This window comes from Spirosoma arcticum (genome assembly GCF_054779955.1).
This window is the reverse complement of sequence record NZ_BAAGXG010000014.1, coordinates 1-57,671: the sequence shown is the minus strand read 5'-3', so window position 1 is coordinate 57,671 and position 57,671 is coordinate 1. Positions and strand designations below refer to the sequence as shown.

Sequence of the window (57,671 nt, the reverse complement as noted above, 5' to 3'; positions counted from 1 at the left end):
TAATACGGGTCCCTTTTATTATTGGCTTTCCAACTATGATGGCGGGATCAGCCGTAATGTAATCCTGCCACTTTACGTCAATCATAGCGGTGTTCGTTTTGGTCAAATATACCGTTAAAATCCAATCTTGCCCTTTCGGCTACTCGGCTTCTGCTCGGCCGCCCATTCCTTCATTTCGGTCAGCTCCTTCTCGAAACCGCCTGACAGAATTGGGAAGCGCATCCACGAGCGCGGGTCGAGGTTGTGGTCGTCGAGGTGGAAGCTGGGGGCGTAGCGTTCCCGCTTCCACTGGTTGCGGCTCCAGAGTTTGAAGAACCGCTCCACCCAGATCAGTAGTTTCTCGCGGTCGTGCACAGTAGCGAACTGTACTTCCACCAGTTTTAGAACCTCTACGGGTGGCTGCTTGTCGCGGATGGCTGCGAGTTCGATGGCGTTCAGCACGTCGTAGGGCATCAGGTCCTCTTCGTCGGTTTGCTTTTTGTCTAATGGGCGCAGTTCGGCAGTGGGTTGCAGGTTATTTACGGCGTGTAAACCCTTCACTTTAATCAATTCGTCGGGCTTGACAGGTTCGGTCGCTAAACTGGTGCGGTCGGTGGGTTCGGGGGCGTTTTTCACGTTCAGACCAACGGTTTCGAGCCACCGTAGCCAGCCGCGCAAAAAGTGTTTGTCGATGCCGGTGATGGGTGAAATGCTGCCCGCCGTGTCGCCATCCATCGTGGCGTAGCCCACGGCCGCTTCGGAGCGGTTCGACGTGCTCAGCAGCAGCGCGTTGTTGATGTTGGCCAGCATCCAGATTGATGGGGCACGAACCCGCGCCTGAATGTTTTGCAGGGCCAGATCGTCGGTATTCCACGACAACTCACGGCCCAACTGCCCTTCGATCAGCCCCCGGTACGTCTCGACGAGGCCATTGATGTTGATGTTGAGAAACGTCGCACCGATGTCGTCGGCGAGTTCTTTAGCCGAGTTGAACGTATCGTCGGACGAGTTTTCAGTACCCTGGTACATCACTGTCAGCAGTTTACCAACCATCGCTTCGGGCGTGTCGCAGTCCTGAAGGGCCTTGATGTAGTCGAGTTTCTTTTTGACCCCCTTGATCCCGAGGTTCTCCACCGCCATCCGAATCATCAGGAACACCGTCGCAGCAATGGCCGACGAGTCGGCCCCGCCACTCAGCGACAGCACATAGCCCTGCGACCGACTTTTGCGCAGGTAATCGAACAGACCCAGCGCCACAGCCCGTGCAAACTCTTCTTCTTTGAGGTAGCCGCCCCGCTCCCACGCTTCGAGTTCGGCTTTTTGCATGACGGGCGCAATATCGGGCCAGTCGAACCGCTCCGACACGCGCAGGTTGGGCAGCATCAAGGCGAGGTTACCCCGGCTCTGCACCTGGTTCAACCGGGTGACTTCGACGTCAACTACCGCCGAAACGATCAGGAAATCTTCGTAGCTCAAACGCGGACCCGACACCAGCAACTCGCCGTTGGACGCGACCATGGCATCACCATCGAAGATGACCCGCCCGGCTTCGTTGCCCAGCATGTTAGCATACACGTAACTGACACCAAACGCCCGTGACGCGTCGACTACAAACCGTTCGCGCACCTGCGACTTCATGAATGCAAAATGGCTGGCGGTCGGGTTGAGAATAACATCAACGCCCCGTTCGTACAGGTTACGCCCCGGCCGGTTGGCGACCCAGGCATCTTCACAAACCTCGAACCCAATACGTACGCCTGATAGATCGAACACCAGATCACCAAACGGGTACGAAAACTCCCCGATTTTGATTTCGTCGCGCAACCCTACTTGCCACGGCTGGAACCAGCGCGTTTCGTAGTGCAGGCCGTTATTGGCAAGGTACTGCTTCACGGCAAACCCCATAATCCGCTTGTTGACGATCAGGCAAGCCACGTCATACGTCCGGTTGTTATGGCGCAGCGGCAGTCCGACGGCCACGGCAATATCACCCGTATGTTGAACAATCTCCAGCAGCGACGCCACAGACTGGTCGATGGTGTTCTGAGCGTAAAACGCATCTTCGCAGCCGTATCCCGAAATGCAGAGTTCGGGCAGGCACAGCAGGCTGACGCCCTGCCGCTGAGCTTCCGCGATGGCGTTGATGATATTTTGTTTGTTGTGTTCCCACGCAAGTGGGGTTTGATTGAGGACACCGGCGGCTACTTTGAGAAGTTTCATTCAGGGGGTGATTGTATTGCTTTCTGTTGAAAGATAACAAAGATGAAGGTGAAATGGATTTGAATTTGGCTGGAGGCAAAACAGGCCCGACGTACAGCCATTGTTCGTTCGGTTGTCGGCGCAAAAATCAATGCCTCCAATTACCTCCGCCAGTGAAAATCCCAAATCTGGAACGCTTCCAGCGTTTCGTCCGATGCCCGGATGTCGCTCAGTACGCCGTAGGCGATAGGGCGCATGTACTGGCCCTGCTCCATCTCCAGGTTGAAGTCGCTGTGCATGAAGTCTTCTTCCTTCGACGAGAGACCGGTTAGTTTCACGCGCTTCGACTCGGTGGTTCCGTCGCGCTTTTTAAGCTGGGCCGTTGCCGTAAACGGAAATTCGAGCGTTTCCTCGAAGAAGTAGAACCAGCCCATGCTCTGCTCGTACTCGTCGTAGGCATCCACAATGATTTCGTAGTCAATCTTGTACTGCATTTCCTCGTCGGTCAGCATGGCGTTGAGTTATTTAATGCCCCGCAGTTCTTCCTGCATGGCGGGGCGTTTAATAAAGGTTGCTTTCAGTTCATGAATCAGTGCGTTGGTGGGTAATTCGCTGCCAGCGATGTTTTTGCGAACCAGCGTTAGCAGCGCGACCACGTTCTTGTAATCCGGGCGGGTACTGGCCTGTTCAGTTACCTTCCGGATGGCGGGCAGAAAAAGGGCCAGCATCTCGGCCGGGTAGGGTCCGGCTAAGTAGGGCAACACCTGTTTCAGTACGTCGAGCCGGGGAGACTGCTGCACGAGCGCCAGCAGGTCGGGCCACTGTTTTTCCTCGACCAGCACCGGACCTAAGCGGGCCAGCAACGAATCGCCCAAGCTATAACCCCAGCCTGGCCGACGGGCTTTAGCCTCCTCGGCTTCGTCACGCCGGATACGCTCGACCAGGAGCCGGTACTCATTGGCCCATTCGTCGGGTGAAAAAGTAGCTCTCCATCTCCTAAAATAGCGCAGATCGAAACGCGGGTCGAACGCGAAGCGTTTGTTCAGCCGCCGGATTTCGTCAACCGCCTTTTCGGCTTCGGCAATAGTCAGCAGTTTTTCTTCCCACTGGTGTACGGTGCCGGGGTGTTTCTTGCCTTCAGCGATGCGGACGCCTTCCAGCAGCAGGGTTTTGGCCCGGTCGTATTGTTTCGTACGGATGGCCTCATCGACGGCCTGCGCCCGAATTTCCACAATGTCCATGCTGGCCTGCATCTGCCGGTCAGCTTCCTCGGTTCGGCCAATATCGCGCAAGAATTTCACCCGTGTTGTCCGCAGATGATCCTGATTGAACGTACTGACGCCCGATTTTTGCAAGGGCAGCAACCGGTCGATCAGGGCCAGAAACAGGTCTGGTTCGCTCAGGCGCAAGGCCGTCTGGTACGTCACATCGAGCAGCCACAGGCCCATGTCACCGTAGTCAAAGTAACGCCTGTCGGTCAGTTCGTTGGCCAGTTCATCGAACAGTTGCCGACGCAAGGGCGGGGCCGTATCGTCGGCGAGGGCAATGTCGCGCAGCAGACCGACGGCTCCGCTGAACGAACCGCCAATGTTCCCCGCCGAGTCGTCGCTCTCGGTCAGCACCGTCATCATCTCCCGGAGTACGACCAGGCCCAGCGTCAGGGCATCTTTAAAATTTTTCTGTCCGATGAGTTTCACGCCCGTGGTCAGCAGCGTATCAATTTCTTTGGCCAGTTTAAACGTGGCCCGATACTCCACAAAACCGTGCCTGCCGCTGTGGGTATGGATGATCTTTTTGACTAATTCGGCGTAGTGTTTGCCCACGTCGATACGCTCGTCTTTGTCGGCAAAGTGGAGTTGCAACTTCGTCGCAAACGTCTTGTCGGCGGTGGCATACTGGACCAGAAACGCCCGTAGTTCATCGGCACTGACCTGCTTCACCAGATCGACAATGGTCAGCTTTTTCGAAGTACGAGCGGTTTTGGGTTGCCGTGCCCGCTTTTTAAGCTCGTCGCGCAAAGCGAACAGGGTGGCTACTACGTGTTTGCAGATGGCGCCCTCGACCGGGCAGTCGCAGAACGAATCCGTAACAGTGCGCCCATCGAGGGTTATCTCGATCGAGTACGTATCTGAGCCTTCTACCTCAGCCTGCCAGGTGCCGTCATCGTTTTGCTCCACGTATAAGACGGCTCCATTCTGAAAATACGGCTGGGCTTTTTTGATTAGATCTTTGGGTAGTTGCTGATCAAAATTGTCGAGGGTAATCATGCGGCAATGAAAACGTAGGGTATGGCACAAAAATAAGGTATCCGCGTAAGTTGCCGTCAGTTTCGACCAGTAGCTTTTGGTTGTTGGTGTGGCAAACGGTCTTCAGCAGCGATGGTGTTCATGCTGTTTTCGGGATTGTGTTCCCACGCAGTTGGGCCTTAATTCAGCACACCAGTGGCTACGTTCAGATGTTTCGTTCAGAGGCTGTTGGTCGTGCTTCTTTTAAGAGGCACAGATGAGGTAGTACAATGGGGTTGATCGGATACAAACCGGAGTTAAAATAGGGTGCGATTGTTTTTTTTGCAGCGGGTCAAGCCGTTTCGTAATACCATTTGCTTAAATATTGTGTGCACATTATTACGAAACGATGGTATGCCAGCCTTACGGTGGGTTAGTAAAGCATTTAGCAAACTGGCAGTTGGGGGTTGGTACTGGGGTGGAAATTTAGTGGTAGGGTGATGGCCAGTCAGCTATAAAGAGAGCGCATCTTCGCAACCGTACTTTGCGTTCAAGGGCACGGGCAAACTTAGAAGGGTAACACCCTGATGTTAGACCTCAGTAATGCTGTTGCTGGCGATGGCTGAGCAGTGGAGACACACCATTCTATCATTATATTTGAGCATTATACTGTGTAATTATTGTGCGTGATATGATGCAAGACGGCCTACAAAATTTCATTGACAGCAAAAAACAGGAAGGAACTTTAGCTAAACAGGGTGAGGAAGCTACCAAGCAGGGACTAATATTACCCATGTTACAGCACTTAGGCTGGAACCCATTCGATGTGCAGGAAGTGTTTCCCGAATATAGCATCCAGAGCGGACGAGTTGATTATTCATTACGTTTTAACAACCTCAACAAAGTATTTATTGAGGTAAAGAAAGTTAGCGAGGACTTAGAGAAACATCAGGAGCAACTACTGCGGTATGCTTTTCATCATGGCGTCAAATTAGCTATTCTTACGAATGGAATTATTTGGTGGTTTTATCTGCCCTTGCATGAGGGAAGTTGGGAACAAAGGCGGTTCTATACAATTGACATTCAAACCCAGGCTACAACTGATATTATCGAGAAGCTTTCGGCTTTCTTATCGAAGCAAGAAGTAATTGACGGCAAGGCGGTTAAAAACGCCGAGAACATTTATAATAGCCGACAGAAGGGTGAACTAATTGTACAAACCCTACCGAAGGCATGGCGTAAATTACTGTCAGAGAGCGACGACTCTCTATGTGAAGTAGTAGCTGAAGCGGTTGAGAAAATTTGTGGCTACAAACCAGATTATGAAATAGTTATCAGGTTTCTAAAAGATATATCCGGTGAGACTTCATTGAAATCTCACCCCAGACCACCTAGCCAAAAATCTACCGAATCTACTATTCCTGCTCAACAACCTGTCGCTTACGAGAGCGACTTAAATGGTAGAGAGCATACAGTAAAGGACTCAATCGAAACTGATAAGCCTACGTCGTTTGAGTTTAATAGCCAGTTGTATGAGGTCAATTCATGGATCAGTTTACTCAAAACGTTTGTTGGCGTTATTGCTGAAAAACATCCTCACGAATTAAACAAGCTAACATTAATAGCGGGTAAACAGCGTCCCTATTTCACAACGAATAGCAGTTTGCTACGTAAAGCGAGCAATATCCCAAACTCACCCATTTTCTACGAAACCCACTTCAGTGCGAATGGTATCATTAGACTTATTGGGAAAGTACTTACAGCGATGAACTATACGGACAATTCCATAAAAATCAATACTACAGCCGGACACAATTAGCCCTAAATGGCTGGGTTATAGCATTTCACTAAAAATCCCCATAATTGACCTGAACACAGGTAAGGCCCAGCGTTCGTCGCCACATATCCACCACTTGCTGGCGGTCGTCCACGACGAATTCGACGTAGTAGCGGCCCGCAATGTGCTGGGCAAACAACTCAGCTTTGACGATGGCGTCTTTGCGATTGTCATTTTCGGGCCGCATGAACAGGTCAAAATCAGTAGCAGACCAGCCGAAGTGTTCGCAAAGCCAGTCGGTGGTTTCGGATCGGCAGACGGCGTCGCGGCCGGAGAAAAACACGATGGCGTAACCCGACACCCGCATGGCTTTTACTAAGTTGATAATGGGCCATTTCGGCGTATCCAGTCCTACCTTATGCCAGTCGAACGGCGAGCGGTCCCCTTTGTCGGCTACGGTTCCGTCGATGTCGACCAGAATACAGCGGGGCAGAGTCTCGTCCTGTTTACGCTGAAAAGTGTCGTTTCGGGTGAGGGTTTCGGAGCGGAATTTGAAATTCTTTTTGAGCACAGCGAGTTGTTCGGCCTGCTTGCGAATCACAGCCTCCCCCACCGAATCGTCGCGGTATTTGTCGCGCTGAATGCACTCGGCCACCGGCACGTCAATTAACTGATAACTTACCTCAACGGCGTCGAAATGAGTGGTGAGCAATTGGCGAAACTCGTTCAGGTAACTCAGTTTCAGATTCGTATTGTCGATCAGCAGGTGCCAGTCCCGCGCCAGCCCGTCCAGAATAGCCGTTCGCTGCAACTCGTTGACCACATTCTCCACCCGGTTTTTCTCACGCTCGGGCCAGGTTTGCCAGTATTCGGGTAGCGAAACGGGGAGCAGGCTTCGGCGCAGGTCGTCGCGATTGACGCGCAGCCAATTGGGATTCTGGGCGCAGAACTGCCGGGCAAAGGTGGACTTACCGCTACCACTCAAACCCGTAAGAATCATCACTTTCTTCATCTATAAATAGGGTATCTCCGCCCTTCACGAAGTCATACGACACCAGGCTTTTGCCGTTGGGCATCCGGTAGGTCTGACGACCCTCAAACCGCAAATCCGGAGCGGTGTGCCGAAACAACGTTTCATCAGACACTTCCGTTGCGATGGTTGCTATGGGTTGGAGTGAAGTCAGGCCCGTATTGCTGACCCAGCTGCGGTCGTTGCTGCGCTGGAGTACCACGTTTAGCAGACCACCCCGCCGGAGGGTTTGCCGGATGCTGGCGAAAGCCCGGTCCAGATCGACGTATTCCAGAAAAAGGTGGCAGATAACCAGATCAACCGAGTCGGGCGGGATGGCGACGGGATCATGGTTCATGTCGGCGGGCACCAGCACCAACTCGTTCAGAATGGGTTCGTAGCGGTCGTAGCAAACGGACAGGAAAGTCGGATTCAGGTCCACGGCGTAGACCGTACGGGCGTCCACAAAATGAACAAACCCGTTGCCCGTGCAGGCTCCGTAAACCGCCACCGTTTGCGGGTTTCGCTGTTCAACTTTCTCCCTGGTGATGTCGCTCAGAGACGCCAGTTGCCCCACCGTTTCGTGGCTCATGTGGCGTTCGTAGTCGGCGTAGGGCACCTGATTCCAAGGATTCATAGGCTGTTTTTGCGCAAGGCTATCGAGCCGACGAATCGACTGCACCATCGACCGGACGGTATGGTAATTAATTTTCCAGGAATGGCTCATGTGCGTCCAGATCGGTTCGCCCTGTCGGGTCATCAGCGGCCACCATTCACCTACCGCGTGGTTCACCATTTTGTCCAGCACAAACCGATGTACATTCTCATACGCGTTCCAGTATTTCTCGTCGCCAAAAATCCGGTACGCATCCAGGAACCCGATGAGCACCTCGGCCTGCTGCCAGAATTCTTTCTCCCGATCATACACGGCCCCACTGTGCGCTCCTTCCACAAAAACGCCCCCAAAATCCCAGTCTACCCCATAATCGACCGCGTGAGAGAAAGCCTTTAACAAAGGCGTCTGGTAGGTTTCGTGGGGAATGGCCAGTACATCGAGCGCGTGAAGCAGCAACCAGGCGAACTCGGCATTGTGGCCATAGCTGGTATTGTCATCGGCTTCCCGCTTTGTGCCATCCTCTGTGAAACGATCCCAGCCCCAGATCACGTCGAACTTAATCTGGGGAGCCACGCGCCAGTCGGCCCAGAACTGCGGTACACCCGTGCCGTAGGTTGGGTGCATAATTTTCCCGACCAAAAGGTCAATCACCTCCAGCAGTTTTTGGCGGTGAATGGGCTGGCGGGTGCATTCGTACAAACTTGTGAAGGCTTCCATCAGGTGCATGTGGGCATCGAGCGTTTTGCGGTCGCCCCCGGCGGCACCCGGCCCTTTCAGCGTCCAGTCGCGGTGGAACATCTCGAAATAGCCGCCATGAACCGGGTCAAACGCGTATTTCTGCAACAGGTCAAATACCTTTTGTGCATAGTCAACCCCGCGCAGATCGCCCGTGGCGAGGGTGTATTCGCTCAGGCAATAGATGGCGAAACTCTGGCCATACGCAATTTTCTGATCGTTCAGCACCTCGCCCCGGCGGTTGGTCATCCAGTAAAAACCGCCGTGTTCGGCATCCCACATCCGGCTCAGCAAATAGTCGACACCATGCCGGGCCAGATCGGCCAAATCCGTTCCATTAGCCGCAGTTCCAGAATAACCCGCACGATGCGCCGATGCGTAGGTATAAATGGAACGGGTTTGGGCAATCAGCGATTTTTCGTCTTCGCCCGAATCGTTTCCGTACTGGTCGAAATGGGTGATGAAGCCACCGTTCACGCGGTCAGCCGTGCGGGCGGTCCAGAACGGCAGCAACTCGGCAGTCAGATGGGTGTGCAGTTCCTGACGGCACCGCAGCAGGGTTTCGTTAGTCATGGCAGTGAGTATCGTGCAACTGGAGAATTTCGGACAGGCTGGCGGTGCCGGTCTGAGCCAATTTCTGAACGGTTACGGCAGCCGCCAGATTCGCTATCTGAACGGCCTCGGCGGGTGTGGCCCCAGCTCCCCGACAAGCCGCCCAGGTGGCGACGACCGTGTCGCCCGCGCCAACGGTATCGAGTTCGCCCCGGAGCGCCAGCCCGTCGATCCACTGCGTTTCGTAGTCGTCCAGGTACAGAATTCCCTCCGGACCGCGCGTAATTAGCAGGGGACCACCCGTCTGCTGCCGCAAGGCGTTGCCGTTTCGGACGCACCAGTCCAGATCCGGTGACTCGGGCGGGTCAATGTCCAGGAAACAGGCCAGTTCCGTCGTGTTCACTTTCAGCGTAGCGCCCCGCACCAGCGTTCCCACGTCGCGCATGTCCGCCACAAACCGAACACCCGGAAAGCGGCTAATCAATTCATTGAGCACCGCAACCCGATCTCTATTGAGCAGCGGACGAGCGAACTGCTGGTTTATAATCAACACGTCGAGGTTGGTGAGCGCCTGTTCCAACCCAGCGATCAGGTCCGAAAACCGGGCGTCGGACAGTTCATTAGCCGTGCCGAAATCAACCCGGTTCGCTTCCCGACCGGCCAGATTGGGTCCGGCCTGGATGGGTTTCGTATAGACGCACGTGTCCCAACCGGTGGGAATGGTGTGCAGGTGTTGCGTGTTAACGCCCAATTCGTTGAACAGGTGCTGCATCTCCCGACCGAACAGATCATTTCCGAGGCAGCCTATCACCCGGCCGTTCGCTACGCCCAATGCCATTAAATTCTGAACAACGTTGCCCGCTGCTCCCAGCGATGCTTTAGGCTGACTTGCCCAAAACACGTCCCGCCCGGTTTCTATGGATTGCTCGCCGGTTTGGGTTTGCAGGTTGAGATAAAGATCAAGAGCAAAGTCGCCAATAACGCCCACGTTCAGGGTTGAAATTTGTTGGAAAATTTTCTCAATTTCAGAACTTGTCATCGGGTTAGTTAAACGTCGGCCAACAGCAACCACAAAGCCCGTTTCGGTCCGCTGACTACTCACCACCCAACCGTGGCGATGAGACTACCTGACCGTCCCGTAGGGACACAACAGCAACGCGTCGGTTAAACACCAATTACACCGACGCGTTGCTGTTGTGTCCCTACGGGACGTAAATCAGGGGGCTTGGTTCTGGGCTGCTACCGACGCCTTCGGCTGTTGCGTCCCTACGGGACAATTTGAATTAAACGCCAGTCAGGCTACTAATTCCAAATTCGTCCTAAACCTACAGGAGATGTCATGTTTTAAGCCCTTTTCTTTTTAGAAGGGCGAAGGTCCGTTGGTATCTTTGACGTTCGACCCAACCAGCCTGACCCGCCCGTAATTCCAACCCAACATGCTCAACACTCCCCAACCCGACCCTGCCCCCATCACCCGCCAATTGCGGGCTATGTTTGGGTCGCGCCTGTTGCTCGCGGCCGTGCATCACCTGAACGTGTTTGACGTGCTCAGCGCCGGGCCGCTTCCGATAGCCGAACTAAGCACTCGGCTTGGCCTGGGTGAGCGCCCGGCGATGGTATTATTTCCCGCACTTTGCGCGATGGAACTGCTTCAGTATGACATGGACAATCGGCTATCCGTTACCGAACTGGGGCGGTATCTGACCCAGGGCCAAACCCCTAACCTGGTGGGCTACACGGGTCTGGAAAAAGACGATCCGGGTGTGCTGGAAATGGCAGTACGCCTTCGGAACGATGGCCCGCTGGAAGCGCCGGAGGGGATTTCGTTCGTGAAAGAAGGCGAAGGACCGTCGCCCATGGATGACCCGGAACTATCCCGCAAGTTCACGCTGGGCCTGGCCGGACGCGCCCGTCACCTGTCGCCCATCGTGGCCGCTAACCTGCCGAAGCGCGAAGGACACCTGCTCGACGTGGCCGGGGGCACGGGCTTTTATACCTACGAATGGCTGCTGCATAACCCAACGGCAACCGCCACCCTGCTGGACCGGCCCGCCGTGCTGACCGTAGCCACCGAGCTATTGGATCAATTCTGCCGCAGTGGTCGGCCGGGAGCCGACACCGTCAAGACGCGGGTGACGCTGCGGCCGGGCGATATGCTAACCGACGAACTGCCCCAAACGGACCTGCTGCTGGCGGCCAGTCTTTTTCACGACTGGCCCGTGCCAACCTGCCAACTGCTGGCCCATCGCTTTGCCGCAGCCCTGCGTCCGGGTGGAGAGATTTGGGTGCATGATGCGTTTCTGAATGATACGCTGGACGGTCCGCTGGCCATCACCGACTACTCGGCTCAGTTATTTTGGGCAACCAAAGGCCGGTGCTACAGCCGGGCCGAATACCAAAGCTGGTTCGCCCATGCCAGTCTGCAACCCATGCCCGATACCATCCCGACGCAATTGGATTACGGGCTGATCCGGGCACGGAAATAAGAATATAAGCGCAACGCACTTGCACCGCTACTGCAATGAGTTTAGCTACCAATACAATCCACGCAAGGACATTGACACAGAGCGTTTCAACGTGTCGTTAACGCGCTTAGAAGGTAGATTGACGCACAAAACGTTGATTGCAAAAGTGGATACGCAAAAGGACAAGTAAGTAAAAACGGTAAAGAGTAATCAAGACAAGCAAAAACACTTTGTAGTACTTGACTTGCCGGAAAGAGATAAGCAGCAAGTGAAGGTAAAAATGTTGACGATTATTTCAAATTTGGATGATATTATAGAAGTTGGTAGTATTGCAAATGAAAAGAGGATTGAAGCGAAATGAAACGCCCCAACCCTCTTTTGGTGAATTGCTGCTCACCACGCTTACAAACCCGACTTAATGAGCGTTAGGTATCTCTAATTGGTGCATGAAACCATTTCGAGTACCAGCCGCATCTCCTGACGGTTTTATCTCATCAGTATCGGATTTGGCATTATTGGCACCTGTTCCAGCAGGTGCCAATGTCTTTCCAGGGGATATTGACTCTAAGTTCTCAACTGCCCCTAAGTATTCGGTTCTTACGTGTGCGTTATTATCAAACCAGTCTGCACTTACGTAGTGAAACTCGTTTCCAGTACCCTTAGTGCGTAGCTTGACAAGGTGGCCAGTGTCTACCATTCGGGAAATAATTGGCGCAATCTTTCCTATTAACGTACCCCTTGGACCAGTAGCCGAACCAGATAGTTCATTTAGCCACTCTGGTTCTTCCACAAGTATAGCGTCTACCACCCCACCGGCTCCCTTCAATGTCTTATGACCGTATTTCTGGGGTCTATCAGTTACGTACTTTATTTTTTGAGCGTGCGTCCAATCCCGACTATAAGATGACCCATCTTTATAACCCCCGTCGTACTTACCGTCATACTTGCTGACTTTATCTTCAGCTACCGCTTTTCCACCTAATTGGTTGTTTACGATTAACGCATTGGACGCGGTGTTAGCAGTTGTCAATGCTTTTACCAATGAATCATAGCTTTTGATTTCCTCGTTAACCTGCACAAGAAGTTTCTCAAGCTCGGGCTTTTTGTCACGGGCTTTTTCAAGCTTCTGGTTGAAGTCGTCAAGAAGGTCTTTCCTTACGCTTTCGGGGAGTGCGAGAAGATCAATTGTCATAGTTAGTTACGTTGTCTTGCGCTTTGACATTGCAAGTATAATGCAAAACGCAAGACAACGCAAACGACTGTCAAGTAATTTTGAGAAATAAATTCAGAGTGAGCAAAACGCAAGGTAGATGCGATGGAAAAGCCAAAGAGTGAACCAGACAAGCAACCCCGTAAACGGAAAGAGAACTACGACAAAAAGCCAAAGATCAAAAGTAGCTTGTTCGACGTGTTGAAGGTGGCTGTTAGTCCAAAACCGGATGAAAATGTGAAAGCCGACAAATGACGGTTCATTCATCGGCTTTCATAATATTTGGCTTGTGCTAACTGGTATATAATTCTTAATGAATAATGTGTAATGGATGGCTAACGCGACATTCATTATTCATCACTCATTATCCATTGTTCATCACTAATGCGCCTTGCTGTACGCTTTCTCTCCCGCTTCGATGGATGCTGACAACACATTGTTTTTGGGCGGAATTGGACACGGGTATCCTTCTTTGAAGGCGCAGTACGGATTATAAGACCGGTTGAAGTCCAGTATTACCTGACCGTTCTGAATGTCGCTCGTGCGCAGGTCGAGGTAGCGTCCTCCTCCGTACGTTTCCTGGCCCGATGTAGCATCTTTGAATGGCAAAAACAAATAATCGCGGTACTCCGGCATTCGACTGGTGTTCAGGTTGCGGTATAGCGTTAGTTGTTGAGTCTTCCCACGCAGCGTAAAGGTGAGCAGCGCGTAGGCCACGTGCGGTCTGGTTTTACCGGTAGAAGTGGGCATCTCGAAGGGTTGCGCGTTGGGCATTCGCTCCACCGTTGCCGTTACACGATACGTTGAGTCAGGCGCGTAAAATTGTACGTACGCCAACTCGTCAGCCGTGGCTAAAGGTCCACCGGATGGAGCGAGCAGGTCATTTTTGTACGTCTCGCGGTGTTTGGCAAGCCCTTCAGCGAAGGATGTCTGCGCACGAGCAAGCGGGCAAAGCAAACTCATCAATAGTAACAGTACATAGTACATACACAGGCGGTTTTGGCACGATTCACGTCGACCACGAACTTACATCAAAACCGTTAACGTCGGGATACAGTTATCAGGAATATGAACAATCAACTCGCTTCAGCATTTGGGCCAACGCCCGCGAACACGGTCGGCCTGCGCCAGCAGTATGGTTCCGTGCTGCTCATGGGTCTGTTGGCCGTAATGAGTGCCTGCAACGCCACCCGAACCGACTCGACGAAGGGTCAGCGGTTACGGCTAACCGTGGGCGACATAAAAGAGGTCTCTATTGATGCCCGCCCCGACAGCACCAATCAGCTAACCGCCACGTCCGACAACCAGGAGGTTGTTGATGTGTCGCGCAAGCCGACCGACACCACCGCACCCAACGGGCCACAGCTATCGACGGCCGGGCCAACCGTTTTTCTGATCAAAGGTGTCACGGCGGGCACGGCACGGGTCGTTTTTTCGGAGAAACCAGTCGGTGAAGATGGCACCGGACGGGTCAAAAAGGCGTATGTCGTCACGGTAGTCAATAAATGAGTTTTAGGGTTAAAATGACCGAAAGACGGGCTTCTACTGTTGATGATTTCATGTTCAACAGTCGAAGCCCGCACTGCCAGAATCACTTGCTGATTTCAATTTCCGTCAGTGCAAGCCCATAGTCCAGCCCCCCTACTACCAACGCTGGTTAAAAAAGGCTTGGCACCATTTCCCTCTCAAGCAAAACTTATATAATCTCAAGTTCTGCTGACACCCGCTGGCGACAACCCGCCTTACTTTTGACCCGTCCGAGGAAGGGTTTTACTGCTTCATTTACCTCCTGCACTGTCGACCTCCACCGAGAAAAACCCCTCCCGTTTTAACAATAGAATTTTGTTTTGAACCGCCTTGACAACTCAAAAATGAATCGGGAGAATTTGCCAGAAACGTCGTTAACCGCCAGTACGGCAGGCCAGTTACCCACGCCAACAGAATCGGCACAAGACCAGCCAGTGAATTTTCCAGCTAACGATACGAAGCCAAATGGGTTCAAACGATTTTTGCTGGGTGATTTAGAATTGACTGTTCTGTCGGATGGTTATTTTAGACAAAGCCCGGTGTACCCGTTCATAGCTCCACTGGCCCAACCTGATGAAGTAAACGCACTACTGGAAGCTGCTTTCAGATCGACCGATTCGATTGACTCAGCGCTGAATATATTGGTCGTAAGGAGCAAAGACCGGCTGATATTGCTGGATACGGGGATGGGCATATTTGCAGAACCTACGCAGGGCCATTTGTCTGAAAGCCTCGCTGATGCTGGCTTTGAAGCCACCGATTTTACCGATGTGATTTTATCGCACGCGCATATTGACCACATTGGAGGGTTAGTCGACACGCAGAATACGTTCGTGTTTTCTAACGCCGATATTTACATCGCTAAAGCCGAGTATGATTTTTGGCAACAGGCAACCCTTGACGATTTCCAAAGAAGCCCGGCTTACCAGATGGAAGACTTTGTCAGGCAAACCATCACGAACGTTCAAAGGGTCTTGAGCCTGCTGGCCCCAGCACTAAAATTTATTGATTTTAACAAGGAGTTGCATGACATTTTCAGCTTTGAATTAGCGCCGGGTCATACTCCGGGTCATACCTTAACAACCATTCGGTCAAACGAAGAACAACTAATTTATATCGTCGACCTGGTTCATTCCGATGCGGTGTTGTTTGCCCATCCGGAATGGGGATTTTTTGGTGATACCGATTTACAGCAGGCCGTAGCAAGTCGCATAGAAATTTTGCAACAGGTAAGCACGTCAAAGATTAAAGCATTTGCTTATCACTTGCCCTGGCCCGGCCTGGGCCACGTGCGTCAAAAAGAAACCGCTTTTGAATGGGTGCCGGACGTATATGCTACTCCTTAGAATTGTCTCGTCCTAAGAAAGCCGGGAGATTCCGTCGGTATGGCAACTGGCACCAAAAAGCCGCGCTCAGACTTAACTGGCGCGGCTTTTTTTATGGAGTGGTTCTCTCATTACTGTCTGGCGCACGAAGTTAACTATCCCCGTCCCACAACCGTATTGCTTACGACGAAACGCCTTTAAACACGTCGTCTTCGATGAACGGCTGATTACGCACGCGCTTGCCGGTGGCTTTGAAAATGGCGTTGGCAACGGCGGCTCCGGCGGGTGGCAGGGATGGTTCGCCCAAGCCGGTTGGTTCGATGCCATTGTCGACAAAATGCACCTCCACGTCGGGAATTTCGGCTAAGCGGATTAGGCGGTAGGTGTTGTAGTTGGTTTGTTCCGGCACCCCATCTTTAAACGTCATGTTGCCGTACATGGCATGACCAATGCCATCCACGATGCAACCGGTGACTTGTTGCCGCGCTCCGCTCTGGTTAATGACGATGCCGCAGTCGGCCGCCGAATATACTTTCTGAATGACAGGCTTGCCTTTTTTCACCACCACCTCGCCCACCTGCGCCACGTAGGACCGGTGCGAAAAATAGACGCTGAAGCCCTGCGCGACCGGACGACCGTCGGCCCCTTTTTTGGTGCCCCAGCCCGACTTTTCGACGGCTAACTGGATAACGCCCTTCATTCGGTCAATATCGTATTTGATGGCGCCGGTTGGTTTAGCTTTGGCTTTATCGAGCAGCTCGAGCCGAAACTGCACGGGGTCTTTGCCCGCAGCCTGCGCCACTTCGTCCAAGAAAGCCTGCTCGGCAAATGCCAGAAAATTCGTGATGGGTGCCCGCCACGGGCCGGTCGTGATGGCCGATTTATGATCCTTGCTGTCAATGAGCAGGTTATCGACCGCCCCGGCCGGAAAGTTGTCCTCCCGCGTTGGGTTGCCCGCGTTGATGCTGGCTCCGCGCAGTTTGTAGCCAATCATGTTGCCCTGGGCATTGAGAGCAGCCTCAAAGCGGTAGCGCACGGCGGGCCGGTAGCTGCCGCCCGTCATGTCGTCTTCGCGCGTCCAGATTAGCTTGACCGGCGCGTTGACCCGTTTTGATACCTGCACGGCTTCGATCACGTAGTCCGCCTTGAGCCGACGGCCGAAGCCACCACCCATGCGGGTCAGTTGCACCGTTACCATTTCGGGTGGAATGCCGAGGAGCTTGGCGGTTTCGTTGCGGGCCAGTTCAGGCGTCTGCGTCGGGCCAACCAGTTCCACGCCGTCAGGCCGGACGTGGGCGAAAAAATTCATCGGCTCCAGCGGGCTGTGCGGCAGAAACGGGCACTGGTACTCCGCCGTCACGACCTTAGCCGCGCCCTTGAAGGCCGCATCTACGTCGCCATCTTTCCGACGAACGGTGGCGTCAGTGGCGTTCAGCAACTCCCCGAACAGGCGGTTATGATCGGCCGTGCTCTCCGTCGCGTCGGTTTTTGTCCACTCAATTTTCAGCGCATCCTTGGCTTTCTTGACCTGCCAGGTCGACTTACCGACGATGGCGACGTTGTTATCGTACGTGAACACGTCGGTAATGCCGGGCATGGCTTTCACGGCGGTATCGTTGACCGACTTCAGCGTATAGCCAAACGCAGGGCGCTGAATCATGGCAAACAGCATTCCCTCGCGGTAAAAATCAATCCCAAACAGCGACTTACCGGTGATGATACCGGGATTGTCCACGTTTTTGATCGTCTGCCCGATGAGCTTGAAGGCCTTCGGGTCTTTCAGCTTGACATCGGTTGGGACGGGTAGTTGAGCCGCTTCGGTAGCGAGGTCGCCGTAGCTGAGCTTCCGGTTGCTGGCCGAGTGCAGCACGAACCCGGTTGCCGTGGTACATTCCGCAGCCGGTACGTTCCAGCGTTTGGCGGCTGCGCCGATGAGCATCTGCCGGGCAGTGGCACCCGCTGTCCGCAACCGTACCCAGGAGTGGGGAATGGAGCCGCTGCCGCCCGCCACCTGCCGTTCAAATTTCTTGGTATCTAACGGGGCCTGTTCGACCACTACCTTCTTCCAGTCGGCGTCTAATTCTTCAGCTACAATGATCGGGAAGGCGGTTTTGATGCCCTGCCCTACTTCAGGATTCGGCGACAGGATGGTAATAACACCCTGCGGACTGATAGACAGATAGCTGTTGAATCCGGCCGGCGTTCCGGCAGCACCCGGTACAGCGTTTGGAACCGCGCCCATTGCAACAGTAGCAGATTCTGCTTCTGTCCAGTTGAAACCCAGCAGCAGTCCGCCCCCGGCAGTGGCGGCTATTTTCAGAAAATTCCGTCGGCCCGTATTCGATAGAGATTGCATGGCTATTTGGATTTAGCAGTGGATGTGGCAGCAGCTACTTTCACGGCTTCACGAATGCGGTGATATGTGCCGCAGCGGCAGATGTTGCCGGTCATGGCCGCGTCGATTTCGGCGGTGTTCGGCTTTGGATTCCGCTTCAGAAAGGCGGCAGCCGTCATTATCTGCCCAGCCTGGCAATAGCCGCACTGCGGCACGTCGACCTCGTTCCAGGCCTGCTGAACCGGATGCGTTCCCGTAGCCGACAAACCTTCGATGGTCGTGACCTTACTCTTGCCGACGGCTGAAACGGGCAGCACACAGGCCCGGACCGCTTCGCCGTTGAGGTGGACCGTACAGGCACCACACTGGGCAATGCCGCAGCCGTATTTAGTACCAACTAAGCCCAGATTATCGCGCAGTACCCACAGCAGCGGGGTATCGGGGTCAACGTCAGCGCGGTAACTCCGGCCGTTGATTTGCAGGTTGTAGAGTGCCATTAATCCTGTTGATTTTGAATGAGAAGACTAAGTTATAAAGAATACGACACGGGCTTCATACTCTCAGCCCGAAACTTCTGCCGGAAGTATAAAAACGAGATCACAACCAGTACGCTGTAGAGAATTGCCAGTCCATACGCTCCGTACATAAAAAACTGGCGGAAGCTGATGTCGCCCTGGCCGAAGTTTTTGTAGAGCAGCACGCCTACGCTGCCCAGATAACCGTACCAGTCGGCGAGGGTGACAATGAAACCAACCGTGCTGACGTACCGGAAAGCCGCTACTAACCGCTCGAAATACAGGCCGTTGCAGGGTACGTAGCCCATATATAACCCCAAACCCGTCAGCAGAAACCACGTGCCGGGACTGAGCAGCCCCGCCGAATACGCGTACGTGCTTAGCCCAACAAGCGCCCCACCCGCCAGCATGATGCCGTTGAGCAGCACGAATGCCCGGAAATTGTCGGTCACGCGCTGAAGCAGAGCCATCACGATGAGCACACCCACGGCCACAAGCGTTTCGGTTTGGGCGAAAATGCCGGGGTTCTGCACGCCCGCATCCCGCAGAATTTCGGGGCCGAAGTTATCACGGAAGTCGCGGAAGGCAGTCAGCAGCACGTACGACATAATGAGCAGCACCAAACCCGGCCCGAAATTGCGCACAAACGCCTGGCGGTCGGGCTGGCTCATGGGTTTGCGTTCGGTGCGGAGGGCGCGGTCTTCGTCGGTGGGCGGGGGTAGCAGCGTCAGGGCATACACCGCCCCCAGCATGGGCAGCACAAACAGCGACCCCGTCACAAACGGCAACCAGAACTCCGACACGCCCCAGCCGCTTTTGATGCTCAGCGCCACGGTTTTGACGAAGCCCGACGCGAAAATAAACGAGGCCGTCAGCCCCGCCACGAGCGCATCGGTCTGGCGTCGACCTTCCAAAAAACCGAGCATGATACCGTAGACCATGCCCAGCGGCAGGCCGTTCAGAAACAAGAAAATGATGTTATAGGGTGCCGGAACGAGGGCAAACAGCAGCAGGGCCAACAGGGCCGCACCCACCAGCAACAGCAGGTTCCCCGCCCGGCGTCCCGGCGACATCTCCGATACGAATTTGACACCCAGCCCTTTAGAAACGGCGTAGCCCAGCACCTGCGCCGTCACGAGCCACGTTTTGTAGCCGATTCCGGCAAAGGCCATCCCCTCGAAGGTAACGGCCGTAATGCCCTTCCGGAAGGCGTACATGCAGGCGTAGGTGCAGAACGCGGCCGTGGCCCCGAAGAGCATGAACGCAGTGGGGTTGCGGAGGAAGGCGGTTGGTTTCATGATGTCAATCTAAAGTTGTCCTACCGCTTCCAAAACCTCTTTAACAATTTTGGGATGGAGTGATTTACCGGCATGGAAGGGAATCACAACCCGAATGATTTCTTTCAGATAGATACGGTGGCTACCCTTTGTGCGTATTAGGACGAAACCAGCTTGTAAAGAAGTCGTTCGGCTTCTTTTGCGTCTAAGACGGGTAGTTTAGGCAATGGCGATTTCGAGTGATGATGTGATGACTTCGTGCGATAGACGTTCGGTTATTTCTTCTTTGGTGAGTGTTTCTAAGTACAATTCCACCGCTTCCTGAATAGTAGCTCGGGCCTCCTCAAACGTATCTCCCTGAGAATGGCAACCTTCCAACTGTGGGCAAAAGACGTAATAACCGTGTTCGTCTTTTTCGTAGATAACGTTGACGTTGTATTTCATGTCCTGCGTTTTCCCCAAAAATAATCAAGTTTACCCTTAAAAGTCAACGAACACTGGCAAACAAATACAGGGAAATCACACCGACGATAAGGTAGCTCTGTACCGAGCCAAACTCGTTTGTTCAGGGCTCAAGGTTACAGGTCCGGGTAAGGATGACAGCCACACCTATTCCCATAGCCTACAGCACAATCCCCGTTTTCGACTAACACAACCGTAGATTCGATTAAATCTGTTTCCGGGTTACTGTAGACCTTTGCAACACGTAAAAACAGAAACAGCATAAGTGAAAACAAATTTCAAACTACATCGAGTCAACGCATGAAAGTCTTTCTTACCGGAGCTACGGGCTTCATCGGCACGGCCCTTGTGCCGGAATTACTGAGTGCTGGTCACCAGGTTCTGGGCCTTGCCCGCTCAGACGCATCTGCCAACGCGCTGCTGGCAGCCGGGGCTGAAGTTCACCGGGGTGATCTGGAAGATTTCGACAGCCTGCGGAGCGGGGCCGAAAAATCAGACGGTGTTATTCACACTGGTTTTATCCACGACTTTTCCCGCTTTGCTGAAGTATCAGAAATTGACCGGCGGGCTATCGAAGCCATCGGTGATGCGCTTGTCGGCTCAGATCGTCCCTTTATCGTTACATCGGGCACGGCCCTGGTTAGCCCCGGCCAACTCGCCACCGAAGAGATGATGCCGGTTGCCGGTCCGCACCCCCGGTTATCGGAAGTGGCAGCCGATGCGGTGGCTGCGCGTGGCGTGCGAGTGGCGGTGGTTCGTCTGGCACCATCGGTGCACGGTGTCGGCGATAAAACTGGCTTTGTGCCGATACTCATTAACATCGCCCGCGAGAAAGGCGTGTCGGCCTACATTGGCGATGGGCTTAACCGCTGGAACGCCGTACACCGGCTGGATGCAGTTCGTTTGTACCGACTGGCTTTAGAGCAGGCAATCCAGGGAGTCCGATTTCACGGCGTTGCCGAAGAAGCGGTATCGTTTAAAACGATTGCCGACGTTATCGGCAAACACCTGAACATTCCGGTAGTATCCGTGTTGCCGGAAGAAGCGGCTGCGCAATTCGGCTGGTTTACGAGTTTTGCGGGGATCGATTGCCCGGCATCGAGCCGGAAAACCCGGGAAAGCCTAAACTGGCAGCCTGCCCGGCCTACCCTGCTGGCCGACATGGAAGAGGGAATCTATTTTAACTGAAATTGCACTATGACTGGTATTAAACCGTACCGTATTGAAACGATCACCGACTATCATCGCCTGTTGGGGCTACCCAAGCCGGAACATCCCCTGATTAGTGTGATTGATCTGGAGTCTTTTCAGCGGCCGTCAGTTGATGAGGCAGTGATTTATATCTTCGAGTTTTATGCGATATCCCTGAAAAAGAATTTCCATCTTCGGATGAAATACGGTCAGCAAGCGCATGATTTTGATGAAGGTGTGCTGTTTTGCATGGCACCGGGCCAAGTATTAAGCCTTGAGCCGAATGCAGATGTACCGCATCGACCATCGGGGTGGATGATCCTTGTTCACCCCGACTTCTTGTGGAATACATCGTTGGCAAAAACCATAAAACAGTACGAGTATTTTGGCTATTCAGTCTATGAAGCTTTGCATCTTTCGGAAAAGGAAGAAACCATGATCACGGGTATTGCCCAGTACATGGAGCAGGAATACCACACCAACATCGACAAATTTAGCCAGGCCGTAATCGTTGCCCAGCTTGAGTTGTTGCTGACGTATGCAGACCGCTTTTACCAACGCCAGTTTATTACCCGGCAAATCAGCAATCATAAAATTCTGGACCGGCTGGAAATCATGCTGACGGCGTATTTTAACAGTGATGATCTGCTGAAAAAAGGGTTGCCCACGGTTCAGTACGTTGCCGAAACGCTCAATGTATCCCCCAACTATTTAAGCGGATTACTGAAAGCCCTGACCGGACAAAGTACGCAGCAGCATATACATGACAAATTAATTGAAAAAGCAAAAGAAAAATTGTCCACCACTGGTTTGTCAGTGGGCGAGATTGCCTACGAGTTAGGCTTTGAACACCTGCCGTCGTTCAGTAAGTTGTTCAAGTCAAAAACCAGCTTTTCACCGATGGAATTCAGGCAGTCGTTTAATTGACGGGGCCGTAACGGCTACTGATTCCTCTTTGGCTTTTGCTTCTTCGTTGTCTTCTCCCTCAATCGCTTATCCTCCTCCGCCCGGCGTTTCTGCATGGTTTCGGTGCGGTCTAATTCCTCCGATTCCGAAAATGCTTTCCAGTCAAACTTCTCGTCGAACGGGTCCAGCGCCTTTTGCGGGTCGAACAATCGTACGTCGGCGGGCAGGGCGCGGTAAGGTGTGAAATCGGGCTTGTCGGTGAACAGGTCGCTCAGTTCGGTGGCCCCGGCGTCGTACTGGTTCAGGCACGGAATACCCAGCACGTTCCAGAACGTTTTGAACACGCTGCCGAAACTGTAGTGAACGTGGCCCACGTAGTTCCGTTTGACGTAGGGCGAAATGACCAGCAGTGGACTCCGGTGCGCGTCGACGTGGTCAACGCCCCCCTGCGGATCGTCTTCGACCACAAAAATCGCCATGTTTTTCCAGTACGGCGTTTGGGACAGAAACTCAACCACGCGGCCCAGCGCCAGGTCATTATCAGCCATGTAGCTCTCCGTGAACGGGAAACCGGCTTTCGGCCGGGGGTTGCTACCGTGGTCGTTGGGCAGCATCAGGGTGATAACGGAGGGCAAACTATTTCCTTTTCCCGACCCGTCAGACCGCCACTTTTCGTTAAACTCCTTCATGAACACGTCGGCCCGAAACTGGTCGGGGATGGCCATGTTGTAGGTCGGGAAAGTGCGCGAGGTACGGTCGAAGAGGGGTGCGGGGAGCGGATAGTTGATCGTGTATTTTTCGCCGATGTACTTCATCGTGCTGTCGCTGTAGGCCCCGGCCATCTCGACGCCAAAACCAAAGTTAAAGAAGTCTTTTTTCCACCGTTCGAGGTGTTCCCACATGGAGCCGCCTTCGTTGTAATCTTCGGGATAAATGGACCCCGCCGAGCCGTAGAAACTCGGGTTTCCGGGGGCGTTCGAGGAGTCGCGCATGGAGCGTTTGCCACCGTAAGCTGCCGCCGTACCCGTTTCGACCCACTCGTTAGGATAGGTGTTCACCAGCCAGCGGTGACCGTCGGCCGACACGTCGGAGTCGCAGTAAAAGTTGTCGGACATGGCAAACCGTCGGGCCAGCGCGAGGTGATTGGGCATGACATTCGCCCGCTCAACGGTCTGATTACCCCGTTTGGCCTTTACCACTACACCTGTGCCGTAGCGGGCCAGTGTCGAGTCACCATCGCCGTTGGTCACCTGCCCGAACACCTCGTCGTAGGTCCGGTTTTCTTTGGAAATAAATACGATATGCTTGATCGGGGTTCGTCCGTCCGGCGATTCTCGCTGACCAGCAAACGCCGGAATCGGGTTACTGGTCCTGGGCACGTCGGCCACGGAGCGAATGGTAAAGTTGTTTTGGATAACCTGCTCGGTTTCGGCTTTCAGGTTTGCATTCGCCGGGATGTCCATGACCGATACCGTGCCGTTCATCAAACTGCCGATGAAGCTGCCCTGCTCACCAAGTTTATAGTTTCTGCCCCCGTTCGGACCGCTGCCGTAGCCTTTGGCGTTGGCCACGATGAGTTTCCTTCCGTCCATGCTTACCTTCAGCTTCGATGGGAACCAGCCCGTCGGGATATGGCCGATCACCGCCAGCGTTGGCACGTCAATAACGGCCACGGCGTTGATACCCGCTTCGGCCACTAACAGCCGCCGACCGTCGGGCGAGAGGGCCAGTCCGAACGGAATTACTCCACGCAGGTTTCCCAGCCGGGGGTCGGGCGAAAGGGCAATGTTTTTGAGCACTGCATTGGTTTTCACGTCGATTACCGATACGCAGTCGTTGTTGCCGTTGCTGACGAACACATACTGGTCTGTGGCGACCACCGAGTTGGGACTCGACCCGCCCACCGCCGGAAAATCCTCGACCATCTGTCCAACCAGAAAACCCGTTTTGACTTTTGCCGCTACCGTCGGCGTCCCGGCCAAACTGATGCTCCAAACTGAAAATGCTTCAGATGCGTTGGGGTCGCCGAGGGGCGGAATGCCTTTGGCCGGGTCACCGTCGCGCATTTCCTTCGAGCCGTATTTTGAGGCTGGGTACTCGTGGGCGGTGCGTTTGAGGTCTTTTCGGTCTAAATCGGTGAATGGTTTGTATTCAAAGACGCCCACGTTGGCCACGTAAGCCGTTTTTTCATCGGGCGAAAGTGTGATGCCGAACGGGTAGCGACCGGTGGGTACGTTATGCACAATTTTCTTGGTCGCCATGTCGATAACAATCATCCGAAAACCAATCTGATCAAGGGCGTAGAGCGTTTTGCCGTCGCGGGTCAACACCATATCGCCGATGTAGCCGTGCGAGAAGTCCGTACTGCCAGTTTTCACAGCGCAGTTAATCGTTCCGGCGGGTTTACCCGTTGCCAGATCGAACGCGAAAATCTTATTGGTTTCGCCCCCGGCCACGTACACCAGTTTATTGTCAGGCGTTACGGCCAGTCCCATAAAACACGCTTCCAAAATACCATTTTCGGTTTTGTAGCCTTCAGGAATTTGCCGGACGATTGGATTCACGCCAAGTGCATCGCGTATAATCGAAATGGAAAACGGGTTAATGCCGGAGTTCGCCGTAACCACCGTTTTTCCGTCGGAACTCAGCACCAGACCGTACGGGTGCGGGGCGGTCTGAATCTGCCGACCACGGGGGGTAATGAACCGGCCATTAGGCAGCACCGTCCGGCCCGCCTTGTCGATTTTGGTGTAGGCACTGCCCGCGGGTGCCGTGATGACATAACGCGGGGCTGGCTGCGCGAAGGCGTTCAGCGTGAGGAAGGAGAAGAGGAAGGTTAAGCGCATAGAATCGAATTGAAGAATTGAGAAATCTATCCTCAATCAGTATGGAACGCAGATTTTCATGATTTTTAAGATTAGAAGTGATCTTAGTTTACTAATCATTTTTAATCTTAAAAATCATGAAAATCTGCGTTCCATACTGATTACCAATTCACCAGCACCGACAACCAGGCGCTGCGGCCAATGCCGTCCACGCCGGAGCCGTGCGTACGGTAGGCTTCGTTGGTGAGGTTTTGCAGTTCGGCGCTGAGCGTTATGAATTTCCAGCGGTAACCGCCGTTCAGGTTCACTACCTGCCAGGCCGGGGTGCCGCCTTTTCTGATACGATTGTCGTCCTGATCGCCCTTGGCTAAGCGGGTTTGTGCTCCGGCTATGAGCAGTTCAGCCCGCGCCCACCAGCCCCTCGTCGGCTGATACGTCAGTCCGACGCGCCCGTTCAGGGGCGGAATCCGGCGGAATGGCTCGTTGGCCGTCACGTTTTGCCCGTAGGTGTACGTGGCTCCGGCATAGGCTAACCAGTTGGGCATCAGCTCATATTCGACCTCGCCTTCCAGCCCGCGAATGAACGACTCTGCGCTATTTTGTTTCAAGTACACCGGGTAGCCCTGGATGGAGTCTTTACCGGCCCGGACGCGACTAATGAAATTGCTCAACTGATTATGATACGCCAGCACCGTTGCCGAAAACCGTTGGGAGCGGATTTTAATACCGACTTCTTTGTTCAGCGACCGCTCCGGCTGAAGGCTGGCGTTAGGCACTTCGTACCGAAAATCGACGATGCCCAGCGTTCCCAGATCATCGACATTGGGCGCGCGAAACGCCGACTGCACCGATGCCACCACCCGCACCGTTGGCAGAAGGGCGAACGACGCACCAACATTCCCGACCAGCGCCGAGGGCCGAATGGTTGCCTCGCCCAGCGTCGCTTCGGGTGTGCTGATCTGGAACGCGTTGTAGCGCCCACCCGCCGTCAGGGTCAATTTACTCAGCGTAAACGTGTGGAGTGAGAACAGAGCGAGACTGCTCATGGTGGCCCCGTCGGGATACAGACCACGTTTGGGCGTGGCAACTCCGGTTTGGGTGTTCACGTCTTCCCGACCGCTGCCCACCCGGTCGAAATACCATTCCACGCCGTTTTGCATCCGCCAGTATTGGGTAGGTTCGGCGGTGGCCAGCAGCGTTAAGCCGGTTGTTGTGGTTTGGTCGCGTTCATAGATTGCGGTCGAATTGTTGTTTCGCTGACTCTGGCGTCCTTCGGTTTGGCGTTGCCACGAGGCCGTTAGCTGAACCGATTTAAGAAACTGCCGGTTATAAAACCCTTCCAGCCGGGCATAGGCTAACTGCCGCCGTTGCGGGTTGAACTGGTAGTAACGGTAGTTTTCGAGTTGAACGCGGTGATATACCGGAACGCTGTCCTGCCGCAGATTTTGGTACGCCACCGTCGCCACGAAGCGATCCGAGAGCCGGAACCGGGCTTTCAAATCGCCCGACAGTTGGTTATAGCCGGTCGGCGTTTCGCGACCCAAGCCGCGCCCGGCCACCAGATCACCGAACTTGCGGTAGGCCAGCGCCCCCACAACGGCGACGGAAGGGGCCGAAAATCCAACTTCGGCCCGGCCGCTGTACTCCATGTCCTGCGTCATGGCTTTGGCAAACAAACCGCCGGTGAACCCAGGCCGATCCGAAAAAGACGGGTTTTTAGTCAGCACGTTCACCACACCCCCAATCGCGTCGGACCCGTAAGCTACCGAGCCGCTGCTCCGAACAATCTCGATCTGACCAACGCTCTGCGGGTCGATGGTGTTGAGGTACTGGTTCGGGCCGGAGCGAAACGTGGCATTGTTGAGCCGGATACCATCTACCAGCAGGAGCGTTTGCTGGCCCGTCAGTCCCCGCACAAACGGCGAACCGCCCCCGTGATTGGTTTTCTGAAGAAAGACGCCCGTTGCGCCGACTAATGCTTCGGGAACAGTGCGGGGTGCCCGCTGGCGCAGGTCGCGGGCCGTCAGCACGGTCGTTATTTCGGGCCGCACGAAGTCGGGCGTTCCGGTGCGCTCCGTAGTCGTAACGATTTGCTGATTGAGTTGAACGACGGTCGGTTGCAACCTGATTTCCCGATGTACATCCCCCCGATCTGAAATCGTAATTAACTCATTGGCAAAACGATACCCTACTGAGCTAATTTGAACAGTATAGCTTCCCCCCGGCAGACCCTGAATCACGAAATAGCCCCGTTGATCGGTTATGGTTCCCCGTGTGGTGGGCAACAGTCGCACCGATACGCCCGGCATCGGCAGATTAGTCCGGTCGTCCCGAACAATACCCGACAGTGTTTGAGCCGCGCAGAAAGTACCACACAGGTAGAATAGGAGCGTAAAAAATCTTATTTTCATAGTCAAACAGGTCATAAATAAATTACTTTTCACCCTGTTGCCGGTAGTGTTCGGCGCGTTGGTCAGCGCGGTCGTCCATCTCAGGACCTTTCTGAATTTTGCGCCAGTCGAACTGCTTTTTATACGGTTTCATGGCCTCCTGCGGATCAAACACGCGGGCGTCGGGCAGCACCGCATCGTAGGGCCGAAAGTCGGGTTTATCGGTAAACATATCCTGCAACAACGAAGCCGTCAGGTCATACTGGTTCACGTAGTTCACGCCGAGGATGTTATAAATCACCTTCAGAATCGACCCAAAGTTGGCGTGGGTGTGCGACACATAGCCGCGTTTGACGTGCGGCCCGGCCAGCATCAGCAGCGACCGGTGCGCATCAACGTGATCGACACCGCCCTGCGGATCATCCTCGGTGATGATCACGAGCATATTCTTCCAGTAGGGCGTCCGCGACAAAAAGTGCAGCATCCGCCCCACGGCGAGGTCATTATCGGCAATGTAGGAATGCAAGTATGGGTAACCCTCGTTCGGACGTGGCCCAGCTCCGTGGTCGTTGGGCAGCATCACCGTGAGAAGTTGCGGGAGCACCCCACCCCTGCCAGAACGCTGGCCCGGCCCTCCCTTAAAGGAAGAGGAGGGAGATAGCCACTTCGCCGTGAACTCCCGCTCGAACTGGTCCATCCTGAACTGATCGGGAATATTAGTGTTGTAGCCCGCGAAGTTGCGCGAGGTATGCCGAAAGGCGGCAGCGGGCATCGGAAACACCACCGGTTGAGCCGCCCCGAACGTGGTGTCGAATTGCTCTTCGTAATTGCCAGCGTACTCATTGACCTGGCCAAAATTGTAGAAACTAACCTTGCTGCGCTCTAAAGCCTCCCACAATCCACCAATCTCGTTGTAGTCTTCGGGATCAATGGCTCCCGACGCTTTTGGAAACCGCCGACCGGGCGCTTTTGAGAACGGATCGAACCGCCCCGCCGAAGCCGCGTTAGCCTCGATCCACTCGTTCGGAATGGTGCCCATCATCCAGTGGTGACCGTGAATGCTGGCGTCCGAATCGCAGTAGAAATTGTCCGAAAACGCAAACTGCCTGGCCAGCCGGACGTGGTTAGGCATGACATCGGCAGCAGTGATCCGCACCGAATCGCCAGGTGTATCCGTCGTCCGGCCAACGGCTCCCCGCTGGGTCGAAATGCGCTGATTGATGGTTACGCCCGTGCCGAAGCGGGCCAGTGTCGAATCGCCTTTGCCGGTTGTCAGTTGTCCCAGCACCTCGTCGTACGTGCGGTTTTCTTTAGTGATGTAAACGATGTGCCTGATTGGGGTCCGACCAGTTGGGGACGACCGCGTTTTAGGCAAAACGGGTAGTGGATTGCGACCATTATCGGTGACGGTGACGGTCTGGTAGGTATTGGCGAGAACTTGTTTGGTATAGGCTTGCAGGCCCTCACCCCCGGCCCCTCGCCCCTGGGGCGAGGGGCCGGGGGTGAGGGCCGTGAGATCAACCGCCTGAAACGTACCTAATTGAATGTCACCAATGTACGTTCCTTGTGGTGGTTTCACGAACCCGGCCCCGCCGTTTGGCCCGGCTCCATGACCCCGCGCCGAAGTGACGTAAAGCGTCCGTTCATCAGGCGACAGCGCTACGCGGGTTGGTCCCCAGCCAGTTGGAATCAGGCCCCGGACTTTACGCGTCGGAATGTCCACCACGGCCACCGCGTTGAAGGCCAGCAGGGCGACGTAGAGCGTCTTCTCATCCTTTGTAAGAGTCAAACCAAACGGCATCAGGCCCCGGTAGCGGTCAATGCGTGGATCTATTCTCAGTGAAATTACGCCCGCAAGTTTGCGGGATGTACGGTCGATAATCGAGACATTGTCGTTGGTAGCATTGGAAACGTAGGCGTACCGGCTGCCCACCACCACCGAGTTGGGCGATGAGCCGCCCAATACCTCGGCTTCTTCAATCATCGAACCAATCTGAACACCGGTTTTCAGTTTGGCGATAACCTTGTTAGTGGCTAAATCGACCATCCAGACACTCATAGCCTCGTCTACCAGCGGACTACCCAAACCCGGAATTCGTCGTCCGTCAATAGTCACGCCCTCGTGGGATTCCTTCGTGTGGGCACCGTAAGCCGGAAACTGGAGCATCATCGTATCCTTGTTGGTGGGCGTCACGCCCGGCACTTTCGGGTACGCGTACAACCCAACATTAGCTACAAATGCTGTTTTTCTGTCCGGCGAAAGTGCCAGGCCAAACGGTTGCCGCCCGGTTGGAATCGACTGGTCTGCCGGTGCGGTCTTGATTCGTTTGGTGGCTAAGTCGATGCGCACGAGCCGGAAATTAGCGCGGTCGAGCACCAGCAGTTCATTACCGTTCAGAAGCAGGTCCGACGTGAAACTATCCGTGTAGCCGTTACCATCGAGGCTGATGCTGTCTACGGTGCGCAATTGTTCCGTATCAAAAATTAGTACCCGGCCTTTATCACCGTTGCTGAGGTAAGCCGTCTTATTATCAGGACCCATCGCGACACCCAGAAACGAACCGGCTTTCAGAGCAGCGGGAATTTTTCCGGCGTAATCGGGTACGCGGGTGGCCTGCATCGTGCTCAGGTTCAGCACCGTCAGCACACCGTCGTGGAGCGTGACGGCGCGTTGCCCATTGGGTGAAATGGCCAGGCCAAACGGATCGTTGGTGATGCGAATCGTTCGACCCGCCGGGGTCACGTAGCGTCCGCTCGGCAGCACCGACTTTCCGACTGAGTCAATTCGGCAAAACTCCACCCGTCCGGGTACTTGCAGGGTCGTGTACGTTTTTTGAGGAAAGGCAGGGAGGGCGATGAGGAGATTAAAGAAGAGGAAGAGGTGTTTCATGGCGCGTTTTTGTTAGGCTGACAGAACAATTACGCTTCACACAGCACTAGGTAATGGGCCACCCCCGGTGTTGGCAGACCCGGTATTTTGGCTTGCTCATCCCACCGGCGCATTTGCAGAATTTCGTTGAAATACGGATGCTGCTCGAAGCGGGCGGCTTCGTCGGGCGTCATCGGCCCGCCCTGAAACTCCAGGGTTCGCAAACTCGCTTCTGACAGGCGTTCAAAGTAATCCATACTCTTGGCCACCAAATATCGCTTGGCGTTCACGTGGTTTTCAATCAACTGCGCCACTTTCTCCGAAAAGCCGCGTTGCCTCAAAAAATCCGCGCCCAGCCGCTCATGATCGACCGTGCCGTAGCCATCCATGTAGGCGTGGCCGTCTTCCTCCGGCAGCAGGTGCCCAATGTCGTGCAGGAAAGCAGCTACCACGGTTTCCCGGTCGGCCCCGGCCTGCTCGGCGAGTTGGGCCGTTTGCAGCGCGTGTTCGAGTTGCGTAACCGGCTCACCAAAATACGCGTCGTGGCCACTTTGGGCGAAGAGATTGGCGATCATAAGAAGAGAATGAATAATGGTTAATGCAGAATGAATAATGAATCGCCAGCAACTATATCATTATCCATTCTGCATTGACCATTATTCATTATACATTAAATAGGTCCGCTCCACACTGCCGTCGTCGTACAGATCGAAGAGGGCGTAACCGGCTTTAGTCTGGCGGTGTACTTCACTTTTCCACCAGTTGCCACTCACGGCACCATTGCAGAAATAGCTGACATTGTTGTAAACGACCTGGTCGAGCAGGTGGGTGTGCCCACTCAGGCAGGCTTTTACGTTTGGATGTTGGACAAACAACGCCACCAACTCCGGGGCATTGGATACAGCCAGTCCATCAATCATGGTTTGTTTCCCGTCGGTGGTCGGAACCGGCTGAGCGAAGTCGAACACCGTGGCCGTCAGGATCGGAACGTGCGACAGAACCAGGACGGGTGTGGTGGCGGGGGTATTCGCTAAATCGGTTTTCAACCAGGCCAATTGGTCAGCATCGACGTTGGTTGCGTACCACGCACCAGTCGGTTTAGGCTGTACGCTGTCGAGCACCACAAAATGCCAGCCGTTGGCATTGAAGCTGTAATACCGGTTTTTGAGTTTCAGTTCATCCTGCATCCAGGCTTTACCCCAGGCACCATCGGCTTTGGCCGTATCGACACCCCAGATGTCGTGATTACCAATGGCATAGCTGACGGGCAGTGAGCATTCGGCTTTCACCACTCGATTCCAGGCATCCCACTGTTTCCTGACGGCCGCTTTATCAAGAACGAGCGCGTCCATAATCACGTCGCCCCCGTGCAGGATAAAAGCGGGTTTATCGGGCTGATTCTGAACGTGCCTGAAACAGGCCGCTACGCCATCCATCTGTTTAGTTTCGGCCAGAATATGCGTATCGCCGAGGTAGGCAAATCGGACGGAGCGCTTGCGCACCGGAGAACTTGGGGCGGCAATCAGTCCCGGAGCCGCTACAAAAGGCAGCAGCCCGGCAGTTTTGAGGAGGGTTCGGCGGTTCATACCGTTAATGTATAATGAATAATGGTCAATGAATAATGATGCTGGAAGTTTCATTATTCATTGACCATTATTCATTGTTTATTTTAACAACCACATCGTTTCGTTAACGTCATCCTTGCCGCCATACTGACTTTGTACGGCTGTTTTATAATTATCGGGGTTGAAGTTCCGCTCATTGGCCGGATATTGCCACCGCTTCGGAATCAGGTTCGCGCTGGTACCCGTGCCTACGCCCGTGAGGAAGGTCGGCACACCCGTCCGACGCTGGTTGTACCAGGCTTCCAGACCCGAATTCTGGAAGAATGCCAGGTATTTCTGGGTCAGAATCTGGTTCAGACCAGCAGCCGTGTTGCCCGCATACTTCACCAACGGCTGAGCCAGGTACTCGGTCATGTTCGCCCTGAACGTGTAGGTGTCGAAGTTGACGATGCCGCCATCGCGCGAGAACGTAGCCGTATTATCGCCATCTTTCAGACCGTAGAAGGCCATCGAGGTGCTGATACCCCGGTTATAAAACATTTCGGCGTTACCGGCGGCCCAGCCCCGGTTGATGCCTTCGGCTAAGTTGAACTGTAGTTCGGTATAACCAATAATATCCACTGTCTCGGCCACGTCGGTCGTGTAATACCGCTTCCGGTTCTGGTAGGAATACTGGCCCGACAGCACTTTGGTGGACATATCGGTCAGGCTCTCACCCGACGACGCCCCGGCGAACGCGTCATAATCAGTTGGCTTCTTACCCGCCTTAAGCAGGGCTTCGGCGGGTTCGGCCACGATGAATACGCGGGGATCTTTGCGGGCTACCAGCAGATCGACGTAGGTTTTGGCCATGTTCTCGCGGGTAGCGTTCTGGCCGAAGTTCGACGGATTGCGCGGGTATTTATTAAACGTATTGTGGACGTATTGCAGGTCGTCGTCGGTGCTGGTCATGACCGGGAACTGAGCCGGGGTGTTCAGCACGGCGGCAAAGCGGGCCTTCACGTTCAGGTCGCTGTCCGTGTCTTTTGTGCTCAGGCTGAGCAGCACCCGCACCTTGAACGTATTGACCACGCGCTGCCATTTGGCTAAGTCATTGCCGAGGTAGATGTCGCCGGTCAGCGACCGGTCGCTTTGGGCAATCAGGCTGGCCAGATCAGCATTCGACTCATCGAGCCATTTCAGCACCTGCACGTACACGGCTTTCTGCGTGTCGTATTTGGGGGCGATGTCGTCTAATCCTTTCAGCGCGTCGGTCATTGGAATGTCGCCCACGCGCTTGGTCATGTTCTCGAAGTAGAACGCCCGGAAAAACTTGCCCAGGGCCGAGTACGGATTCACGTCGGCGGCACCGGCCCGTTTGGCTTCCTCCTCCATCTTGACCACGTTTTTCAGCGTCGTAAAATTCAGGCCGGTAGTCGTCCAGTTGTACTGGTTGGTGGAGTAATACTCGTAGTTGGAGGCATAGAACTGGTTCCAGCGCTGCTCACCAGCCCAGGGCGAGCCGGTCACCCCAGAGGTGATCGAGCTACCCGTGTACATATCGTTCAGCACCCCCTGAAACACGAGTGATGCGGGGGCAGTCGTAGCCCGGTTGGGGTCCTTTTCGAGTTCGTCGAACGACTGTTCGCAACCCGTCACTGTCAGGACGAGGGCGAAAAATAAGAGAATAAGTTTGTTCAGTTTCATGGCTTTTCTGAATGTATAATGCAGAATGAATAATGTACAATGAGGGTCACGCACCGTTCATTATCCATTCTGCATTGTCAATTATTCATTAGTTAAAATACCAGATTCAGATTCACCCCGTACCGGCGGGTTGTGGGCGACTGCAGCGACGAGCTACCCCCGCCCACGAAGACGTTGCCGCCCGTGAACTGGTTGAGGTCGATGTCTTTCTTCTCGGCAAAATAGAGCAGGTTCCGGCCCACGAATGAGATACTTGCCTGCCGGATACCGAGCCGCGAAACCAACGACTGCGGCAGTGCGTACCCAACAATCACCTCGCGCAGATTGGCAAACGTGCGCGACATCAGGTTGCCCCCGTTCGGGCCGTAGCGACGGCTGATGTAGTTCTGCAAATACTGCTGGGTGGTGTTGGGCGCGAACTGCAACTCGGCGTAGTTCGTGATGTTACCGTCCACGTCGGGCGTGATGGTGCCGTTCGTGATCTGTACCCCCTCGCCCACGTACGACTTTACTCCCTGCGTATCCTGGTAGCGGGCCACGCCCATGTCGCCTTGGGTGGTGGCAATGTGGCGGCCACCCCGGAACGTTTGCCGCTGGATGTAGTTGGAGATGACCCCGCCCACGCGACCGTCGAACTGGAAACTGAACGAGAAATCTTTGTAGCGAAAGCGGTTATTTAACCCGAATACAAAATCGGGGTTCAGGTTGCCCAGATACTGGTTGACTGGGTTAATGAGCGGCACCCCGCTGGCATCGTTGATAAGCTGCCCGTCCTGGGTGCGGTAGAACGTCTGGTCGTAGTATTTATCAACCCGGTCGCCGACTCTGAAAAACGTGTTGTAGGTCTGCTGATTACCGTAGATTTCGGTCAGTTTTTCCTGGAAAGTCGAGTAGTTGACCAGCACGTCCCAGTTCAGCCCGCCCGCTTTCTTGAGGGCCTGCCCCGTCAGCGACACTTCAATCCCCCGTTTTTGGGTTCTCAACCCGTTTTGTAACGCGCCGGTGTAGCCGCTGGCTTCCGAAATTGGCAGCGTGAAAATTTGGGGGCCGTCGTTCGCTACAAAGTAGGCTGCGTCCAACACTAAGCGGTTGTTGAGAAACCGCGCATCCAAACCGACCTCATACTGCGACGTAGCCGCTGGTTTGATGTTGGGGTTATTGAGTGTGTTGGTAAAGTAACCGGATGGCTGGCTGTTGTACACCAGCGGAGTACCATACACGGCTGCATTCTGATACGTCGGTCCGTCGTACGACGACAAATAGTTATCGCCGTATTGCAGTGGGAATGCACCGCCCGGCGTGGAGCCGATGGTGGAGCGGGTCAGGGCGTCTTTCACGTTGGCATACGACCCGCGTACTTTCAGGAATGAAATTGCCTGGGGCAGTGACACGTAATCTGAAATCACGGTGCTCAGTGCTACCGATGGATAGAAGAACGTGTTGTTGCCCTTGGGCAGCGTCGACAGTTTATCGACCCGGCCCGTGGTAGAGAGCGTCACGAAATCGCGGAAGGTGAAGTCAGCCGAGTAGAACGCCGAGTTGACCCGCATGTCAGCCGTGTAGCTTGATAAATAGCCAGGCCGGGCCGAGTTGGCGAAGTTATACACGCCCGGCACGTTGAGGTAATTGGTGGTGGCGTAGTTTGAGTTGAAGTTGAAAATCCGCAGGTTCCCCCCGGCCACAGCGTTGACCGCCAGCGACGGCAACACCTTCCGGTTGTATTTCAACAGCAGTTCGGTGTTGCTGTCGAATAGGTTCCGGCGGTCCTCGCGGTAGTCGCCCATGGCTTCCTCGCGGCCGTAGGTCGTGGCCGAGTATGGAAACTTCTCCGTCCGCAGCAGGTTCCAGGTCGAAACCTGCGTCCGCAGCGTAGCATCAAAACCCTCAGCGATGGTGTAACGCATCAGTGCCTGGCCAATCACATCGGTTTTATAATGCCCCCGCAGCCACTCTTTGGCAGCAAACCAGGGGTTATTGTAGCGGGCGTAGTCGGGATAAATCTGCTGAATGCCTTCTTTGCCCGGCTGCCAGTAGTTTTTCAGGTCGTCCACGTTCCAGTCGGCACCACCCCAGATCACCATGTTGTAGATCAGCGAATTGGGGCCATAATTTACGTCCGGGTAGTTCGGTGTGTACTGCTTGTTGTATTGCAGGCCGGTCTCGAACCTGAGTTTGGGCGTAAAATTATAGCCCGCCGTCAGGTTGAGGTTGGTGGAGTTCAGCTTGGTGTTCGGCACGATTCCCTTCTGGTAAATGTGCGACAGCGATACGCGCAGGTCGTGCTTCTCGCCCGTCGAGGAAACCGATATGTTGTTGGTCGAAAGAATTCCGGTCTGAATAAACCGGCCCAAGTTGTCTTTGCCCCGCGCCGTCCAGGGCGTCGGCTGACGGTCGCTCACGAACGGCTTGGTGCCGGGAAAAGCAAACGTCGTGGTATATGATTGCCCCGGCGTAACCGGACTGTCGTACTGGGGGATCAACTGCCCGTCGAAGCGGGGTCCCCAAATGTCGTAATCGGCATCGTTGTAGCCAGCGCCCTTCCCGTTCCCGTAGGCATACACGCCGTGGTCGCCGGGGCCGTAGAGGTCCTGCACTTTCGGGATAGCAATAAATCCCTGGTCGGCCATCTGGCTCGTGTTCACTTCCACCGAGAAGCCGCGTTTGTCTTTCGAGCCGCGCTTGGTCGTAATCAGGATGGCTCCGTTCTTCCCCCGGAAACCGTACAGGGCCGACGCCGATGCGCCTTTCAGCACGGTATACGTGTCGATATCGTCAGCCGAAATATTCCAGGTATCCGAGTTAATGGGTACGCCATCAACCACGAAGAGCACATCCGTATTGCCCCGCAGGACAATGCTGGGCCGACGCAGCAGTTCGGCCGACGAGCCGATAGTCAGACCGGCTACTTTACCCACCAGCGAGTTGATTGGGTTTGGCTCGCGGGCTTTGATAAGCTGGTCTCCAGCTACGGTCTGGATCGACGTACCGATGTTACGAACATCTTTTTTAATACCGAGGGCCGTAACCACGATTTCGTTCAGCGTCGACGTACCCGCCACTAATGATACGTCAATTGTGCTCCGGTTACCCACGGCGATTTCCCGCGTTTCGTAACCAATGAAGGAGTAGGTCAGCGTGCTGTTTGGCTGGGCACTGAGCGTGTAAGAGCCGTCGGCGCGAGTCGTCGTACCGGAGTTTGTTCCTTTCACCAAGATGGACACCCCCGGCAGCGGCTCGTTGTCATCCGTCGCTACCACGCGGCCGGTGATCGTTTGTGCCAGCGCCACGAATCCCGGCAGCAGACAACATAAAAACGCCCCTGTTAACCGGCGCAAAGCACGGATCAAGGGCGTCGCAGGACGTAAAAAAAGAGTCATACGCTTACAGGATTAGCTTGGGTAGTAATTCTGCAAAAATACGCGGCCACTGTTACGTCAATGTTTGTTGATTGTCAACGGTTTATGAACAGAAATGAGCAAATTTTACGTAGCGGTAATACATGTTGATTAAACGGTCATTCGACCCTCAGCCCTTGTCCAAGTCCCAGCCATTGCCGAATGCTGTCCTCGGCGTAGCCCGCGCCCGAACTCATGCCCTTACCACCAATGCCCGTTACGATGCGGATGTTCTCATCTACATCATGCTCAAAAATTTCGGCAGTTGTCTGGCTATAGAATCCCGCCCATGTTTTGCGGACCGTCAGCGGAAAAGTCACGATGCGCCGGGCCTCATTCAGCATCAGGTCGTTAATAAAATCCTGGGTATGGTAGCCGAGGTCTTCGGCCTGCGTCGCGTCGGCGTACTCGTGCGAATCCCCGACGATGATCGCCCCGTCAACGGCTTGTTTGAACAGGATATGGATGCCCCACTTCTTGAGTTCGGCGAGATGTTCCGGTAACGTGATAGATGCATAGGACGGGCACTCCTTAAACGCTTCGTACCGACGTATGGTCAAGCCCGTCAGGATGTTACCGGGCAATGCCAACCCACGAACCGGCTCAGTTAACAGCATTTGCAGTTTACTGACGACCAGACCCGCATCGGCCAGCACCTCCGGAAACAACAGCCTGACCTCGTGCCCGCTGCAAATGAGCACCCGCCCCGCCTGAAACCGCTGTTTAGAAGCCAGTTTCACGATAGCCCCCGAATAATTAGATTGCACGTCGATAACGGCCGAGCCGGGTTGGTAATCGACGCTGTATTTTTGTTGGACGAATCCAATGAGCCGGTGAATCATCTGCTCCGGCTCCACGCTCATCTCATCGGGAAAGAACAAGCCACCCACCACGTAATCGGGTTGCAGTGCTGGGTATTTCGTCAGACATTGTGCCCGGCTGAGCAACTCACTGGGATAGCCGACGCGGACGTACCGGTCGTGGAGTTCGTTAGCCAATGTCCATTCGTCGGCGTCGGACGCGATGTAGATGGTGCCATTCTGCCGAACGGTTAAGTCCGTTTCCTGCTGAATGGTGCGGTAAATGTCTAAGCTCCGCCGACCGTAGTCGAACCACCGCCCGGCTAATCCCGACGGCACTACCTGTCCAAAATTCCGCACCGTGGCACCGATGGGATACCGGTCTTTTTCGAGCAGCAGCACCCGCTGTCCGGCTTTGGCGGCATGATAGGCATGAAACGTACCGAGCGCCCCCGCGCCGATTATAATGAGATCGTACATGATAGATAGTTGGTCAGTCAGTGAGTTGGTCAGTAGCTGGTTGACTGACTAACTGACCGACTGACCAACTCACTGACTACGTTGGGTAATTCAGCCAGCGATCCCAACAAGTAATCGTGGGGATAAGCGTCGAGCTGATCGGCGGTGTGGGTGCCGTTGGTGACGCCGAGGTTCAGCGCAACCCCGGCCGCCCGACCCGACAGCAGATCGGAGGGCGTGTCGCCGATGTTGATGACCGCCTTTGGATTGCTGACGTTCAGCAACCGCATGGCCCGCTCGATCAGGTGCGGATACGGCCGTCCGCGTTCCACCTCGTCGCTGGCGATAGACGCCTGAATGATGCTGTCCGGTCCGCCAACGCGTTGCCCATTGAGACCGTCCAGCCAGCCAAGTTTGTCTAAGATAATATCGGTTACGACGCGGTAGAAGCCCGTTGTCAGCGCAATAGAGATGCCCCGCTCGCGCAGGTAGGCGAACGTTTCCAGACAGCCTTCGGTGGGCGTTGCGCCGTTGGTGCGGTAATGGTTTTCCAGTATTCCCTTGAAGGCCGCGTAGGAGCTATCTACCTGCGTCTGAACGTCGGAGTGCATGTCGCCCAGTTGCTCCTTCCAGAGCGTTTCAAACACGTACCGTTTGGCCAGTCCCTGCATAGCCAGAATTCGCTCGGCGGTGACGAACAATCCCGTCTGGGCGGCTGCCTCGGCGAAGCACCGCTCTACCTCGTGGTGGTCGGTGACGGTAGTACCGGCCATATCAAAAACCACTAACTCAATTGGTTGCATGATGAGCAGAGTCTGGAAAGAAGCAGTAAAACAACGGAAAGTTTTGATAGCTGCTGTTACGGAGGTGTTAAGATATTGGGTTCGTGGTTTGTATCCTGGACGGCCACGTCCGGACGTAGAAGAAACGCTATCTCGCCCAGACGTGGCCGTCCAGGATACACAATCACCCTTCCCGCAATTTCAAAGTCAACTCCGTCTTCAACTCATGTAAACTTGTCTCCAGGCCGACTGGGTACGTATGCGGATTCACAAACCGCTTCACGCCCGAATGCAGGCCTGCTAACTGTTCCTGCACCCGTGCCCGCGTCGCGTGAATGTCGGGGCAATCGTACACTTGCCTGCCCAACCGAAAAACGGGAACCAGCAAATCGTCAAACGGTTGCCCGGCATCGAACCGTCGGCGTTTGGTGAAGTCGAGCGGGTCAATCATCGTTGCTGACTCCGGGGCTGGGCCGCTCGTTGCTTCGTCAAAAATCATGTCGGCCAGAAAACCCCGCTCGTCCCGGAACCGGCGTACCTGCTGAATGCCCGGCGTCGAAATTTTAATGGCTTGCTCCGACAGTTTCATCTTATACTCCCACTGGTTTTGCTCGTTCCGAATGGCGGCCAATTTGTAAACGCCCCCCAGCGCGGGCTGGTCGTAGGCCGTTACGAGTTTGATGCCCACGCCCCACACGTCAATTCGGGCGCCCTGTTGCTTCAGGCTGTTAATAATCGTTTCGTCGAGGTCGTTGCTGGCTACGATCACCGTATCCGTGAATCCGGCCGCGTCGAGCAGTTTTCGAGCTTCAATGCTTAGGTACGCCAAATCGCCCGAATCGAGCCGGATACCACTCAGTTTATGACCGCGCTGCTGTAATTTTCGGCCCGTTTCAATGGCGTGCCGAACGCCCTGTAGGGTATCGTAGGTATCAACCAACAGGGTTACGTTATTTGGCATCATCTCGGCGTAGGTATCGAACGCTTCCTGCTCACTGTCGAACGACATGACCCAACTGTGGGCGTGGGTGCCGCGCACCGGAATGCCGTACAATTTCCCGGCCAGCACGTTGGAGGTCGCGTCGCAGCCGCCGATGTAGGCCGCCCGGCTGGCCGTCATGCCCCCGTCGGCCCCCTGCGCCCGGCGCAGGCCGAACTCCAGCAGGGTATCAGTCCCGACAACCAACCGCAGCCGGGCGGCTTTGGTGGCAATCAGCGACTCGAAATTAACGAGGTTCAGCAGGGGGGTTTCGAGCAGTTGGCACTGCAAAATTGGTCCCCGGACCCGCACTAATGGCTCGTTCGGGAACACGACCGTTCCCTCAGGAATAGCGTCGATGTCGACAGTCAGTTTCAGGTCGGCGAGGTAGTCTAAAAAAGCGGACTCGAACAGCGGCTGACCATCAGAACCGGTGAGCGTTTGGAGGTAGCGCAGGTCTTTCCGGGAGAAGCCAAAGTTGTTGATATAGCCGATCACGTTGGTCAGCCCACACGCAACGGTGAAACCACCGCTGAACGGGTTTTTCCGAAAATACAGGTTAAACACAGCTTCTTTCTCGGTCACTCCAAGCCCGGCCTTCCAGTACCCGTAGGCCATGGTAACCTGGTAAAGATCGGTAAGCAGACTCAGCGAGGTGTCATACAGTTTATTCGTCATGGTTGCGAAGGTAGCACGAGACGGGAGCTTCACAGAAAATTTTGGCGAATGAAAACAATTAATCGGGTAAATTGGTCCGATAATTGCGAGGGGGCACTTTCACCAGCCGCTTCCTCAGTACCCACAACCCGTTGGCCCACAAGCCGTACACCCACCAATAGCCGTTATGCAAAAGCTTAGCCTTTCTCAGTCGCTCCAGCAAAAACTGTCTCCTCAACAGATACAGTTCATAAAACTATTGCAAATTCCCACCATTGAACTGGACGCCCGAATTGAGGAAGAACTGGAAATTAACCCCGCCCTGGAAGAAGGGGCCGAAGAAGAACGCGATCAGAAAGAGGACGATTCATTCGATGATGAGTTCGACGATGAATACAAGGACCGCAACGAAGACCTCGACATCGACACCTACCTACAGGGCGAAGATTACGCCGGGTATAAAATGCAGGGCGATGGTAACTACGGCGAGGAAGAGCGTGATATGCCGCTGGCAACCTCTTCGAGCCTGACCGATTCGCTGCTCCAGCAATTTGGCTACCTCCAGCTTACCGACGAACAGCGCGTGATTGGGCTGCAGCTCATCGGCAGCATCGAAACCGACGGCTACATCCGCCGGTCGATGCAGGCCATTGTGAACGACCTCGCGTTTTCGCAGAACGTGTTTACCAACGCCGAGGAGATTGAGGAAGTACTCCACAAAGTTCAATCGTTTGACCCGGCTGGTATTGCGGCCCGTTCGCTTCAGGAATGCCTGCTCCTGCAACTGCACCGTAAAGATCAGTCGGAGCCATACAATGTGCTGGCCATCCGAATTATCGAGGATTTCTTCGACGAGTTCTCCAAGAAACACTACGACAAAATTCAGCGACGGCTCAACATCAGCGACGATTCGCTGAAGAAAGTCATCGACATCATTATCAAGCTGAATCCCAAGCCCGGCTCCGTCGAAGGTGAATCCGGCACGGCGCAGTACCTCATTCCCGACTTTATCTTAGTCAACGCCAACGGCAAGCTCGAACTGTCGCTGAATTCCAAAAACGCGCCCGAACTGCGCATCAGCCGCTCGTTTGCTGATATGCTCGATACGTATGACAAGAGCAGCAAACAGAATAAGTCGCTCAAAGAAACGGTCTCGTTCGTGAAGCAGAAACTCGACGCGGCCAAATGGTTCATCGACGCCATCAAGCAGCGCCAGCAAACGCTGCTCCGCACGATGAACGCCATTGTGCGCTTCCAGTATGACTTTTTCCTGACCGGCGACGAGTCCAAGCTTCGGCCTATGATCCTGAAAGACATTGCCACTATGATCGACATGGACGTGTCGACGGTGTCGCGGGTGGCCAACAGCAAGGCGGTGCAAACCGAGTTCGGCATTTACCCGCTTAAGTATTTCTTCTCCGAGGGCATCGCCACCGATTCGGGCGAGGACGTCAGCAGCCGCGAGGTTAAGAATATTCTGCGCGAGATGATTGACAACGAACCCAAGCTCAACCCTCTCTCCGACGATAAGCTCGAAAAAATCCTCAACGACCGGGGCTACAACATCGCCCGCCGGACTGTGGCCAAATACCGCGAGCAACTCAACATTCCGGTGGCGCGGTTGAGGAAACAACTTTGAAATGATGAATTATGAATGATAAATGATGAATGATGGCAGATAGTCCGCTTAACTTTGTGGTGGGAACTGCCGGTTTCGACGGTTATCGTTCATCATTTATCATTCATCGTTGACAACGTCTTTCGCCCGCTTTCTTTCCGTTGTGTTTCATCCCCTGCTGATGCCGACGTTCGTGTTCGGCGTGTTGCTGTTTCAGGTGCCCAACGTACTGGGGGTCGATGTGTTTTCCGCCACGCTGCGGCTCAGCCTGCTGATACTGATATTCATCGGCACGTTCGGCGTACCGGCCCTGCTTATCTACTACCTGTATCGCAGCGGCTACGTGCAGACGCTGCACCTGACGACCCTCGCCGACCGGCGACTCCCGTTTTTCCTGACGGCCCTGATTTACACGTTTCTGACATTCCTGTTTGCTTTTCGGATGGAATTGGTCTCGACCGTTGCTCCCGAAATTGCCGTGTTGCTGGGCAGTATTTCCCTGTCTATTCTGCTGATTGGCATCATTAGCCTGTACTGGCAAATCAGCGCTCACAGCGTCGGCATGAGTGGCGTAGTGGGCATCCTGGCTGGTATCCTGCTTAAATTCAGCCAGACCGAGCTATTCATTCCGGTGCTGCTGAGCGTTCTGCTAACGGGTTTTGTGGGCAGCGCCCGCTTGAAGCTCAATGCCCACACACCCGCTCAAATTGGCGTAGGCGTCGCGCTGGGATTATGTGTTAGCTTAGTAGCGGTATTGTGGCTGGTGTAATTCTTTATGAACTAACTCAATTAATGAAATTAATGAAATTCAGAACGTTAGGCAATACTGAAGTTAAGCTGTCGGCCTTGGGATTGGGGTGTATGGGCATGTCTGATTTTTATGGTAGTCGCGACGATGGCGAATCCGTTGCCACGATCCATGCCGCCCTGGATGCCGGTGTCAACTTGCTGGATACGGCCGATATGTATGGACCGTACACGAACGAAGAACTCGTTGGGCGGGCCATTGCCGGACGGCGCGATGACGTCTTCATTGCCACTAAATTCGGCATCGTCCGCGACCCCAGCGACCCAACAAAACGGAGTATCAACGGTCGGCCTGACTACGTCCGGGCCTCGTGCGAAGGCAGTTTGAAGCGGCTCGGCGTGGACACCATTGATTTGTATTATCAGCACCGTGTCGATGTCAACACGCCCATTGAAGAAACGGTCGGTGCGATGAGTCGATTAATTGAAGAAGGCAAAATCCGGTTTATTGGCTTGTCCGAAGCGGGTGCCGACACCATCCGCCGGGCCAACGCCGTCCATCCGGTGGCTGCCGTACAGTCGGAGTATTCGCTCTGGAGCCGCGACATTGAAGAAAGTGTGATTCCGACAATAACCGAATTAGGCATCTCCCTCGTGGCCTACAGTCCGCTCGGCCGGGGCTTCCTGACTGGGCAAATCAAAAATTTCGACGACCTGGAACCGGACGATTACCGCCGACATTCGCCCCGGTTTCAGGGCGAGAACTTCGACAAGAATCTCGCGTTAGTAGCTCGAATCAACGAGCTGGCCGCGCAGAAGGGTGCCCAGGCGTCGCAACTGGCTTTGGCCTGGCTGCTGGCGCAGGGCGAGTTTGTGATACCCATCGTGGGCACAAAACGCCGAACTTACTTAGCCGAAAACCTCGGCGCACTCGACCTGACGCTGACCCCAGACGACCTCCGCACCCTTGACGAGATTGCGCCCAATGGAGCCGCTGCCGGATCGCGCTACCCCGAAGCGATGATGAAGCTGGTCAATGCGTAAGCCCTATTTAAACTCTTTCTCATGTACGAAAACCTTCTCTGCGAAACGAGCGACGGCATCTGCCGGATCACGCTCAACCGCCCTCAGGTTTACAACGCTCTCAGCCCCGGCCTGATCCGCGAGATCACCACCGCCGTGGAAGCCGCCGGAGCCGACGATACCATCCGGGTAATGGTCATCACCGGCACCGGCGACCGGGCCTTCTGCTCCGGGGCCGATCTGAAAGAAGGGTTTGCTGGTGCAGCCGCATCGGGAGGAACCATGAACCTCGGTGCGTCATTGCGTGCTGGTTATAACCCCATGATCCGGGCCATCCGGAACCTGCCAAAGCCGGTGGTAGGCCGCATCAACGGCGTAGCGGCCGGGGCGGGTTGCTCACTCGCGCTGGCCTGCGACGTCATCATCTGCACCGACGAGGCTTATTTCAGTCAGATATTCGTCAACATCGGTCTCATGCCTGATGCTGGTTCCACGTTTTTTCTGCCCCGGCTCGTCGGTCCGCAACGGGCGTTTGAACTAAGCAGCACCGGTCGGCGGGTTTATGGCCCTGAAGCGGCTCAGATTGGGTTGGTGAGACGATCGGTTCCGGTGGCTGAACTGGACGGGGCCGTTGAGCAGGTCGTACGTCAGTATGCCACCGCTCCCACCCGCGCCATTGGTGCCATGAAATTAGTACTGAACCAATCGCTGTATTCCGACCTCGACCATCAACTGGAGCAGGAAGCTCAGAATCAGGACGCGTTGGGTCACTCGGCCGATGCCGCTGAGGGAATTGGTTCGTTCCTACTGAAGCGCCCCGCAAATTTTTCGGGCCGGTAATTTGACACGCTCCCTTTTTTACGTACTTTTGCACTCCCAAACAGTGGGAAATGCACAGCGTGTAACGCATTTGTACAGGGGTCGCGCTCGACATCAATTGGATAGAGCACCTGACTACATTGCAATATTATTCGCATTCGTAGCTCAATTGGATAGAGCACCTGACTACGGATCAGGAGGTTTGGGGTTCGAATCCCTACGAGTGCACTATTGGTTTGAAGTGAAAGCCTTGCAATCTATTGATTCGCAAGGCTTTTGCCTTTGTAATCAACAAGTTATGTACTTTAAAGGTTGTACGTTTCGATTCGGCACAATACTATCTCATTCGCCCTGTGTGCTACAACTGTGATACAAAAAATTCAACCAAAAATTGCATTTAGGTTTGCGCCGTACTAACGCTACGGCAATATGACAACTGTAAAAGTAAGCTATCAAACTGTGTTCAATCGGACCAAAAAGTTAGATCGCAACGGTAAAGCCTCTGTGCTTATTGAAGCCTATCAAAGTCGAGTACGTAGGTATTGGAAAACCGGCATTCGTTTAAGCCCCAACGAATGGGACGAGCGGAGTAAAGAGGTCAAAAAGAGGCCTGATCTAAACCGATTAATACGGGATAAGATAAACGAGTTAGAACATTTTGAGCTTACCTTTTCAGCAAGATACAACCGGCCCTTTCAACTATCGGACTTTGATCTACTGCATTCGGCCAAGGCTAACATTGCTCAGTCGTCAGTCTCATTCACAACTTTCGCTTTAGAGCAGATAGCACGAGATTATGCGGATAAGACAATTAATAAGATTACCTACGGCCGTTATAAGCGAGTAGTTAATCTTCTAACCACCTTTAGTCAAGGGCCTGCTGTTCCATTTTCAGTGCTTACATACTCGCTGATTGACGCCTTCCATCATCATCTGCGAATAGTAGATAAATTGGAATTGAACACTATTTATAAGCACCACCAAGTAGTTCAGAAGTATCTTACAAGAGCTATTAAGAAAGGTTTGTTTGAAATTAAAGACAATCCTTACAACGACTTCAAACCAAAGAAGGCACCTGTTGAAAGTACAGTGTTACTACCGGCTGAAATTGAACGCATTGAACAGCTCTCGTTCACCAGAGAGAACGAACACTTAGAGTTTTACCGCGATACGTTTCTATTCGCTTACTATACATTGTTACGAATCGGGGACGTTACGCAACTCAAAATCAATAATCTACTTGAGACTGACATAGGCTTAGTGTTAGAGTTAAGAGCCCAAAAGACCGGTAAACTTAATCGCTTGGCTTTGTACCAATTACATCGAACAGCCGACGGCCCCAGTAAACCAGAAAAATTGATAAGGAAATATTGGCGTACGGATAAGCGACCCTTATTTGCTCGCTCCCATCCACGATTGAATGAGTATGTGAAAGATGTGGTTAGGTTAGCTGGCATTAACAAACCTGTCACGTTTCATACATCGCGGCACTCCGGCATAACTTTTCTTTCTACAGTATTACCTACCCCAGTCGTACAACAGTTAGCTCAGCATTCAAGTATAGCCACTACGATGGGCTATATTCACATTTCACGGCATCAAATTGAACATTCCTTAAGCCAAGTTAAATGGTTTTAGAATATGGATTCGGCTTCAAAAAGAAAATACAAAAAGCATAAAGAGGGATACACAGTATCTATCACTCATTTTTTGCGAAAAGATAAAAACTTTTTAGAAAAGTTACTCACTAAGTCTGACACTCATGAAAAGCCTAAATTGCCTATATATATAAGAGTGTCTTTCCTGCAACAAACAGCTATAATTAGAAGCCGGTTAACATTAAAGTTAATAGAAAATGAGTTTGAGCCGTATTTGGAGCAGCCCGATATAAAAAAATTCATTGCTTTCGAGACTACCGCTATACGTCAATCTATTGAAGAGTTTGGTCCTGACAAAACAAATAATTTTTTAATGAGTCAGTGGACTGAACATTATAACAAGTCGAATTATACAATTGAAGAAGTATTACAAACATGGCTTACTAACGAGTTATGCCAAGAGCTTGAAAGTGACTATGCTAAGAATAGCAATATCTCTACAGATCTGGATCAACAAACAAAATATATTATCAGATTAATGTCTTCAAGCTTTATAGCTATACAAACTTTGGCAAGAATTGGCACTCCCCGTGCGGAAGAATATGTTAAGCGTTTTGCTCCACTGTTTCAAATCGATTTTTTTGAAAGTACTCTTGGTAAAATCGCAACATTCACAGTCTGGGATTGGAGAACAGGAAATTATACAAGTTTAATCTATGATTTACATGGAAGTGTGGCTGATCCATACCTGAAGTTACTGGATAAAATACTCCCTGATTACCAGGAGATTATGACTCAGCCAGCATCCGTTCAAAAATAATGCACAAAATATAGTGCTCAAAATTTTTTGTTGCACGATATTTTTAGGACGTTTGTGTTCATAACAAGCCTTTTAAATGCCTATGAACCTGACACAACGCGATTACCTACGACCCAAAGAGGTACAAACCTTGCTAGGTATTGGCAACACGAAATTTTGGAATCTTGTAAAACAGGGCTACATCGCAATTATAAAGCCCGAAGGGCCGACAAGTAAGTTAGTTTATGTGAAACGAACTGACATTGATCGCTTCATGAGCGGCAAAACTACCAATTAAACAAAGCCCGTCTGTTAAGGCTGACGGGCTTTGCCACTTTCACTATAGAAAGTAGATTTATTGAAGTGAAAATCTATTAATAATGTGACTATCAACGCAAGCCACTAACGGCCCTTTATAGTTTCTGAAAAATATGACTTTTCCGCCGTTGGGCTATCGTTAGCTGCTTGATTTTTTTTCGTTCTGCTACGATTTATTCTTGGCGACCCCAGTACGCATCGGCGGGACGTACATTCTCAAGTGGACTTGCAACAAAATACTGGACAAATCTTTAAGCAACATGTTGGAGTTGCCCATTATAATAGTCGAAAGGGGAAAGATAGCCTAACGCTGAATGCCGCCGTTGGCGATTGTACCAAATTTCAATATATTCAAAGACCGCCTGTTTAGCCATGGCCCGAGTTTGGAAGTTCTGCTGATACACTAACTCCGACTTCAGGCTTTTGAAAAAACTTTCCGCCACGGCATTATCCCAGCAGTTGCCTTTCCCACTCATGCTCTGCAATACCAATGGGTGATTTTTCAGCAATTTGGTAAAGGCATGACAGGCATACTGAACCCCTCGATCAGACCGGGGCGCCGGAGCGATGAAATATCAGGTTTCGTTCAATGGGCCGGTTTTTAATAGCCATCTGCCAAGCCGGTACAGTTGTCTGAGCGGCTTTCATGGACTTACTCAGGGCCCAACCAATCACTTTTCGATCATACAAATCCATGATCATTGTCAGGTAAATCCACCCTTCACCCGTGGCAATGTAGGTCAGATCCGAAACCCATGCCTGACCCGGTTTTGTCGGGTTGAACTGGCGGTTTAAATGATTTTCGGCCACTGGATAAGTATGCTTGGAATCCGTGGTTGTGACCACATATTTCTTCTGAATGATACTTTTGAGATTAGCCTGCTTCATGAGTCTGGCCACTCGCGGTCGGGATACGTTTACGCCTTGAGCACGAAGATCTTGAGTGATTTTGGAACTTCCATACCGGCCTTTACTGGCGGTCAATGACCCACTTATTAATTCAAGAATCGCCTCATTTTCTTTTGCTCTGTTGGTTGGTCGCTGAGCTAACCAATAGTAATAGCCACTGCGGCTTACCTTTAGTACTTTACACATCCGCACCGGCGGACCGGTCTCAACGGGAAACTCACCTTGGTGAGCTTTTATGAACTGAAAAATGTCCCGTCGTTCCTGGAGAAGATGCCGACTGCCTTTTTCTGTACAACTGATCTCTATTGTACTGATAACGAATGCTTTGTGAATAGCCTTTTCAACTCTTCTTGGGTTAATTGGAGAGCATGCAGTTTTTTATCTAAGTGCTTCAGCTTGAGGCTGCGCTGCTTTTCCTGGTTTAATTCTACCCGTTCTTTGTGATAGGCTTCCCCTCTACTGATCATATTCCAGATGATAACCGCCAACTTGCGGGCGGTGGCGATGATGGCTGCAATCCGGCCTTTTTTGAAGGCGATACGCTTGAAGAAGGGTGTTAGCTCGTGGTCTTTCTGGTTACCAATCGAATTGGCAGCATGACGCAATGCCTTAGCGATGGTATTTCGACCAGACGGTCGGCGATTACTGATGACTTTGCCACCACTGACTTTGTTATTGGGCACCAGACCCAACCAGCAGGCAAAACTTTTCGCGTTCGGAAATTTATGAATGTCGTGGCCCAGACTGGTCAGCAAGCACAACACCGTATTGTAACTGATGCCGGACACGGCAAACAGGTCTGTTCGAAAATACTGGTAGGCCAACTGGGAGAGATTAAAGCCGGGAGCATGTTTACCCGCTCGTTTTCGATGCATTTTTAATTGCTTCTTCTCGTCGGCCGTTACGTCAACCGGGGGAGCATACTTCACTAAAAACCTTTCGATGACTTCGTCGCATTCTTTGATCTTACCTTCATAGAGCCGATAAAATTCAAGTGAGGCTTGTAGCTCGAACAGCAACTCTTCCCGCCACCAGCCCTGCAAGGCATCCGCAATCTCCTGACGGGATTTTTTGACCCGATCACTCACCAGCGACACCAGATGATCAGCTTCCCGATGACCCGCCAGAATAGCGTCAATAACGGCCATACCCGATTGACCCGTGATGTCGTTGAGCACCACATCTAATCGGATATTCATTAACCGCAGTGCCTTCTGCATCTTACTGGAGTAACGAGCTGATTGCTGGACCAGATGCTGACGATGATAGTAGTAGGTTCGTAACTGTTGGAAGGTATCACTCAACAGCAAACTGCCGGATAGTAAACCTAATGAGTGCAACTTTTGAATCCAGATGCAGTCGATCACATCGGTTTTACGGCCCTTGACATTTTTGGTTTGGCTACCGCCCACTAGCATCACCTCAAAGCCTGCTTGCTGAAGCGCATTAAACAAGGTCTGCCAATAGCTGCCGGTACTCTCCATAGCGACCGTGGTCACCCCATGCTGGCGCAGATGACTGATTATCTCCAGATGGTCTTTGGTGTACACCCCAAACTCACGCACATTGTCTTTGTTCTGATCAATGGCTACCAGATGACTGCGTGAACCCACATCGATGCCTGCGGCATGGGGATGAAGAATTTTGAAGGTTACTTGGCTACTTTCCATAGGACATCAGTAGTTAATGACTTCCGGGAGCGCACTGTGACTGTAAGAGTTTTCTGTACGGGATTCGCCGAAGCGATCACCAATGCATTCACCAAATACCTTTCACGATGAAAAGGCATTGTACGCTCCAGCCCAGATTTTAAGGAAGGACTCGACTAAGTACCAGTAAAAGCGGGAGGCTTGGTTCAGAAAGTCAGCCAAATTTAAGGCTTCTGATGGAAACGTAAGTTGTAAGGGCTATTCAACAGCGTATGCGCTGTACACTGATTTTAAGATATCGCGTTCTAATTCGGCCTGTTTAAGCTCCTTTTTCAGGCGCAGTATTTCTTGTTGCTCTCGACCCATCTGGGGCGGGCTGCCTGCTCTGGTGCCTTGAGTCGCTACTCTTTCCCGGCGCCATCGGGTTAGGATCTGGGGAGTAATGCCCAATTCTTCAGCGGTCGCCTTTAGAGAGCCTTTGGCATCCGCCAACTCTACAGCCATCCGTTTAAATTCTTCATCGTACTGCCTTCTGATTTTCATAGTTCACTAAGTTAGATCATGCTTAACTTAATGTCCAGTTAAAGGTAGCAGGTCCAGTTTGTCGGGTATTGTCTTTGCCGAACAGCACGTAGTCATTCAGGAGCCACGTATTACTGATGTAAGCCTCACCGAGTGATACAGCTTTGAAACCGTGTTTCTGCACTAAGGTCTTAGCCATCCTAATCTGAAGCCGCTGAACTTCCTGCGTACCGTGCGTAACCTCTCCGATAGCAATGACCGACCGATTACGGACCAATTCGGTTAACGTCGGCGGCAGTAGGGCGCTATCCAGATCGTTGAATGAAACAACCGACCGGCGGAGCAATTCCTGCTCAGCGGACGAAAATCGCTGCGCCCAAATCGGGGTAACGTTGAGAAATAAGAAGGCGATAAGCGCGTACCGTATGTGTAGCATCCGACAAAAATGGTTTTGTCGGAAAAGTAACTGCTCAAGACCAGTAAGCTGGTAATTGTCGGGTTAAATGATGTTAAAACGCCAACATCTTATGCCCGTCCCGTTATGAGCGTCAGTTTTAATAACTTCGCCGCTGCTTCAACCGTCAACTGACCGGACTGCAACCGCCATTGCCAGCTACGGCCACCGAAGCCGGGGGCGTTCATGCGGTGCGTTTCATCGAGGTTCAATACGTCCTGAATCGGCAAGGCGAAAGGGCTTGATAGCGTATTAGAAAAGGCTCCCCAAAATGAGACGAATGAGCCTTCATGTATCTGCTTTTTCGTTCGGGCGTTTGGTAAGACAGTCGATACTCACTTGCCCTTATTTAACAAACCTTAACTTGGTTAAAGCACTAGCAGATGTTGAATTATCGCCCAGAGACTACCGTAGACCGGCTCAATTCCGGTCGTTATAAGGGCCAACCTATTGACTAATCCAATCGATGGCCGCTTGTAAGGCCCGATCCGTGCCGGTCAAGTAGTCAGCAGCACTTGGTGTGGCGTCTATATCAATGGGGACGCCTGGACCAAGAACTAACTGCCCATCCAGCGTATAAACACCCCGGCCACTGAAGCGGGTTTGATACCCACCCGGAAAAGAGACATAGCTTACATCACCGTTGGCACCAGCCGATTGGGTGCCAATAATCTTGGCGCAGGGAGCCGTTCGCAAGGCCATACAGGTCGATTCTGCTGCGCTCTGCGTATACCCACTACAGAGGATGGCGACTTTACCCCGGTAGTAACCCGCGTTTTTTCGACCAACATACTGCATGGCACTCAGCCTGAACAGGCCTGGAAAAGATAGATCCGGTTTGGTATACCGCGCAAACCCCTTGGGCGCCGGATTTAGATACTCACAAATTCGCTGAAAGGTCCCTTTCGGATAGGCCCGCACATCAAAAATAATCCCTTGACGGTTTCGGTATTGCTTCATTACCTGCTTTACCTCGCTTGCCGATAGCTTACCCAGGTCAACATAACCAATGGTTGGGGGAACGGCTTTTGATTGGATGGGCAACTGGGGGCGATAGACCAAACGCTCGAACCCATACCGATGCATCATTTTACGAACTCGTTGGCCATCGCGGATGAACTCAATGTCAACCATCGGCTGTGAGCCGGTGAGCAGAACCGGCAAAATCTGCCGAATCAGCGCCGACCGATTCGAAGCCGAAAAATCCGGCGCTCGCTGATTGATAAGTTCATTAACCGAGCGATCACCAATTCGGATCAGGCGGTCCCCCCGGCGAATATCATCGAGTTGGCTTAGCGAGTCATTGAGGTAGCTCGTCACCAGCAACGTGTCATTCAGCAGCCGATAATCAAAGGAAGGAAACAGGAACGGTTTGGTCCAAGGAAGTCGATACGCGGGGGGGATGACCAGCTCGGCATGGCCGTCGTGAGTCGCACTAATTAGCTGTTGCAACACGTGCTGATAACTCAGCGTATCGGTAGCCTGTTGGAAGTGAGGGACAAACCGGGTCAACACCTGATTCCAAGGTTGAGCCATGGCGTATTTGGCGGGATGGAAATATTCAATAATATTCCAGTAACGAAACAGACCCAACAGCCGGTAAGATGAGCTAGGCAAAGCCATGGCTGCATAATCCGTTTCGGAAAACACTAATCGATTCCGGAACGGGTCCCAGTGGACATACTGATTGACCCGCTGGTTTCGATTGGCGGCAATAAAGGTCAGTTGCTGGTGAAGGGCTGGGTTAAAAAGTGACGAATCGGCCAACCAGCTTAAATCCAAATTTCGGGTAAAGCCAGCCGAGTCGGGCGGGGAACATCGCGAACAAGGCTCAATCGGGCCTAATTGGTTGACCCAGCTCAGCAGTCGGGCGGACAATGCAGGTTTAGAGTGGATGGTAGCTGATTCATCAATGAGTTGAATGAGCTGGCCATCCCAATCGATTTTTCCCTTAGCGACCTGGGGATGATAGTATTTAAGAAATCCCCATACCTTCCCGATGGCCACTAAGGTCTGGGTCTGAGTTATGGGCTGAGCGAGTGCTGATGATGAAAGCAGGAGTAAGGCGAAAAGATAACGCATAGGCTGGGGTTTAGATATAGCACCAAACTTATGAACAGTGGCTCATTGACGCTAGGCAAGGCTGGTTAAAGTATGTTAAACGAAGTCGTTTTTGGCTTTACCAGCTTGATCGCTGTTCATATTTGAAATGGTATTATAATCGTGAGATACTTATTCTCATGAACCGCTCCCGCTTGAGACGCAGGAGTTTTCATGTATGTGCTTCTTAAATAAGGCATTTAGATAAACTCTGAAACCCTGTCCGTTTCTGGACGGGAGTTTGTCCAATAATGGACAAATTACCACCCACTGCACACTCATCATAGCCCTTTAAAGCTCAATACGCCATTTTTGAAAGTTTGGTCAGGTATTTGTACGGCAAAGACTATACTAATAACTGTGGCACCGGCGGACCGGCGCTCTTGGCTATGAAACGAGTCTTTTTGGGGGAGTTAGAGGAAGTTGTTTTGCTGACCGTAGCGGCCCTGCAAGAACGGGCTTACTGTGCCTCGATTACCCAAACCATTGACCAGCAAATGGGCCGAAGCATTAGCTTTCCCACGGTCCACACCACCCTTCAGCGGTTAGAAGAAAAAGGCTTTGTCGCGTCTCAGATGGGCGGGGCCACCGCCGAGCGGGGTGGCCGCCAAAAACGCCTGTTTACGGTCACGGCGGTTGGTCAGCGGGCCTTGATTGAGTGTCGCGGGGTTCGGGCCCAGCTCTGGGAGAAGATTCCAACGCCAATCCTTCAGCTATGGGGCGCTTAACGGACCGCGAACGTGACTACGCTATTCCCCGTAGCGACGGACCGCCCCGCTGGGCCACCTGGCTATTGAGTCGGTTTAGCCCAACTGGCTTGGAAGATGAGCTACAAGGTGACCTGCTCGAAATGTACGCCTATTGGCTAAAAACGATCGGTGTACGAGCCGCTCGCTGGCGGTACGGGTTAGCGGTGCTACGGCTGATTCGTCCCTTTACCCGATCAATAGCCAAACGGTCTGAAAACTATTCTCATCCGGCCTGCCGGACTACCTCAACTTTACAACCAGCTATGATTCGCAATTATGTAAAAGTCGCCTGGCGCAACTTGGTCAACAACAAAGTCTATTCGGCCATTAATATCATTGGTTTAGCGGTCGGCATGGCCGTCGCCATTCTGAACGGGCTATGGGTATGGGACGAGCTTTCCTTCAATGAATACCATCAACACTATGACCGCATTGCTAAAGTCACCCAGCGAGGCCCTTTTGAAGGGCGGGTGTACTCATCAGCCGTACTACCCTTACCCTTGGCCAATGAGCTTAAAACAAACTACGGTAATCAATTTAAGCACGTCCTGTTAGCTCTCCCGGTCGAAGAATGTATTTTATCGGCCCGAGAAACTACATTAGCCAAGCAAGGCCAGTTTATCGAAGCGGGTGCGCCCGACATGCTTTCCTTAAAAATGATCAAAGGAACCTGGAGCAGCCTTTCAGGTCCTAATTCGATTTTGCTGGCAGCCTCAACGGCCAAAGCTCTTTTTGGCGATGTTGATCCGGTCAATCAGATCGTCAAAATCAACACGAATATGATTTCGAAAGTAACCGGGGTGTACGAAGACCTTCCCCATAACTCCGAGTTCTATCCCGTTAAATTTTTTGCGCCCTTCGACTTATGGGCTTCGGCTCATCCCAATGTTAAGCAACAGGGTTGGAGCAATCGGTTTCTGTTTACATACGTACAACTTCAACCTAAAGCCCATTTTGCTCAGGTGTCTGCTCAAATCAAGGATACCTATTTGAACCACATCAAGGGTTTGGAAGGACTGAAAGAGCAAGTAGCTGATCGGCCCCAAATTCAGTTGCTTCCCATGAGCAGATGGCATTTGCACGGCGGGCTATTCATCGACGATACTGGACCGGTTCAACTCGTATGGATGATTGGTTTAATTGGCGTCTTTGTGCTGTTGCTGGCTTGCATCAACTTTATGAATCTCTCCACGGCTCGGAGTGAAAAACGAGCCAAAGAAGTGGGTATTCGCAAAGCAGTAGGATCGCTGCGGGGTCAATTAATCCGACAATTCTTTAGTGAGTCGTTTCTGGTCGTTGTGGTGTCGTTTATTTTGGCGGTTAGTTTGGTTGCCCTTTCCTTGTCCTGGTTTAACGACCTGGCCGCTAAAGAAATGAAAATGCCTTGGAGCAATCCCTATTTCTGGCTACTGAGTGTGAGCTTTATCGGACTGACGGGCTTTGTGGCGGGCATTTATCCCGCTTTATATCTTTCCTCCTTTCAAGCAATAAAAGTACTGAAAGGCACTTTTCGAGTCGGACGAGGGGCAACCCTACCCCGCCGACTATTGGTTGTGATGCAGTTCACGGTTTCAGTCGCGTTGATTATTGGTACTATCACGGTTTACCGACAGATTCAGCACGCTAAGAATCGGCCGGTGGGTTACAACCGAGAGAGCCTGTTGTTGATCAAAAAGAAAACGGCTGAGTTTTCAGGCAAGTATGATCTGATTCGTAACGAATTAAAAAACACGGGCGTTGTGGCCCAGGTTGCCGAATCGAAGAGTTCCGTTACTGACATCAACATGCGGAATAGTGGCTTTTCCTGGAAAGGCAACGAGATGAAATTTGCCGGGGGCTGCGCTACCTTGCCCGTTACGCCAGAGTATGGCAGGACAATAGGTTGGCAGTTTGTAGGGGGGCGGGACTTCTCGCCCGAATTTGCTTCCGATTCGGTAGGCTTTGTGGTCAACGAATCGTTTGCTAAGCAAGTCAACTCAAAAAATCCGGTCGGCGAGCTGGTTACGTGGGCACCGGGGTGGCGTCAATCGCAGTCCTATAAAATTTTAGGTGTCGTTAAAGATATGGTTGCCTTGTCTCCCTATGATCCTACGTTTCCAACGGTCTTCTTTCTCGATAACAATTATGACTGGATTAATATTCGACTCAATCCAAGGGTAAGTGCTTCGGCCGCTTTACCTAAAATAGAAGCCGTATTTAAGAAACTAACGCCGAACTCCCCATTTGACTACCAATTTGCGGACCAGGAATACGCCTTAAAGTTTGCCGCCGAAGAACGCATTAGCCAATTAGCCCTTTTCTTCACCATCCTGGCTATCCTTATTTCTTGTTTAGGTTTGTTTGCCTTAGCTTCTTTTACGGCTGAGCAACGGGTTAAGGAAATTGGCGTTCGCAAAGTACTCGGCGCCACGGTCGGCAACCTGTGGGTACTTCTATCGAAAGACTTCGTTTATTTGGTAGTTGGCGCTTTTTTGCTGGCGGCTCCCCTATCTTACTATGTGCTCACGAATTGGCTCCGGCGGTATGAGTATCGTACCGAAGTTTCCTGGTGGATTTTTGTGATAGCAGGCCTAGCGGTCTTACTCATCACGCTACTAACCGTTAGTTATCAAAGCATCAAAGCGGCCTTATTAGATCCGGTGAAAAGCTTACGGTCGGAATGAAAGGTCGTGCTGGTTCCAGGCAGGGCCGGGACGGATGCCTTAAAACCTGAGCCGGTCAAACACTGATCATCGCAAGCGGTCAGTAGGTAAGCGTAAGCATCCGAAGTGTGAGCAACGGCCAGTTGCGAAACGGCGGCTTGTGCTGATCCAAGACCGTCCGTCTAGCTAGGTTAGATCGGATTGGCAGAAATACTACTGAATGTAGCAAACCATAGTCTGAAGGTTATATATAGGAGTAACCATTCGTCAACTCATTCTCGAAAAACGCTTCTGTGTTAGACGAAGGAACGTTCATGTATCTGCTTCCTAAATGACCGTGCTGACGCTTTGGGTGTTTCAAGAGGCTGAATTCAATTTCCAAAATAATATTTTACCGTTGTAGTAGCTTTAGGTCAGACCTATCATCCCCATTTCAATATTTTGTACTTTTCATAGTAACCGACCAGAAAAAGCAACCTTTTCGTGAACGATTCAAGGTTCCAAAATCATTAATCAAGTTGGTCGGTCGGCCCAAGATAGCCGTTCCCTGATCGAGAGATTAACTGGACGACAATGAATGATTTACGAATTGTACTTAATCAATAGGTAAGGAGTGCTTAAACTCTCATCAACTTCAGTATGTAAATGGTGTATTTTCAAGTTAATGCTGTCAGCATAGTTTTACCGCAACGGTGGACACTCTAAAATTATCGTCTTAACTCTGTCAGCCACTCCAAGAGTTAGGAAAGTCTGTACGTGCGCGGATAAGAGTTGCTATGCAATTCGGAGAGGAAAACTACGAAATGATTAGAATTTGGGGGTAAGTATGACTAAGAAATATTTGTGAAGATTCGCCGCTTAGTGTTGTTTTAGTGAACGAATGTTTAGAAATCGGCTTTCAAATTCAGAAGAACCATGGACTTGCAACAGTATACTGGAGATTTATTTCAAGCAGCCATCTGAGAGGTGTAAAAACAAGATTCCTGTTGAGCAGGAGTTCGGTAATTCAAGC

Annotated in this window: 46 protein-coding genes, 1 tRNA gene and 2 pseudogenes (1 of these 49 running past the window's edge); 17 read left to right on the top strand and 32 right to left on the bottom strand. The window is 52.8% G+C overall.

All coding sequences use genetic code 11. The features are described 5' to 3' along the window. From ACYVHB_RS25255 to ACYVHB_RS25240, 4 genes are all read right to left on the bottom strand, one after another. Nucleotides 1-85, bottom strand: the beginning of a protein-coding gene (locus tag ACYVHB_RS25255) for a DUF433 domain-containing protein (protein ID WP_461054594.1). Its footprint begins 143 nt before the window's first position; the window shows 85 of its 228 coding nt (coding positions 1-85); the start codon lies at nt 83-85; the stop codon falls past the left edge of the window. Between the two features lie 29 nt (nt 86-114). Continuing rightward, nucleotides 115-2,199 (bottom strand): NAD(+) synthase, encoded by a 2,085-nt coding sequence (nadE, locus tag ACYVHB_RS25250; protein ID WP_461054593.1) that lies wholly within the window; start codon nt 2,197-2,199, stop codon nt 115-117. Between the two features lie 140 nt (nt 2,200-2,339). Next, nucleotides 2,340-2,690 carry a calcium-binding protein gene (locus tag ACYVHB_RS25245; RefSeq protein ID WP_461054592.1) on the bottom strand — a complete coding sequence of 117 codons (351 nt, stop codon included), beginning with the start codon at nt 2,688-2,690 and terminating at the stop codon, nt 2,340-2,342. A 9-nt stretch (nt 2,691-2,699) separates the two neighbouring features. Beyond that, nucleotides 2,700-4,445, bottom strand: coding sequence for an SWIM zinc finger family protein (locus ACYVHB_RS25240; RefSeq protein ID WP_461054591.1), 1,746 nt, complete (start codon nt 4,443-4,445; stop codon nt 2,700-2,702). A gap of 649 nt (nt 4,446-5,094) precedes the next feature. Here ACYVHB_RS25240 and ACYVHB_RS25235 point away from each other — a divergent pair. Continuing rightward, nucleotides 5,095-6,222, top strand: a complete 1,128-nt coding sequence (locus ACYVHB_RS25235; protein ID WP_461054590.1) for a type I restriction endonuclease — start codon at nt 5,095-5,097, stop codon at nt 6,220-6,222. Between the two features lie 28 nt (nt 6,223-6,250). Here the strand turns inward: ACYVHB_RS25235 and ACYVHB_RS25230 are convergent, their stop codons facing one another. From ACYVHB_RS25230 to ACYVHB_RS25215, 4 genes and pseudogenes are all read right to left on the bottom strand, one after another. After that, a complete protein-coding gene (locus tag ACYVHB_RS25230; RefSeq protein ID WP_461054589.1) occupies nt 6,251-7,192 on the bottom strand; it encodes a phosphatase domain-containing protein in 942 nt (313 codons plus the stop codon). Further along, on the bottom strand, nt 7,155-7,781 hold the full coding sequence (locus tag ACYVHB_RS25225; RefSeq protein WP_461054661.1) for a class I SAM-dependent methyltransferase: 627 nt from the start codon (nt 7,779-7,781) through the stop codon (nt 7,155-7,157). Before ACYVHB_RS25225 ends, ACYVHB_RS25230 begins: the two co-directional genes overlap by 38 nt. A 60-nt stretch (nt 7,782-7,841) precedes the next feature. Then, nucleotides 7,842-9,113: pseudogene (locus ACYVHB_RS25220) on the bottom strand (AGE family epimerase/isomerase); the annotation flags it as partial. Beyond that, entirely contained in the window at nt 9,106-10,131 is a 1,026-nt protein-coding gene (locus ACYVHB_RS25215) for a bifunctional heptose 7-phosphate kinase/heptose 1-phosphate adenyltransferase (RefSeq protein WP_461054588.1), read from the bottom strand. The gene ACYVHB_RS25215 and the pseudogene ACYVHB_RS25220, both read right to left, overlap by 8 nt. 397 nt (nt 10,132-10,528) lie before the next feature. Between ACYVHB_RS25215 and ACYVHB_RS25210 the strand changes: the two genes are divergently transcribed. Beyond that, nucleotides 10,529-11,578: a methyltransferase gene (locus tag ACYVHB_RS25210; RefSeq protein ID WP_461054587.1), complete on the top strand. Its 1,050-nt coding sequence runs from the start codon at nt 10,529-10,531 to the stop codon at nt 11,576-11,578. Nucleotides 11,579-11,972: 394 nt separating this feature from the next. Here the strand turns inward: ACYVHB_RS25210 and ACYVHB_RS25205 are convergent, their stop codons facing one another. Beyond that, nucleotides 11,973-12,749, bottom strand: a complete 777-nt coding sequence (locus ACYVHB_RS25205) for a hypothetical protein (protein WP_461054586.1) — start codon at nt 12,747-12,749, stop codon at nt 11,973-11,975. A 123-nt stretch (nt 12,750-12,872) separates the two neighbouring features. Here ACYVHB_RS25205 and ACYVHB_RS25200 point away from each other — a divergent pair, with 123 nt between their 5' ends. Further along, nucleotides 12,873-13,022, top strand: coding sequence for a hypothetical protein (locus ACYVHB_RS25200; protein ID WP_461054585.1), 150 nt, complete (start codon nt 12,873-12,875; stop codon nt 13,020-13,022). 126 nt (nt 13,023-13,148) lie between these two features. On the opposite strand, the gene ACYVHB_RS25195 is transcribed toward ACYVHB_RS25200, so the two are convergent. After that, nucleotides 13,149-13,754: a DUF1684 domain-containing protein gene (locus ACYVHB_RS25195; protein WP_461054584.1), complete on the bottom strand. Its 606-nt coding sequence runs from the start codon at nt 13,752-13,754 to the stop codon at nt 13,149-13,151. Between the two features lie 81 nt (nt 13,755-13,835). On the opposite strand from ACYVHB_RS25195, the gene ACYVHB_RS25190 reads away from it, so the two are divergent. Together ACYVHB_RS25190 and ACYVHB_RS25185 are read left to right on the top strand one after the other, a co-directional pair. Beyond that, nucleotides 13,836-14,276, top strand: coding sequence for a hypothetical protein (locus tag ACYVHB_RS25190; protein ID WP_461054583.1), 441 nt, complete (start codon nt 13,836-13,838; stop codon nt 14,274-14,276). Nucleotides 14,277-14,776: 500 nt separating this feature from the next. Further along, a complete protein-coding gene (locus ACYVHB_RS25185) occupies nt 14,777-15,640 on the top strand; it encodes an MBL fold metallo-hydrolase (RefSeq protein ID WP_461054582.1) in 864 nt (287 codons plus the stop codon). A gap of 160 nt (nt 15,641-15,800) precedes the next feature. On the opposite strand, the gene ACYVHB_RS25180 is transcribed toward ACYVHB_RS25185, so the two are convergent. The 5 genes and pseudogenes from ACYVHB_RS25180 to ACYVHB_RS25160 all read right to left on the bottom strand — a co-directional run bounded on the left by ACYVHB_RS25180 (nt 15,801) and on the right by ACYVHB_RS25160 (nt 20,190). Further along, on the bottom strand, nt 15,801-17,975 hold the full coding sequence (locus ACYVHB_RS25180; RefSeq protein WP_461054581.1) for a xanthine dehydrogenase family protein molybdopterin-binding subunit: 2,175 nt from the start codon (nt 17,973-17,975) through the stop codon (nt 15,801-15,803). Between the two features lie 2 nt (nt 17,976-17,977). Next, nucleotides 17,978-18,451 (bottom strand): (2Fe-2S)-binding protein, encoded by a 474-nt coding sequence (locus ACYVHB_RS25175; RefSeq protein ID WP_461054580.1) that lies wholly within the window; start codon nt 18,449-18,451, stop codon nt 17,978-17,980. A gap of 32 nt (nt 18,452-18,483) precedes the next feature. Next, nucleotides 18,484-19,767 (bottom strand): DUF5690 family protein, encoded by a 1,284-nt coding sequence (locus ACYVHB_RS25170; protein ID WP_461054579.1) that lies wholly within the window; start codon nt 19,765-19,767, stop codon nt 18,484-18,486. A 9-nt stretch (nt 19,768-19,776) separates the two neighbouring features. Next, nucleotides 19,777-19,911: pseudogene (locus tag ACYVHB_RS25165) on the bottom strand (type II toxin-antitoxin system HicA family toxin); the annotation flags it as partial. Nucleotides 19,912-19,965: 54 nt separating this feature from the next. Then, nucleotides 19,966-20,190, bottom strand: coding sequence for a type II toxin-antitoxin system HicB family antitoxin (locus ACYVHB_RS25160; protein WP_461054578.1), 225 nt, complete (start codon nt 20,188-20,190; stop codon nt 19,966-19,968). A 318-nt stretch (nt 20,191-20,508) separates the two neighbouring features. Here ACYVHB_RS25160 and ACYVHB_RS25155 point away from each other — a divergent pair, with 318 nt between their 5' ends. Together ACYVHB_RS25155 and ACYVHB_RS25150 are read left to right on the top strand one after the other, a co-directional pair. Further along, nucleotides 20,509-21,396, top strand: coding sequence for an SDR family oxidoreductase (locus ACYVHB_RS25155; protein ID WP_461054576.1), 888 nt, complete (start codon nt 20,509-20,511; stop codon nt 21,394-21,396). 9 nt (nt 21,397-21,405) lie between these two features. Further along, the gene (locus tag ACYVHB_RS25150; RefSeq protein WP_461054575.1) at nt 21,406-22,326 is read left to right on the top strand and encodes a helix-turn-helix domain-containing protein; all 921 of its coding nucleotides are present in this window, start codon (nt 21,406-21,408) and stop codon (nt 22,324-22,326) included. A gap of 14 nt (nt 22,327-22,340) precedes the next feature. Here the strand turns inward: ACYVHB_RS25150 and ACYVHB_RS25145 are convergent, their stop codons facing one another. The 10 genes from ACYVHB_RS25145 to ACYVHB_RS25100 all read right to left on the bottom strand — a co-directional run bounded on the left by ACYVHB_RS25145 (nt 22,341) and on the right by ACYVHB_RS25100 (nt 40,733). After that, on the bottom strand, nt 22,341-25,151 hold the full coding sequence (locus ACYVHB_RS25145; RefSeq protein ID WP_461054574.1) for an alkaline phosphatase family protein: 2,811 nt from the start codon (nt 25,149-25,151) through the stop codon (nt 22,341-22,343). 140 nt (nt 25,152-25,291) lie between these two features. Then, nucleotides 25,292-27,541: a TonB-dependent receptor gene (locus ACYVHB_RS25140; protein ID WP_461054573.1), complete on the bottom strand. Its 2,250-nt coding sequence runs from the start codon at nt 27,539-27,541 to the stop codon at nt 25,292-25,294. Nucleotides 27,542-27,563: 22 nt separating this feature from the next. After that, nucleotides 27,564-30,410 carry a phosphoesterase gene (locus tag ACYVHB_RS25135; protein WP_461054572.1) on the bottom strand — a complete coding sequence of 949 codons (2,847 nt, stop codon included), beginning with the start codon at nt 30,408-30,410 and terminating at the stop codon, nt 27,564-27,566. 29 nt (nt 30,411-30,439) lie between these two features. Next, the gene (locus tag ACYVHB_RS25130; protein WP_461054571.1) at nt 30,440-30,964 is read right to left on the bottom strand and encodes a phosphonate degradation HD-domain oxygenase; all 525 of its coding nucleotides are present in this window, start codon (nt 30,962-30,964) and stop codon (nt 30,440-30,442) included. Between the two features lie 81 nt (nt 30,965-31,045). Then, the gene (locus tag ACYVHB_RS25125; protein ID WP_461054570.1) at nt 31,046-31,975 is read right to left on the bottom strand and encodes a metallophosphoesterase family protein; all 930 of its coding nucleotides are present in this window, start codon (nt 31,973-31,975) and stop codon (nt 31,046-31,048) included. Between the two features lie 78 nt (nt 31,976-32,053). Continuing rightward, a complete protein-coding gene (locus ACYVHB_RS25120) occupies nt 32,054-33,640 on the bottom strand; it encodes a SusD/RagB family nutrient-binding outer membrane lipoprotein (RefSeq protein WP_461054569.1) in 1,587 nt (528 codons plus the stop codon). Nucleotides 33,641-33,732: 92 nt separating this feature from the next. Then, on the bottom strand, nt 33,733-37,017 hold the full coding sequence (locus ACYVHB_RS25115; RefSeq protein WP_461054568.1) for a SusC/RagA family TonB-linked outer membrane protein: 3,285 nt from the start codon (nt 37,015-37,017) through the stop codon (nt 33,733-33,735). 137 nt (nt 37,018-37,154) lie between these two features. Then, the gene (locus tag ACYVHB_RS25110; RefSeq protein WP_461054567.1) at nt 37,155-38,315 is read right to left on the bottom strand and encodes a TIGR03364 family FAD-dependent oxidoreductase; all 1,161 of its coding nucleotides are present in this window, start codon (nt 38,313-38,315) and stop codon (nt 37,155-37,157) included. 29 nt (nt 38,316-38,344) lie between these two features. Then, nucleotides 38,345-39,097, bottom strand: a complete 753-nt coding sequence (locus ACYVHB_RS25105; RefSeq protein WP_461054566.1) for an HAD family hydrolase — start codon at nt 39,095-39,097, stop codon at nt 38,345-38,347. Nucleotides 39,098-39,260: 163 nt separating this feature from the next. After that, on the bottom strand, nt 39,261-40,733 hold the full coding sequence (locus tag ACYVHB_RS25100) for a nicotinate phosphoribosyltransferase (RefSeq protein WP_461054565.1): 1,473 nt from the start codon (nt 40,731-40,733) through the stop codon (nt 39,261-39,263). 166 nt (nt 40,734-40,899) lie between these two features. Between ACYVHB_RS25100 and rpoN the strand changes: the two genes are divergently transcribed. The 8 genes from rpoN to ACYVHB_RS25060 all read left to right on the top strand — a co-directional run bounded on the left by rpoN (nt 40,900) and on the right by ACYVHB_RS25060 (nt 47,614). After that, the gene (rpoN, locus tag ACYVHB_RS25095; protein ID WP_461054564.1) at nt 40,900-42,351 is read left to right on the top strand and encodes an RNA polymerase factor sigma-54; all 1,452 of its coding nucleotides are present in this window, start codon (nt 40,900-40,902) and stop codon (nt 42,349-42,351) included. Between the two features lie 160 nt (nt 42,352-42,511). Continuing rightward, nucleotides 42,512-43,099 carry a phosphatase PAP2 family protein gene (locus ACYVHB_RS25090; RefSeq protein ID WP_461054660.1) on the top strand — a complete coding sequence of 196 codons (588 nt, stop codon included), beginning with the start codon at nt 42,512-42,514 and terminating at the stop codon, nt 43,097-43,099. A gap of 32 nt (nt 43,100-43,131) precedes the next feature. Beyond that, the gene (locus ACYVHB_RS25085) at nt 43,132-44,121 is read left to right on the top strand and encodes an aldo/keto reductase (protein WP_461054563.1); all 990 of its coding nucleotides are present in this window, start codon (nt 43,132-43,134) and stop codon (nt 44,119-44,121) included. Nucleotides 44,122-44,142: 21 nt separating this feature from the next. Then, nucleotides 44,143-44,940 carry an enoyl-CoA hydratase/isomerase family protein gene (locus tag ACYVHB_RS25080; protein ID WP_461054562.1) on the top strand — a complete coding sequence of 266 codons (798 nt, stop codon included), beginning with the start codon at nt 44,143-44,145 and terminating at the stop codon, nt 44,938-44,940. Nucleotides 44,941-45,073: 133 nt separating this feature from the next. Beyond that, a tRNA-Arg gene (locus ACYVHB_RS25075) sits at nt 45,074-45,147 on the top strand. Nucleotides 45,148-45,348: 201 nt separating this feature from the next. Continuing rightward, a complete protein-coding gene (locus ACYVHB_RS25070) occupies nt 45,349-46,557 on the top strand; it encodes a tyrosine-type recombinase/integrase (protein ID WP_461054561.1) in 1,209 nt (402 codons plus the stop codon). 3 nt (nt 46,558-46,560) lie between these two features. Next, the gene (locus tag ACYVHB_RS25065; protein WP_461054560.1) at nt 46,561-47,337 is read left to right on the top strand and encodes a hypothetical protein; all 777 of its coding nucleotides are present in this window, start codon (nt 46,561-46,563) and stop codon (nt 47,335-47,337) included. 76 nt (nt 47,338-47,413) lie between these two features. Continuing rightward, the gene (locus ACYVHB_RS25060; protein WP_461054559.1) at nt 47,414-47,614 is read left to right on the top strand and encodes a helix-turn-helix transcriptional regulator; all 201 of its coding nucleotides are present in this window, start codon (nt 47,414-47,416) and stop codon (nt 47,612-47,614) included. A gap of 271 nt (nt 47,615-47,885) precedes the next feature. On the opposite strand, the gene ACYVHB_RS25055 is transcribed toward ACYVHB_RS25060, so the two are convergent. From ACYVHB_RS25055 to ACYVHB_RS25025, 7 genes are all read right to left on the bottom strand, one after another. Further along, a complete protein-coding gene (locus tag ACYVHB_RS25055) occupies nt 47,886-48,110 on the bottom strand; it encodes an IS3 family transposase (protein ID WP_461054659.1) in 225 nt (74 codons plus the stop codon). 70 nt (nt 48,111-48,180) lie between these two features. Further along, entirely contained in the window at nt 48,181-48,843 is a 663-nt protein-coding gene (locus ACYVHB_RS25050) for an IS3 family transposase (RefSeq protein ID WP_461054658.1), read from the bottom strand. Nucleotides 48,844-48,845: 2 nt separating this feature from the next. After that, complete coding sequence (locus ACYVHB_RS25045; protein WP_461054558.1) at nt 48,846-50,213, bottom strand: IS110 family RNA-guided transposase; 1,368 nt, start codon at nt 50,211-50,213, stop codon at nt 48,846-48,848. Between the two features lie 237 nt (nt 50,214-50,450). Continuing rightward, complete coding sequence (locus ACYVHB_RS25040) at nt 50,451-50,735, bottom strand: transposase (protein ID WP_461054557.1); 285 nt, start codon at nt 50,733-50,735, stop codon at nt 50,451-50,453. Between the two features lie 22 nt (nt 50,736-50,757). After that, complete coding sequence (locus ACYVHB_RS25035) at nt 50,758-51,150, bottom strand: hypothetical protein (RefSeq protein ID WP_461054556.1); 393 nt, start codon at nt 51,148-51,150, stop codon at nt 50,758-50,760. Between the two features lie 89 nt (nt 51,151-51,239). Next, entirely contained in the window at nt 51,240-51,464 is a 225-nt protein-coding gene (locus ACYVHB_RS25030; RefSeq protein WP_461054657.1) for a 4-alpha-glucanotransferase, read from the bottom strand. Between the two features lie 151 nt (nt 51,465-51,615). Then, nucleotides 51,616-53,250, bottom strand: a complete 1,635-nt coding sequence (locus ACYVHB_RS25025; protein ID WP_461054555.1) for a S41 family peptidase — start codon at nt 53,248-53,250, stop codon at nt 51,616-51,618. A 407-nt stretch (nt 53,251-53,657) separates the two neighbouring features. On the opposite strand from ACYVHB_RS25025, the gene ACYVHB_RS25020 reads away from it, so the two are divergent. Together ACYVHB_RS25020 and ACYVHB_RS25015 are read left to right on the top strand one after the other, a co-directional pair. Next, nucleotides 53,658-53,996, top strand: coding sequence for a PadR family transcriptional regulator (locus ACYVHB_RS25020; protein WP_461054554.1), 339 nt, complete (start codon nt 53,658-53,660; stop codon nt 53,994-53,996). After that, entirely contained in the window at nt 53,984-56,680 is a 2,697-nt protein-coding gene (locus ACYVHB_RS25015; protein ID WP_461054553.1) for an ABC transporter permease, read from the top strand. The genes ACYVHB_RS25020 and ACYVHB_RS25015 overlap by 13 nt, the downstream gene beginning before the upstream one ends. The last annotated feature ends 991 nt before the right edge of the window (nt 56,681-57,671 follow it).

Excerpts from the sequence above, each read along its gene's own strand:
- nadE (WP_461054593.1), bottom strand. The coding sequence starts at position 2,199 with ATGAAACTTCTCAAAGTAGCCGCCGGTGTCCTCAATCAAACCCCACTT.
- ACYVHB_RS25245 (WP_461054592.1), bottom strand. The coding sequence starts at position 2,690 with ATGCTGACCGACGAGGAAATGCAGTACAAGATTGACTACGAAATCATT.
- ACYVHB_RS25240 (WP_461054591.1), bottom strand. The coding sequence starts at position 4,445 with ATGATTACCCTCGACAATTTTGATCAGCAACTACCCAAAGATCTAATC.
- ACYVHB_RS25235 (WP_461054590.1), top strand. The coding sequence starts at position 5,095 with ATGATGCAAGACGGCCTACAAAATTTCATTGACAGCAAAAAACAGGAA.
- ACYVHB_RS25230 (WP_461054589.1), bottom strand. The coding sequence starts at position 7,192 with ATGAAGAAAGTGATGATTCTTACGGGTTTGAGTGGTAGCGGTAAGTCC.
- ACYVHB_RS25225 (WP_461054661.1), bottom strand. The coding sequence starts at position 7,781 with ATGAGCCACGAAACGGTGGGGCAACTGGCGTCTCTGAGCGACATCACC.
- ACYVHB_RS25215 (WP_461054588.1), bottom strand. The coding sequence starts at position 10,131 with ATGACAAGTTCTGAAATTGAGAAAATTTTCCAACAAATTTCAACCCTG.
- ACYVHB_RS25210 (WP_461054587.1), top strand. The coding sequence starts at position 10,529 with ATGCTCAACACTCCCCAACCCGACCCTGCCCCCATCACCCGCCAATTG.
- ACYVHB_RS25205 (WP_461054586.1), bottom strand. The coding sequence starts at position 12,749 with ATGACAATTGATCTTCTCGCACTCCCCGAAAGCGTAAGGAAAGACCTT.
- ACYVHB_RS25200 (WP_461054585.1), top strand. The coding sequence starts at position 12,873 with ATGGAAAAGCCAAAGAGTGAACCAGACAAGCAACCCCGTAAACGGAAA.
- ACYVHB_RS25195 (WP_461054584.1), bottom strand. The coding sequence starts at position 13,754 with ATGTACTATGTACTGTTACTATTGATGAGTTTGCTTTGCCCGCTTGCT.
- ACYVHB_RS25190 (WP_461054583.1), top strand. The coding sequence starts at position 13,836 with ATGAACAATCAACTCGCTTCAGCATTTGGGCCAACGCCCGCGAACACG.
- ACYVHB_RS25180 (WP_461054581.1), bottom strand. The coding sequence starts at position 17,975 with ATGCAATCTCTATCGAATACGGGCCGACGGAATTTTCTGAAAATAGCC.
- ACYVHB_RS25175 (WP_461054580.1), bottom strand. The coding sequence starts at position 18,451 with ATGGCACTCTACAACCTGCAAATCAACGGCCGGAGTTACCGCGCTGAC.
- ACYVHB_RS25170 (WP_461054579.1), bottom strand. The coding sequence starts at position 19,767 with ATGAAACCAACCGCCTTCCTCCGCAACCCCACTGCGTTCATGCTCTTC.
- ACYVHB_RS25160 (WP_461054578.1), bottom strand. The coding sequence starts at position 20,190 with ATGAAATACAACGTCAACGTTATCTACGAAAAAGACGAACACGGTTAT.
- ACYVHB_RS25155 (WP_461054576.1), top strand. The coding sequence starts at position 20,509 with ATGAAAGTCTTTCTTACCGGAGCTACGGGCTTCATCGGCACGGCCCTT.
- ACYVHB_RS25150 (WP_461054575.1), top strand. The coding sequence starts at position 21,406 with ATGACTGGTATTAAACCGTACCGTATTGAAACGATCACCGACTATCAT.
- ACYVHB_RS25145 (WP_461054574.1), bottom strand. The coding sequence starts at position 25,151 with ATGCGCTTAACCTTCCTCTTCTCCTTCCTCACGCTGAACGCCTTCGCG.
- ACYVHB_RS25140 (WP_461054573.1), bottom strand. The coding sequence starts at position 27,541 with ATGAAAATAAGATTTTTTACGCTCCTATTCTACCTGTGTGGTACTTTC.
- ACYVHB_RS25135 (WP_461054572.1), bottom strand. The coding sequence starts at position 30,410 with ATGAAACACCTCTTCCTCTTCTTTAATCTCCTCATCGCCCTCCCTGCC.
- ACYVHB_RS25130 (WP_461054571.1), bottom strand. The coding sequence starts at position 30,964 with ATGATCGCCAATCTCTTCGCCCAAAGTGGCCACGACGCGTATTTTGGT.
- ACYVHB_RS25125 (WP_461054570.1), bottom strand. The coding sequence starts at position 31,975 with ATGAACCGCCGAACCCTCCTCAAAACTGCCGGGCTGCTGCCTTTTGTA.
- ACYVHB_RS25120 (WP_461054569.1), bottom strand. The coding sequence starts at position 33,640 with ATGAAACTGAACAAACTTATTCTCTTATTTTTCGCCCTCGTCCTGACA.
- ACYVHB_RS25115 (WP_461054568.1), bottom strand. The coding sequence starts at position 37,017 with ATGACTCTTTTTTTACGTCCTGCGACGCCCTTGATCCGTGCTTTGCGC.
- ACYVHB_RS25110 (WP_461054567.1), bottom strand. The coding sequence starts at position 38,315 with ATGTACGATCTCATTATAATCGGCGCGGGGGCGCTCGGTACGTTTCAT.
- ACYVHB_RS25105 (WP_461054566.1), bottom strand. The coding sequence starts at position 39,097 with ATGCAACCAATTGAGTTAGTGGTTTTTGATATGGCCGGTACTACCGTC.
- ACYVHB_RS25100 (WP_461054565.1), bottom strand. The coding sequence starts at position 40,733 with ATGACGAATAAACTGTATGACACCTCGCTGAGTCTGCTTACCGATCTT.
- rpoN (WP_461054564.1), top strand. The coding sequence starts at position 40,900 with ATGCAAAAGCTTAGCCTTTCTCAGTCGCTCCAGCAAAAACTGTCTCCT.
- ACYVHB_RS25090 (WP_461054660.1), top strand. The coding sequence starts at position 42,512 with ATGCCGACGTTCGTGTTCGGCGTGTTGCTGTTTCAGGTGCCCAACGTA.
- ACYVHB_RS25085 (WP_461054563.1), top strand. The coding sequence starts at position 43,132 with ATGAAATTCAGAACGTTAGGCAATACTGAAGTTAAGCTGTCGGCCTTG.
- ACYVHB_RS25080 (WP_461054562.1), top strand. The coding sequence starts at position 44,143 with ATGTACGAAAACCTTCTCTGCGAAACGAGCGACGGCATCTGCCGGATC.
- ACYVHB_RS25070 (WP_461054561.1), top strand. The coding sequence starts at position 45,349 with ATGACAACTGTAAAAGTAAGCTATCAAACTGTGTTCAATCGGACCAAA.
- ACYVHB_RS25065 (WP_461054560.1), top strand. The coding sequence starts at position 46,561 with ATGGATTCGGCTTCAAAAAGAAAATACAAAAAGCATAAAGAGGGATAC.
- ACYVHB_RS25060 (WP_461054559.1), top strand. The coding sequence starts at position 47,414 with ATGCCTATGAACCTGACACAACGCGATTACCTACGACCCAAAGAGGTA.
- ACYVHB_RS25055 (WP_461054659.1), bottom strand. The coding sequence starts at position 48,110 with ATGAGTGGGAAAGGCAACTGCTGGGATAATGCCGTGGCGGAAAGTTTT.
- ACYVHB_RS25045 (WP_461054558.1), bottom strand. The coding sequence starts at position 50,213 with ATGGAAAGTAGCCAAGTAACCTTCAAAATTCTTCATCCCCATGCCGCA.
- ACYVHB_RS25040 (WP_461054557.1), bottom strand. The coding sequence starts at position 50,735 with ATGAAAATCAGAAGGCAGTACGATGAAGAATTTAAACGGATGGCTGTA.
- ACYVHB_RS25035 (WP_461054556.1), bottom strand. The coding sequence starts at position 51,150 with ATGCTACACATACGGTACGCGCTTATCGCCTTCTTATTTCTCAACGTT.
- ACYVHB_RS25025 (WP_461054555.1), bottom strand. The coding sequence starts at position 53,250 with ATGCGTTATCTTTTCGCCTTACTCCTGCTTTCATCATCAGCACTCGCT.
- ACYVHB_RS25020 (WP_461054554.1), top strand. The coding sequence starts at position 53,658 with ATGAAACGAGTCTTTTTGGGGGAGTTAGAGGAAGTTGTTTTGCTGACC.
- ACYVHB_RS25015 (WP_461054553.1), top strand. The coding sequence starts at position 53,984 with ATGGGGCGCTTAACGGACCGCGAACGTGACTACGCTATTCCCCGTAGC.